We start from the raw sequence: 57,671 nt of genomic DNA, 5'->3' as shown, positions 1-57,671 counted from the left end.
TATTGCAATCCAATTAATTAAGGATACATCCTTATTTACAGTACTACCAATCTTTAAGTCAGATGAGCGCATCATTCATAACTTGGCATCTAATTTGCATCAGAGTTTATCCACAGAAGCTGTGATTGTTGCCTACTTACATTTATTAAATGAGAATTACTCTGTTAATGATTGGGTTAAAACGTACCGATTGTCTAATCAAACTAGAAGAGACGCCGCACATTTAGTTACTAGTTATAATCGATATATTAAACATGGATTAAGTCTGTACAATGTATATTTACTCGAGTTCCGTTTCATTCATTCATTTGTTGAACTTTTACATGCAAAAGGTATTAAATTATCTAATGACGAAGTGCTTCAAATTTATCATCAGTTACCAATTAAAAGTAGATCAGATTTAAAGATTAATGGAAGTGACATTGTTCAGCTTTTCCCCCAGGTAAAGAAAGGAAGCTGGATACAAAATTACTTATTAAAACTAGAAAGTCTAGTAATAGCGCGTGAAATTAATAATACAGAGGAAGAACTAAAGGAAATGGTGAGCAAATGGAAGACAAAAGAAAACAACTCATAGAACTTTTATTTTCAAATAAAGAAGACTACATTTCCGGTCAAGAGCTATCTAATAGATTAAATATTTCTCGCTCGGCCATTTGGAAGCACATGAACGAGCTAAAGAATGTCGGTTATGAAATGGAAGCAGTTACAAATAAGGGATACAGAATCATAAAAGTGCCAAACACCATATCTGAACAAGCGCTGAGGTGGGGATTAGACACAAATTGGTTTGGTAATTTAATAAACTATAAACCGACAGTAGGGTCGACTCAAACTATTGCTCATGAATTGGCGAGGGAAGGCGCGAGCCACGGAACCGTTGTGATTGCTAACGAACAAACAATGGGTAGAGGTCGATTGAAAAGATATTGGGATTCAACATTTGGATTAGGATTATGGTTTAGTACGATCTTAAGACCATCTTCTTTGGAACCGAAAAATGCAACACAAATCACCTTAGTCGCTGCCGTAGCAATTGCAAGAGCATTGGTCAAACATGAGGTTGATGTCAAAATTAAATGGCCAAATGACATTTTTGTAGGTGATTTAAAACTCGCTGGTATATTGACCGAGATGCAAGCAGAACAACATTTAGTCGATTACATAATTTTAGGAATTGGTTTAAATGGGAACCAAGGTATAAATGATTTTCATCCTTCCGTGCAAGAGAAAGCGACTTCTATTTATCAAGTTACTGGCGAACAAGTTAATTTGAATCATATTTTTCAAACGATTTCCAAGGAATTTGAGCAAATGTATGAACTGTTTCTAGAAAAAGGCTTTGGTCCAATAAAATTAATTTGGGAAAACTATGCCTATAAAATGGATGAATGGATTACAATAAAGACAAATGAACTTTGGGAAGCTAAATTGTTATCGATTCAAAATGATGGTGCACTACGGGTGAAAGATGAACAGGGAACGGAGCACACTCTGTATTCTGCAGAAATCCTATGGTAGAAAGTTGGATGGTCGATGTTATCACATACAAATTTACTTAAGGCAAAAGAAAATAATGAAAAGCTTGCGATGGTAACTGCTTATGATTACCCTTCAGCAAAGCTTTCTGAGCAAGCAGGAGTTGACTTTTTATTAGTTGGCGATTCTTTAGGTATGGTTGTTTTAGGGTATGATTCAACTATTAAAGTAACTGTTGAAGACATGATCCACCACGGGAAGGCAGTAAAAAGGGGAGCTCCAAATACTTACCTTGTAGTTGATATGCCTTTTATGTCTTATCAAGTTAGTGAAGAAGAAGCTCTTAACAATGCGAAGAAGATTTTTCAAGCAATAGAGCCTCAAGCTTTAAAACTCGAAGGAGGATCTGAAATAATCCCTACTGTTAAACGTTTTCTTACGAGTGGAATTCCGGTAGTGGGTCATATTGGTTTAACTCCACAAAGTTTCAATGTGTTGGGTGGCTACAAAGTGCAAGGTAAATCAGAGGAACAAGCTCAACAATTGATTAAAGACGCTAAAGAACTGGAAGCAGCAGGGGTGGTTGCCTTAGTATTAGAATGTATCCCAGCTAAATTAGCTGCTTATATTTCCAATGAATTAACCATTCCAACAATAGGAATAGGAGCTGGCAATGGATGTGATGGCCAAGTACTTGTTTACCATGACCTATTAACTTATGGGGTAGATCGGTTAGCTAAATTTGTTAAACCATATATGGATACAAATAAAAAACAATTGGAAGCTCTCGAGCAGTATATAAATGAAGTGAAAGCCCAAAAATTCCCCGCAGATGAACATACATTTAAAATAGATGATGCGGTTATTGATCGGTTGTATGGAGGGAAAAATGAACATAATTGAAACAATTGACCAAATGAATAATGAAAAGTATTCCTATCAGCAAGAAGGAAAGTCTGTAGGTTTTGTACCTACAATGGGCTATTTACATGAGGGTCACTTAAAGTTGATTGAGGAATCGAATAAAAACAATGATATTACGGTTGTAAGCATATTTGTTAATCCCAAGCAATTTAACCAACAGAGTGATTTAGATGGCTACCCGAGGGATATAACCCGCGATCAAGAATTGCTAAAGCAGTATGATGTAGATTATATTTTTTATCCAGATTCTAAAGAGATGTACCCTACATCCTTAACCATTGATTTATCTCTTTCATCCAGGGGAAATGTATTATGTGGTAAAACAAGACCGGGGCATTTTGAAGGTGTTTTACTTGTACTAAGTAAACTTTTTCATATTGTTTCTCCAACGCATGCTTATTTTGGTCTCAAGGATGCTCAGCAAGTGGCTGTTGTGAAAGCATTAGTTGAAGATTTGAATTTCAATATACAAATTATTCCTGTTCCAACCGTACGAGAAAAGGACGGATTAGCTAAAAGTAGTCGTAATGTAAACCTTGAGCCATTAGAAAGAGAAGAGGCTTCTCACTTAATTAAGGCTTTATATGTTGGAAGGAAATGTTTGATTGAACATGGACTCAAAAGAAATGAAATCATCCGCTCGGTAAATGATTATTTAAATAAACATGTAACGGGGCAGATTGATTATGTGGATTGTCTATCCTACCCTACTTTATCTAATGAAATTACCGAAAATCATGCTATAATAATAGCGGTCGCTGTAAAATATAAAAAGGCGCGCTTAATCGATAATTTCATTTTGAATTCTAATGGAGACTTCATATATAAGGAGCGGAATTAATACATGTTTCGTACAATGATGAATGCAAAAATACACCGGGCAACGGTTACAGAAGCTAACTTAAATTACGTTGGAAGTGTGACGATAGATGCCCACATTCTGGATGAAGTGGGCATATTACCTCATGAAAAAGTTCAGATTGTTAATAATAACAACGGAGAGCGATTAGAGACCTATGTAATTGCTGGTGAACGTCATTCTGGGGTAGTATGTTTAAATGGTGCAGCTGCAAGAAAAGTTCAAAAAGATGATATAGTTATCATTGTATCGTATGCCCAGCTAATGCAAGAAGAGATCGTTTCTCATCAACCAAAGATCGCAATTATGGGTGAGAATAATACGATAAAAGAGTTAATTGTAGAAGAAACCCCTTTTACAATTATGTAGAAGATTCAAAAAGGTATATAGAACGGAGGGGTGGTTTGGAACGTTTTGTAGTAGTTGATCTAGAAACAACTGGAAACGCAGTGAAAAAAGATGCTGAAATAATAGAGGTCGGCATTGTGGTAATGGAAGGCAAGAAAATTGTTAATGAATATTCTTCTAAGGTTAAGCCATCTAAGCCAATCCCCTCATTTATAACTAAATTGACTGGAATTACGAATGAAGATGTAAAAGACGCCCCAAGATTAGAAGAGATTATCCCTGATATCCTTTCTTTAATTGAACATCATTATTTTGTTGCCCACCATGTACAATTTGATTATGAATTTTTAAATCACTCATTACACAAATTAGGCTACCTTAGCTTAGAATGTCCATTAATTGATACAGTGGAATTAAGTCGAATCTTCTTCCCAACGGCTGACAGCTATAAATTGGAAGATATAACGGCTTATTTGAATATTGAACATTTTTCTCCGCATCGTGCTTTATCGGATGCTTTCGTTACTGCATTATTGTTAGAAGAAGTTTTTAAGCGTATAGAGATGTTACCATTTGAAACACTAACCGCTTTAGAACCTCTTGTAGCTGATTACAACAGTGATATGGAGTTCATTTTTTCTAATTATGTGGAGAAGAAAAGACAAGATCCTAGTAACGATTCTTACATAATAAAACACGGACTAGCTTATTTAAATATGCCTGAGAATGATCATAAAGTAGACCCATCTGAAAACGTAACAGTGTTAAATGAAGTCATGAAAAAGAATAGCTTAGGTGATCAACCGTTTCGAAGTGGTCAAGTGGAATTAATTCATGCAATCGACCAAGCTTTCAGTAATAATGCAAATTTAGTTGTCGAAGCAGGTCCTGGACTTGGTAAAACACTTTCATATTTGATACCCAGTTTAAAGCACTCACTATCATCTGACTCCAAAGTAGTCATTAGTACACATACACTTCAATTACAATCTCAAGTATTATCTACTGACTGGTTGAAATTGCAAAGTGATTTACCAGCGACTACTTCTATTGCAATTTTGAAGAGTCCCAAACATTATGTTCACATGAAACGTCTTAGAAGATTATTGAATCAATACCAACAAATAAAAAATTACGACGTAACACTTACATTATCAATTTTGATTGTATGGCTTACTGAAACTATTGCCGGGGACTTTGATGAGCTACAAATTCCGTCTCGCAATGAAAGTGTGATGAAGTATGTAAGTTGTGAGGCATTTGATGATTTAGAGGAAGATGGTTCTTACTATTTGCACGCTTTTCATAAGGCAGAAAAAGCAAATATTATAGTGGTTAATCATGCCTTTTTAGTTGGAAATCAATTGTACGAAGGTAAACGTATTCCTACTTATGAACAGGTTGTTATTGACGAAGCCCATCAGTTTGAACAAGTGGTTAGAAAGCAAAATGCACAATATATAAGTTATGTTTCTATCGTACATTTATTGCAAGATATATCAAAATATATAGACTCTACTCTGTATGAACAAGCAAAAATCAACGCAGATGAGTTTTTTCGATCCATTCACCAAGCAGTGTTATTTTTACATGGTGATGAAGACCACTATTCTGATTTAGGTAAAGTCCAGCTTCTACTAGATGAAACCTATTTAAATTTAATGGTTGCAGGTGAAATAAAAGAACGTCTTAATGAACTGCTATTAACTATAGATGAAGTAGTTAAAAGATTATTAAATAGAAGTTCACGCAGTGATTACGAAGAAATGGTAATACAGTTTGTGATAAAAAGATTAAAACAGACGAAAGATATATTCACCTCATTTTTTATCTTAGACGATGAAAAAATCCGCTGGGTGGAGATTGATCAATATGGCGCTAAGAATGCTGCTATTATTCATATGGAACCATTGAACGGTACAAAGTTCATTCAAGAACAACTATACCCGAAATCGAATTCTTTTATTTACTTAAGTGCATCATTAAAAGTAAATAATTCCTTTGAACCTTTTATGGAAAAAGTAGGATTGCCTTTAGATACAAAAGCGCTCGCAATTCCATCTCCATATAACTATGAACAACAGACTAGAATAATGATCCCAAGTGATTTGCCTGATATAGTTAATAACGATCTTAATGTTTTCACTTCTCACGTATCCAGTTTTATTCACCAGTTTGCTACACAAGTTCATCCTAAAATGATGATTCTATTTACTTCTTATGACATGCTGAAGCAGTGTTATCAGCAATTAAAGCGTTTTAAGGCTTTAGAAAATTCGCTAATTGTTGCTCAAGGTATTACTACGGGAAGTAGAGAAAAACTTAAGAAATTTTATGAGAACAATGACCATGTCATCTTGTTAGGGACAAATTCTTTCTGGGAAGGTCTAGACTTACGTGGAGATCATAAAAAGGTAGTATGTGTAGTTCGTTTACCATTTGAAGCACCGAATCATCCATATATTCAGTCACAACGAAAATATTTGGAACAAAATAATCAAAATGTTTTTAAAGATTTAGCTTTACCATTAGCAATAAATCGTTTCAAACAAGCGTTTGGAAGAATTATTCGTTCGGAGAAAGACCAAGGTCTATTTATCATTTTTGACCAAAGAATCATGGAAAAATACTATGGAAAAATATTTATTAAAGCATTGCCTGAAGCACCTGTTTCATATGAAGATACAGACGAATTACTAACACATGCAAAAAAATGGCTTACATAGTTCTATAGAGATTTCCGCAACCTAAATGAAGTAATTAGGAAGGGGAATGCAACTATGTTGACGCTGCTTATGATTGTTTCAATACTATTCGCTCACTCTATTCCAATGGATCAAGAGTGGATTTTTAATGCCTATGGTGAAAAGGATACAGCTGTCTTTCATGAAGATGATCTTAGGATTTTAGTTAATCTTCCTAAACCAGAACAAGAGTCCAAACTGGAACATTATATGAGACAGCAGAAAATGTATAATAATGAATTGATTTTATTAAATGTAAATGACCTTTCATGTGAATACTTACTAAATACAATTGAAAAATATGATATAAAACAAATTTACATTCCAGCATTTCAATCCGAAAGCTGTAAATTACTTAATTCCAATGTGAACTTAAACCAAATAGATGCCAACCAAAAAGTTTCAATCACAGACCACTTTGAGTTGATGGTTCTAGAAAATGAAAATGAAACCGGAAATTATATGTTTTATTTAAATGAAATGAAACTTTATTGGTATGAATCTTTACCAAATAATATGAAAGAAGCAACAGATATTATTTATATTCCATCCTATATACATGATTATGATTTAAGAGAACATTTTTTTCATCAGCTGAATCCAGAAATTGCTTTAGTATATGTAGCAGAGGATCCCAAACGCAACAAAGTCATCCATCAAATGTTAATGGAGTCTTGGATTGAAGGGTACTTTATTAAAGAGAAGCTAGGGATACACTTAGCTATATCAAGAAACAGTTATGAACTGTACCTTGAAAAACTGATTTCAGAAACGATTTTTCAAGAAAAGTAAATTTAATTTTGTTGAATTGCTAAACTTTTACTCAAAACTTGTTATAATGTAATAGTGAAAATGATAAGATGCCATGCTTTTCAAAAGGATGAATACATTGAATTTAAGAAATATTGACCTACGAAAATGGACTCTAATCACGTTGTTTATTGCAGGTGTAATAGGTGCAATGATCATTGTTTTATTTTCGTATATCTATTATGACATTCATGCAGAAAAACAAGATAGAGAAATGGAACATGCTAATTTTGCGCTAGAACATAGTCCAATTGATACGGTGGAAGAAACGTATATCTTTAATGGTTCAAACTCATATACAGTAGTAGAAGGTTATGAAGGGGAAACGTTATTGTATGTATTTGTTCCGGTGGAAGAGGACCAGGAATTGGAACCAAATCAACTAGATTGGATTTCTCAAGAGGAAGGAGTCTCTAAAGAAGAGGTTTATTCCAATTGGGAGGGTGATTGCGATAATTGTACATTATTAACGCTCACACCAGGAAAATTAAATGAGCAGGTAATTTGGGAATTAACGTATACAAATAATGATCGTTATTTCTTTCAAACGTATCGCTTTTCAAACGGAGAACTATACGATTCAATATCTTTTAGAAAATAAGTTCAAGGAGTGGTAACAATGGAATTAGCAGATCGAGTACAATCACTGACACCATCAAGTACTTTAGCGATTACATCAAAGGCCAAGGCTTTAAAAGATGAAGGGCACGATGTAATCGGACTAGGAGCTGGAGAACCAGATTTTAACACTCCTTCTTATATTCTAGATGCCGCAAAAGAAGCAATGGACCATGGACAAACGAAATACACCCCCTCCGGAGGACTAGTTCCATTGAAGAATGCGATTCGAGGGAAGTTCGAAAGAGATCAAAACTTATCTTATACTAACAGCGAAATTATTGTAACAACTGGAGCAAAACACGCTCTATATACGTTGTTTCAAGTTCTTTTAAATAGAGGGGATGAAGTCATTGTCCCTGTTCCTTATTGGGTGAGTTATCCTGAACAAATTAAACTTGCAGAAGGTCAACCAGTGTATGTTAAAGCTTCTGAAGAAAATAGCTTCAAAATCACACCAGAACAACTTGAGGATTCTATTACTTCATATACAAAGGCAGTTATTATAAACTCCCCGAGCAATCCAACAGGGGTGTTATACACGAAAGAAGAGCTTCAAGCACTTGGAGAAGTGGCGTTGAAAAATAATATCTTTATTGTTTCAGATGAAATTTATGAAAAGTTGATTTATGGTCAGCAGTCGCATCAATCTATTGCCACCATTTCGGATGATTTAAAGGATATTACAATTATTATTAATGGCGTGAGTAAATCCCATGCAATGACAGGCTGGAGAATAGGGTATGCAGCAGGAAATGAAAATATTATAAAGGCAATGACAAATTTAGCTTCTCATGCAACATCCAATCCTACTTCAATTGCTCAATATGCTGCAATTGCAGCGTATTCACATGATGAAAATGAAATAGAACAAATGAAGCTTGCCTTTGAAGAACGGCTGAATAAGTTATATAACTGGATCACTTCTATTCCTAATGTTAGTTGTGTAAAACCAGACGGAGCGTTTTATTTGTTTCCTAATTTTAAAAATGTAGTGAACCATTCTTCATTTGACAGTGTAGACGAATGGGTAAAACAATTATTAGAAGAAGAAAAAGTTGCAGTCGTCCCTGGTTCAGGATTTGGTTCCGAAGATAATATTAGACTTTCTTATGCAACATCTTTGGATAATTTAGAAGAAGCAGCGAAAAGAATTAAAAGATTTGTAGAGAAACATTCGAAATAGAGGAGGCACTACTTCATGAAAACAACAATTTCAAAAGTAAATGAACATGTAAATGATACTGTAACAATCGGAGCCTGGATTCACAACAAGCGTTCTAGTGGGAAAATTGCATTCTTACAACTCCGAGATGGAACTGGATTTATTCAGGGTGTCGTGGTGAGATCTGCAGTTGGGGAAGACTCATTTGAAGATGTCAAAAAACTAACCCAAGAAACATCTGTTTATGTAACTGGTACTGTTGTTGAAGATACTAGAAGCCCTTTAGGTTATGAACTACAAGTTACAGAAGTAAAAATTATTCAAGAAGCTACAGATTATCCAATTACACCAAAAGAACATGGTACTGAATTTTTGATGGATCATAGACATTTATGGTTACGTTCGAAAAAACAACACGCTATTATGAAAATCCGTAATGAAATTATTCGTTCTACGTATGAATTCTACAATAAAGAGGGATTTGTTAAAGTAGATCCACCAATATTGACTGGCTCATCTGCGGAAGGGACGACAGAACTTTTCCATACCAAATACTTTGAAGAAGATGCCTACCTATCACAGAGTGGCCAGCTATATATGGAAGCTGCTGCTATGGCTTTAGGACGAGTATTTTCATTTGGACCAACCTTCCGTGCTGAAAAATCTAAGACTCGTCGACATTTGATTGAATTTTGGATGATTGAACCTGAAATGGCATTCATGGATCATAATGATAGTTTAGAATTACAGGAGAATTATGTTGCCTATATTGTTCAATCTGTACTTAAGAATTGTAAAATAGAACTAGATACATTAGAGAGAGACCTTTCTCAGTTAGAAAAGATTAAAGCTCCTTTTCCGAGAATCACATATGACGAAGCAATTGAATTTTTGAATAATGAAGGCTTTGATGATATTAAATGGGGGGATGATTTTGGTGCTCCGCATGAAACTGCGATCGCAGAAAGTTATGACCAGCCAGTGTTCATCACTCATTTCCCACTAGAAATAAAGGCTTTCTATATGAAGCCAGATCCCGAAAATCCTAATGTTGCTTTATGTGCAGACTTAATTGCCCCTGAAGGATATGGTGAGATTATCGGAGGGTCTGAACGTATTGATGATTTAGAGTTAATGAAACAACGCTATAAAGAACACGACCTAGAAGGACCTGCCTATCAGTGGTATCTGCAATTAAGAGAGTACGGAAGTGTCCCACACTCAGGGTTTGGCTTAGGATTAGAACGTACAGTAGCTTGGATCGCTGGGATTGAGCATATTCGTGAATCAATTCCGTTCCCAAGATTGTTAAATAGATTATATCCATAAAAGGGAGGAAGGGTGACTCACCAATAACTGTGCAGTCACCCTTCTTTTACATAAAATTGAGTTGTCAGGGAAGTGATTTATATGGAACTACCATTTTCATATCAGAAATTTTTAAATGAACAAGTAAGTGTTCCACAGAGGTTGATTAACGAGTATACAAAACTCGATCTAGGAGAAGTAGATGTATTAGTAATTTTACGGATCTTATCCATTCAATCAAAAGGAGATTTGCTACCTTCTTTTGAAGTGATCGCTGAAAGCATGTCCATTAACGCAAATGAAGTAGCTAATGTTTTAAAGCAACTAAAAAATAAAAAGTACTTGGAAATTAAACAATTTGAAGATTCAAACCATCACCAGCAAGAATGGTACGCTTTTGACTTATTGTTCCATGCTTTATATGAAAATGAAGTGATGGATGAGAAGAAAGAAGAGGGGAAGCTGTTTCAATTATTTGAGCAAGAGTTTGCACGTGCTTTATCCCCAATCGAAATAGAAATGATTAGTTATTGGTTGGATGAGGATCAATTTAAACCAGCCTTAGTTAAAGCTGCTCTAAGAGAAGCTGTTTTATTAGGAAAACTTAACTTTAAGTATATTGATCGTATTTTGAACGAGTGGAAGAAGAAAGGAATTAGAAGTATAAACCAAGTGAAAGAGGCAAAAGACCAACGCACGAATGAACAAACAAAACAAGCAGAAGAAAGTAAAAAAAGAGATAAGTCTGTCTATTATAATTGGTTGGAAGAATAGTCAGGAGGGGAAAGAATGTTAAACAAAACACAAATAAGGACTGTTTTAGATACTCTAGAAGAGATGTATCCAGATGCCGAGTGTGAATTAACGCATGACAATGCATTTGAGTTACTTATTGCTGTTGTATTATCTGCTCAAGCAACCGATGCTTTAGTTAATAAAGTTACTCCAGATTTATTTAATAAATACAAAACTCCTGAAGATTATCATGAAGTTTCATTAGAACAACTCCAAGATGATATTAGAAGAATTGGTTTGTACCGCAATAAAGCTAAAAACATTAAAAAGTTAAGCCATGATTTAATCATGAAACACAATTCACAGGTACCAAATGATTATGAGGATTTAATTAACTTAGCTGGGGTAGGGAGAAAAACAGCGAATGTAGTAATGTCGGTAGCTTATGGAATGCCAGCTATTGCTGTTGATACTCATGTAGAACGTGTTTCCAAGCGACTTGGACTTTGTAAATGGAAAGATTCCGTTCTTGAAGTAGAAAAGACACTAATGCGTAAATTACCTGAAGATTCATGGAGTGATACACACCATAGGATGATTTTCTTTGGAAGATATCATTGTAAGGCAAAAACTCCAAATTGCCCAGCGTGTCCTTTATTAGATTTATGTAGAGAAGGGCAAAAAAGAATAAAGAAACTTTAAATGATATTTAGTTATAAAAAAGGCTGATGGGATCAACCCCATCAGCCTTTTTAAGTGAAATTTTATGATTCACTATCGTCAGAATCTTCTTCGTTATCTTCGTCTTCTTCCGGTTCAGAATCGTTTTCGTCTTCTTGATTCTCATCATTTTCTTCTTCGCTCGAATCTTCATCTTCATTGTTACCGTTGTTACCTTCATTATCTTCGTTGTTTCCGTTACCTTCATCTTCTTCTTCATTGCCGTCTTCCTCAGATTCTTCTTGTTCCTCTTCAGAATCCTCTTCAGACTCTTCTTCTTCCTCTTCGTCTTCGTCATCTTCTTCATCACGACCGAAGAATTCATCCCAGAAAGAAGAGTCTTCTTCAGGAACTTCTATGGAATTAGATATAGGTTCACTTCGATTCTCGCTATTATCTTCATCAAAAGCAACAACTTCAAACGTGTAAGTTTCACCTAATTCCACATTTGTGAAAGTATAGGAAGTGTCAGTAGAGGACTGTAAGGATTGTTCATTGCCTCCCGAATCCGTAACCATAAGTTCAAATGCAATGGATGTATCCTCATCATCACTACCTGGGTGATCCCAATTGACGTCAATCGTCTGTTCTTCTTCATCTAACTCTAAGTTTAGTGAAGTAGCAGGATCAATAACATCAAATTCTTCCGATTCTTCCGTCGGCTCTGTCCCGCGAACAAATAATTCCGTGACTCTTTGATCGCTTGGGGTATATTCACTTGGTAATTGTGCAGGATTGGTACCGTCTTCCACTTCGACTTCCACAACAGAATCAGGTCGAGTGAAATCAGATGTCTCTACACCTTCAGATAAATGATTCATTACACCATTAAAAATATGCTGAGGTACTTGAGTGTCCGTTATATTTTCGTTTTGAGGATACCCAGTCCAAATAGATACTGTGAAGTTCGTTGTATAACCTACAAACCAGGAGTCAGGAGTATCGTCATCCCTGTTTGAGGTACCTGTTTTACCTGCAACAGGAAGGTTACCTACATTAATGTTTCTTCCCGTTCCTTCTGCAGTTGCAGCATCTTTTAGCATATCAGTAATCATATAAGCTGTGTAATCATTCATAACAGGGTCTGATTCAATATCTACTTCCATAGTAGACCCATCTCTAAATTCTATTTGGCGTATAGCATGCGGTTCGTTATATACACCTTCATTACCAAAAGCAGCATATGCACCCGCCATTTCAAGTGGATTGGTGCTCATTTCGCCTCCACCAATAGAATAAGAGTCTCCTGCTGTACCATCAAGAGAGATACCAAGATCTCTTGTGAAATCACTCGCATGGTTTTTATCTAATTCTTGGAAGGTCTTTACTGCTGGAACGTTTAAAGATAAGGCCAATGCTTCTCGCATGGAAACCCAACCAAAGAATCCACGACCCGCGTTAGAAAGTTGAACGCCATCTGCATATTCATATGGCTCATCATGAATTTGGTGGTAAGTTGACCATTCGTTTTGTTCAATAGCTGGACCATAGTCTAAGATTGGCTTTATTGTTGAGCCAGGTTGACGCCCGGTGCGGTTTAACGCGTAATTAAAGCCAGTTCCGACCCCTTCAATTTTATTTCTGCCACCGCCGATTGCTAATATTTCGCCAGTTGAAGTGTCGACTGCTACAACCCCTGCTTCTAATTCATCGTCAGGATAATTAATAGGGCTTTCAGAACTTAGTAATCGTTCTACCTCTTCTTGTGCACTTGGATCCAATGTCGTATGAATGGTTAAACCGAGAGAAAATACATCCATGTCATCATCATCAATTAAATCTTCAGCTTCTCTTTCCACTCTATCTATAAATGATCCATATGGAACTTCAGAAGAAAAATCACCTTGAATCATATCAGGAACAGGTATTTCTTTTGCTTCATCCGCTTCTTGTTGTGTGATTTTTTCATGATGGACCATTAAATCTAATACCGTGTTTCTTCGATTTTCAGCGTACTCAGGGTTATTAATTGGATCATGTGCACTCGGTCTTTGTGGAATACCAGCCAATAAAGCTGCTTCTGCTAACGTTAGATCTTCTAAGTTATCCTTACCGAAATAAACCTCTGAAGCTCGTTGTACTCCATATAAACCATTTGCGTAATAAATTGTGTTTAAGTACATCGTTAAAATTTGTTCTTTAGAATATTGACGCTCTAGTTGAAAAGCCATATATTGTTCTTGAACTTTTCGCTCCATTTGTTTGTCGGTAGATAAGAAGGCATTTTTAACTACTTGTTGGGTAATTGTACTGGCTCCTTGTGAACCGAATCCATCTGTGATATTTGCTACTACTGCTCCACCGATTCGTCGTAAATCAATACCACTATGTTCATAGAATCTAACATCCTCTGTTGCTAACACAGCATCTTCAAGTATTTGTGAGATTTCATCAAATTCAATCTCTGACCGATTTTCACCACCTATGTCAGCTAAATGATCACCATTTCGATCTAACAAAGTAGTAGGAACAGGGTTTTGTAGTTGATCTGCACTAATATCTGGTGCGTCTTTAATATAAGAATATAGCATACCTGCTACGGCAATGAATCCTACAATAGCAATAATTAATAAAGATAAGAATACTTTTTTCCAGTTTATCTTCTTTTTATTCTTTTTATTCTTTTTTCTGGCTTGGCGACTTTTTTCTTCCGTCATGATTTCTTCTCCTCCAATTCACACACCTGATCTATTATCGATAAATAATCTACTTTAGCTTGTAACCGAAAAGGTATAACAATCCCATGTTCGACTATAAATTCATAAGGTATGGACTTTCGATCTCCTAAGTATTTTTCTTCCCATACGTACAAAAATGGACGTAATCGAAGGAAATAAGTTTCGTTTTTCTTTTTAAAACGAATAATAAAGAAACTAATGCCTCCATGATTTTCTATTTTTTTCATATGTTCGACTTGGTGTACGTGTATATTTTGAAAAGGAAGAACATTTTTATTTGTCTCTTTAGCTTCAAAATCAATATGTTTTCCTTTGTATAGACCATTAAAGTCAGTAGTAGAGGGGCGCTGGTAGTATGCTTCCTTAATTACTGCTGCACTTCTTTTAGGGTAATCCACTTGTACCACTTGTACAGGTGTAGGCTTTTTGTGTATAACAGCACGATCCGAGTCTAAGTAATATTGATTCGTTTCCACAATCTCTTTTTCGAGGGTCATTCCTCGGTTAGCGTGTGCGTCAATCGTAGTGTGTTTTTTTGGCTTTGATGTATCTACAGATGTATTCGCAATTTTCTTACTACCTTTGGGATATTTCAATTAAAATCCTCCTAACATTCCTATTATAACAAATTTTAATTAGAAAATATTTGGAGATACTGTGAATAACAACAAGTTAGGATGTGTGGACTATGACTTTAAGTATAAATCAAATGCTTAGCGTAACAAAGAAACATAATGAAACGAATCAATCGAGAACTAAAGCGTACTTAGATTTCTATTTAAAACATCCCGAAATTAAATGGGCCTTCCTAGCAAGTTGTGTTTCCAGAAACGCTGGGTGGAATATGAGTGATCTAATTAACCCTGATTTTACAACGATTCTTTCAAGTGAACAACGTGCACGACTATACTTAGTGTACGAAACAGCCAATTGGTACATTTTTAAAGATGCATTTCCGCAACTATTAATATATGAACAATCAAAGAAAGATCAAATTCTTCATATTGATATGTTGAAGGAATTTAATATTTCTATCTTCATGCAAGAGGAATGGAAAAGATTCTTTAAAAATGGTGATCAAAACCGCATTCTTTATGCCCAAATAATAAATGAGCAACAATTGATTGAACACCCGTTAATACAAAATCATTTTTTTCAAAAAGCTGTTTTTAACAAACTTGCATATAACCTTCAAAGGATCTTCCACTTAAATGCTGTGCTCTTGCCTACAAAGAACGGAGATTTATATGGAGCTTATGTACCTTCGTTTGAGAATGTAGACAAACGAATCGGTTTTGGTAAGGATATTGCTCATTTACTGTTTCAGCCTCATTTATACCCTTTATTTATTGCCTTTTCAATAGATACTCCGATCCTTGGAGATAGGAATGAGTACTTATGTAAAAACAATGTCATGAAATTAAAAATAGACAAGAATCCCTCTGCAATAAAGTTGAGACAACATGTTATTCATAACTCTAATTTGGATTGGTTTTCCTATACAAAATTGAAGGATCGTTGGTTTGAAGAGCCATTAAAACAAAAGAGAATGAAACCTATTAATGATTCTTATCATTTAAAGCGTCGATTGTTTCATGAGTGGAGTTCTTTTAAAAGAAAGTGAATATTGATGAATTAGTTCTATTATTGTCTAACCATAACCATTATTGTTTTGGGGAAGGAAATAGTTTTCTAAAGCTCTAATTATATAACTAAGTAATGATTGGAGTGATTGGATGGAAAATGTGAAAACGAACAAGTGGTATAAGAAAGAAGATGTCATAAAATTGCTTCAGGAAGTGGAAGAAGAGTTAACGGCGCTTGAAGATGCCCTTACAGTTTCGGAGGATTCGATCATAGTATGTGAAGCTCTTTCATGATAAAGTAGGGATAATGAAAGAGGTGTTAACATGGATCCATTTATTGAGCTCTCAAAGTACTTAAGGCATACTATTCTAGAGGATTGTTTGTACCAGTACATGGAGGGACGCAAGCATGTTAGGAAAGACTATGATGATTTCAATCTCGTAAAAGAGGAAACAAAGCCAATGTTCGAAGCGATTGAAAAATGGGAAGAAGATGCTCAAGCCATTGTGCACCGTTTACCAATCTTTCCTAACCAGATACAGAATACAAAGGATAATTTAGAAATTATGATTTTGCATAGTTTCTTTCATGATGTGAAAAAGAAACGTTTCATGGAGTTGTATCATTCTGTAATGTATAACTTAGATATTGTATTAAATGATGAACAATAATATTTAAAAATCTGAAAATATCAACTATAATAGTACTACTTAAGATTACTTCATGAGGAGTGTGTATGATGCACAAAGAACAATTGATTGAATCCGCAAAACAAATGCTTGATCATGCCTATGTCCCATATTCTAAATTTCCTGTAGGTGCTGCTTTAATTACCGATGAAGGAAAAGTATATCAAGGTTGTAACATCGAAAATGCCGCTTATCCTGTTACTTGTTGCGCAGAGAGAACTGCTATCTTTAAGGCAGTTTCAGAAGGGGAGAGGAACTTTAAAGCATTGGCTGTTATTGCAAATACAGATCGCCCAGTACCTCCATGTGGTGCTTGTAGACAAGTAATGTCTGAATTCTTTTCACCAGAAATGAAAGTCTATATAACAAGTAAAGATTTAGAGGTTAAAGAAGTAACTGTTCAAGAGTTATTACCGTTTTCTTTTACACCTGAAGATCTTTCCTCTGGACAAACAAAGTAATTTATAAATGTAAAATTATGGTTCACCTGCTTTAATTTTAACCAAAGAGCTAGTTCAAACTGGCTCTTTTTTGCTATACTGTAAATATGACAATAAAATCTATAACAATTACTGGATATAAACCACATGAGTTGGGTATTTTTAGTGAACAAGATGAAAAAATAAAAGTAATACAACGTGCTATATATAAAAGACTGGTTTCTTTAATTGAAGAAGGATTAGAATGGGTAGTAATTTCTGGCCAACCAGGAATCGAAACATGGGCTTTTCAAGTCGTAATGGATTTAAAAAATGATTATTCCATAAAAGTCGCAATAATTCCTCCGTTTAAGAACCAGGAAAAAATTTGGAAAGATGATAAGCAAAGCGTATATCGTAATATGCTAGAAAAAGCAGACTTCTCAAAGCCACTCAGCGACAAAGATTATGAAAGCTCTAAGCAATATCAGCAAAAAAACCAGTGGATGATTGAGAAGACAGAAGGTTGTTTAATAGTATATGAAGAAGAATTTGGTGGTTCCCCTAAATTTTTTTATGACTTAGTGTTACAATACCAACTAATACATGCATACGATTTAATAATCATCAATTCTTTTGATTTAGAAGATACAGCAAGAGAAATGGAAGAGTTTTAATCCTAAGAACAAATATTGGGAGGAATTTTACATGGCTAACGTACAGTTAAATAGTCAAGAAATTTTAGACAAAGAGTTTAAAACAACGATGCGAGGTTATAATCAAGATGAGGTAGATGAATTTCTAGATACCGTGATTAAAGATTATGATACTTTTGAAGCTGAAAATAAACGTTTAAGGGAAGAATTAGAAAGGCTGAAAAATGCGACTAGTGGTGCTGCTCCACAACCACAACCTCAGCAACAGCCAAGTCCTTCTAGAAGTACTGTGAACGCTGATGTTTTACAGCGTTTATCCAACCTTGAGAAAGTAGTCTTTGGTAGAAAAGAGTATTAATTTTTAACTCAGCAATTATTGGATTTCGCAATTCATAACTAATATGTTAAACTATTTATTCTGAGCATAAGTTTGAAGAAAATTAAATGCTAATGTAGTCGCTCAAAGGTTAAATACTTTGAGAGGAAAGTCCATGCTCACACAAGCTGAGATGCTTGTAGTGTTCGTGCTTGACGAAAAGATAAGTCAAGGGAACGTTTTTACGTTTACGGCAGGGTAGACATCTAAGTCTTTTGATAGGATGAAGCCCTTTAAAGTGCCACAGAGACGAATTCGGTTGGAAACAATCGAGGTGGAACGCGGTAAACCCCACGAGTGAGAAACCCAAACTATGGTAGGGGCACTTATTGCAGGGAATTCAACCTAGCAATAAGACAAGGAAACTTGTAGATAGATGATTACAACCGGCGTACGAGGCTGACCACCGTTTGCAGTACAAAGGAACAGAACATGGCTTATCAAGCATTTAATGGTTACTTCTTACTTATGCTTTACTTTACATAATAATCTTATAGTTAATTTAATAATACAGTTAGTTGATTGATAGGAAGGGTGACTAGATTGTCAAAGGAAGTTACACTAATAGCCACTTCAGCAATGGGGTTAGAGTCCTTAGTAAGGGATGAGGTTAAAGCATTAGGTTATCATGATGTTCAGACGGAAAATGGAAAGGTCATTTTCACTTCTGATTTACAAGGGATCGCTAGAACCAATCTATGGTTAAGAACTGCCGATCGAGTCAAACTTCAAATGGATGTATTTCAAGCAATGAGTTTTGATGAGTTATTCGAACAAACGAAGCAAATTCCTTGGGAAGAATGGATTCCGGAAGATGCTTTTATTCATGTAACTGGAAAATCACATAAATCACAACTATATTCTGTACCAGATTGCCAATCGATCGTGAAAAAGGCGATAGTAACAAGATTACAAGAAAAATATGCCCTCCATACTCGATTAGAAGAAACGGGTGTGCGTTATAAAGTAGAAGTGGCTATCTTAAAGGACACTGTTACGATTACAATGGATACTTCAGGAACCGGCTTACACAAACGAGGGTATCGTGTTTCACAAGTAGAGGCACCTTTAAAAGAAACTCTTGCAGCCTCTTTAATAAAACTAACTAACTGGAATCCGGATCACCCATTCGTAGATCCTTTCTGTGGTTCTGGCACTATTCCCATTGAGGCAGCCCTTATTGGCCAAAACATTGCACCAGGATTCAACCGCGAATTTGCTGCTGAGGACTGGGTAGAAATTTCTCCAAAAATTTGGGAGAGAGCTTTAGAAGAAGCAGAAGACCTTGCAAACTATGACCAGCCTTTAAGTATAATGGGCAGTGATATTAGCCATCAAGCTATTGAAATTTCAAAAGATAATGCGATGGAAGCAGGCTTAGCAGATTTAATTGATTGGAAGCAAATGCAAGTAGAAGATTTGAACCCTAAATCTGATTTAGGCTATTTAGTCGGTAACCCGCCTTATGGGGAACGGTTAAGCGATGAGGATGAAGTGGAGGACACGTATAGAGCCCTTGGATCCATTATGAAAGAGAATCCACATTGGAGCGTTTATATTATGACTGCTCACCCAGATTTTGAGAAACTATATGGAAGAAAAGCTTCGAAAAAAAGAAAATTATTTAACGGCTTTATTCGAACAGACTATTATCAATTCTTCGGGAAAAAGCTGTAGCAATTTATTTACCAAATCAATGCACCATATAACTTTTATTAATGTAGAGACTATTCATGATTTAAATGAATAGTCTTTTTTCACAAAAAATAAAGGAGGATGATCATGGAAACTTATTTACCTTCATTCAAACTTGATGGAAAAACAGCTTTAATTACAGGAGCGACTAAAGGAATAGGTCGAGCAATTAGTATTGCTTATGCAGAAGCTGGTGCGAATTTAATTTTAGTCGCTCGCTCAGAGGATGATTTAAACAGCTTAAAATCTCAGTTAGAAGCTGATTTTGGATCTGAGGTGTCGATTATAAATGAATCGGTCAATAACCATAAAAATATTATTGATCAAATCAATCATCAATTACCAGAAACAACTATTAACGTTTTAGTCAATAATGCAGGAATGAATATTCGATCAGAAGCTCTGAATGTATCAGAAGAAGAATGGTCTCAAATTATAGATACGAATATGAAAAGTGCATTCTTCCTAAGTCAGTATGTTGCAAAACAACTAAAAAATTCAAATCAGCCTGGAAAAATTATTTCTATATCTTCTGTAGCTGGACAAACCGGCTTAAGGACAGGCGTTGTGTACGGTATGACAAAAGCGGCTTTGATACAAATGACAAAAACTTTAGCCATAGAGTGGGGAAAATACGGAATTTGTGTAAATGCAATTGGTCCTTGGTATTTCCCAACTGCACTAACAGAAAAGTTGCTCCAAAATGAGGGATATGTCAAAGAAATCGAAGATCGCACACCACTTGGTCGAGTGGGAGAACTTAACGAAATAGCTGGTCCTGCTGTATTTTTAGCATCAGACGCTAGTAACTATGTTTCTGGGCAAACATTGATGGTAGATGGAGGCATGACTATTTACGGATTCTAGATTTTTATAAGAGTAAATCCACAAGCTTTGTGGCACCCTATTTACACAACAATAAGAGGGTGGAATCATGGCATATATTTCTTCAATCGGAACATCAGTACCTGAAAATTGTCTTAACCAAACAGAGGTTAAACAATTTATTAAACCATATGTTAGAAATAAAAAGCAAAATAAGTACTTATCTGTTTTTGATGATCCTGCAATCACTCAGCGATATTTTGCGGTTTCTACAGATTGGTTAAAGCAAGACAATAACTTGCAAGCTAGAAATGATATATATAAAGTAAAAGCTATAGAGTTAGTCACAAAATCAATAATCGATTGTTTCAAAGGATCTCCTCTAACTTATGATCAAGTTGATTGTATAGTATCTGTTTCAAGTACTGGAATATTAACTCCAACACTTGATGCAATTTTAATAAATAAAATACCATTACGGAATAATGTTGACCGCATACCTTTATTTGGATTAGGGTGTGCTGGAGGAGCTATTGGCTTATCAAGATCTTATCAGTACTTAAAAGCATTTCCAGACAAGTGTGTTTTACTTACAACTATAGAATTGTCTTCAGTCGCATTTCATAAGGAGAATTTGAAGATTAAAGATATCGTAGGAGCTTCTATCTTTGCAGATGGAGCAGCAGCAGTACTTCTTTTAGGTTGTGAGCATCCACTTGCTGTGAAATCTTCCTTTTGTATAATTGATTCAACTAGTTTAATAAAAGAAGATTCATTAGATGTCATGGGTTGGGAAGTGAAAGACAACGGATTTCATGTTGTATTTGATGTTAAAATCCCTAAACTTATTCCATCATTTTGGTATAGTCATCTATTAGAATTTTTCTCCAAACACGGCATTGAATTAGAGGAGATCCACACCTTTATTGCACATCCAGGAGGAAGAAAAATATTAGATGAAATTCAATCAATTATAAATGATAATACTAAAATACAGTATTCGCGTAATGTATTAAAAAATTATGGTAATATGTCTTCATCAACTGTTTTGTTTGTTTTAAGAGAATTTATAGAAAAAACAACTAAACAAAATGCCAACCACATAATTACAGCTTTAGGTCCAGGGTTTTCCTCTGAAATACTTTTGTTAAAGCAGGAAATCGAATGATTTATATATTTATTTGGATCTATTTAGTCATTCAACGATTAATTGAATTGAAGCTTGCCAAAAGTAATGAAAAATATCAGTTAGCTCACGGCGGTATTAAAGTACATGACCCATATTATAAATGGTTTATCATTGTACACGTAGGCTTTTTATTTTTTATCCTCTTCGAAAGCTTTTATTTCCATCGTTTAGAATCTGATGTGTTTCTCATTTATTTTATCCTATTTCTCATTTTACAACTTCTGAGGCTTTGGGTAATAGGTTCATTAGGAAGAGCTTGGAATACAAAAATTATTGTGAACCCAAATGAAACAAGAGTAAAAAGCGGTATTTACAAATGGATTAGTCATCCAAACTATTGGATCGTATTAGCAGAATTGATAGTTATTCCACTATTATTTCATGCCTACTACACTGCTATTTTATTTTCGTTACTACACTTAATACTTCTAACCAAAAGAATACCTATGGAGAACCATGCACTTAAAGCATTAAAAGATCCATAAAAGGGGAGAGAATGATGTTAATATCAGCAATGGAAGCATTTGAAATGATAAAACATGAAAAAATAATTTGTGTAGACTGTCGATTTCAATTAGGTGAACCAGAACAAGGAAAACATAGTTATTTACATGGACATTTACCTCAAGCTATTTATGCTGATTTAGAAAAAGACCTAAGTGGAGAAGTAAAGGAAACAGGGGGGAGACATCCGTTACCTGAATTAAATTCATTTATTGAGTTTTTAAAAAACAATGGGATTGACAAAGATACCAAGGTAATCGTTTATGATGAAAACCTTGCTTTTGCATCTAGGTTTTATTGGATGCTTCAATATACTGATCACGAAAATGCCTATTTATTAAATGGTGGATGGCAAGAATGGGTAAAACTTGGATACCCTATGGAAAAAGGAAATGTAGCTCATTCTCCTAAAAGTGAGTATGGAGACTATCAAGTAAACAAAAACATGTTAGCCACACAAGAAGAGGTACAGTTTGCTACTCAAACTTCTACTTGTTATCTTCTTGATTCACGTAGCCCAGAAAGATACCGGGGCGAATATGAACCAATCGATCAAAAAGCAGGACATATTCCGAACGCAATTAATTATGATTGGCAGGAATTAATGGATAGAAAAGGAATGTTTAAGGAAGTATCAGAACTAGAAAGCCGCTTCTCTAATTTAGATAAGAATAAAGAAGTGATTGTCTATTGTGGCTCAGGAGTCACTGCTGTACCTAATGTGATTGGCTTGTGGAGTGTAGGCTTCAAAAGTGTGAAGCTATACGTAGGTAGCTTTAGTGATTGGATTACAAATGACAAAAATAAAGTGGAAACATTTTAATCTCTAAATATAAAAGGAAGGCCTGCACTTATGATAAAGCGCGGACCTTCCTTTTATTTAAATCGTTTTGCTAAATACATAAACGGTGTATCAAGTGCTGAGACAATGAACTTGATTAAGTACGTTGAAATAAATATTTGCAACCAAATGGTAAAATCAGAAGTCAATAAATGCCAAAACGCAATCGTACAAAAGATTGCAGTATCAACCAATTGACTGATCATAGAACTGACATTGTTTCGTAACCATAAAAATTTATCTGAGGCATATTTCTGTTTTAATTTAGCGAATATCCATACATCTAAATTTTGGCTAACAATGTAGGCTAACAAACTACCAGCGGCTACTTGTGGAACAAGGTCAAATATAGTTTGGAGTGACTCATTTACTAAATCACTCTCTGCAGGTTGAAATCGAATAGCAAACTGCATGAGCACCGTCATAGTTATTAAGGTGAAAAAACCTAACCATACAGCTTTTCTAGCTTCTTTTTTCCCATATTTCTCATTAATAATATCGGTTGCTAGAAAGATCGACCCGTATATAATATTTCCTAAAGTCGCTGTGACTCCAAAGAGTTCAACCATTTTAAGAACTTGAATATTTGCAACTACGGTCGACATTCCAATCCAAACTAACAAACCACTTTTACCGAACAGACGGTAAATTAATAAAATCAAAGCAAAATTCACCAATGCAAAAATTAACCATAAAAATTCATTTGGCATATCATCATCTCCTTAGTTTTGATAGCGCAGGATTTTGCGAACTGCGTTTCACACAACGTATATCTTATTACTATTAAAGACAAATAGCAACAAGGAATTTTTATGATAAGTGAAATGTAATCTATTATGTTTGAACTTTTTAATCTTTACTAATAGTGTATTATAATATAATTTAAAGTTAATATTAGGGGGACTGAAAATGGGGATTTTTGACGGTATGATGAATAACGCATCAGAAGTAGATGCTCTAAAAGTTGAACAGGAGATAGGGGAGCTATTAACAAGTTCTGAACAAGTTGAACACGCATATAAACTTGTAAGAGATTTATTTGTTTTTACAAACAAGCGTTTGATTCTAATAGATAAGCAAGGAGTAACTGGGAAGAAATCCGAATATCATTCCGTCCCTTACAAAAATATATCTCACTTCTTAATTGAAACAGCGGGTACGTTTGATTTAGATGCTGAAATGAAAATTTGGATTTCAGGAAATTCAGCACCGATTGAAAAAACTTTCAACAAGCAACTCAATATTTACAAAGTACAATCAGTACTAGCAGAGTATGTCTGTCAGTAAATATCTGTACAAAAAAAGGCAGCCATTTATTCTGGCTGCCCATTCATATGGTTTTTTCTATTATTTTTTATTAACGTTTGAAGCTTGCGGTCCACGATCGCCTTCAACTACTTCAAATTCCACTTCTTGACCTTCGTCTAAAGTTTTGAAGCCGTCTTGATTTAGAGCAGAGTAGTGTACGAATACATCGTCTCCACCTTCTACCTGAATGAAGCCATACCCTTTTTCTGCATTAAACCATTTTACTACACCATTTTGCATGATAAATCCTCCTAAAAACTTTCACCTTACAGGTGGTATTTCACAAATAAAATGTTAAGACATAAAAACAGGTAACTTCTACTAAAATGAAAGATCACAAGTGCATCTTCACTTCGATAGAAGTTACCTGAAAGCTTATGATTCTTCACATCTTATTGCACTTTAAGTATACTAACTGCCAAAATTATCGTCAAGTTATATGATTAATCTGATAACTTATAACAAATTAAACATTAATGAACTAACCTAGCTCCAATAAACTTTGATTGCCAGTATGATTCACTTAAATTACTAATAACAACTCCATTACTGGAACCTGCATGAATAAAGTTTCCGTCTCCTATATAAATCCCGGCGTGGGACGGGCCTGGTTTATACGTTTCAAAGAATACTAAATGTCCAATAGATGGCTGTGCCATTGGAGAAGTCGCATTCCACATATCGCTAACTGTTCGGGGCATTGATTTTCCGTGGCTTGCGTACACATATTGTAAAAATCCACTACAATCAAATCCAGATGGGGAAGTCCCACCCCATTGATATGGAGAACCAATGTAACTTCGTGCAGTGTGTGTAATAGTTGAATGACTAGTTACCGATTTTTCTTCCTCAGATGGCTCTGTGATTTCAGTAGATTGTTGAGAATTATTTTCTTCAATAGAAGTATCCTCATCTTCATCTTGGGAGGAGGAGACAGTAGTATGAACAATATCTTGTTCACTAGTACTGGAAGCTTGAACTATGTCTTCTTCCGTGGAACTTGAATGAGTTTCCACTTCTTCCTCTTGTGGTTCTACAGTGGTAATCTGCACGGGACGGTTTAATTGCAGTCTGTGCAAATCAAAATCCTTATTTTGAATATTATTATAATACATAAGAGTGTATTTCAAATCGTCCCTAACATACCCATCTATTTTTCCACTATAAATCCCTAAGTCCTTTAATGCTTGTTGTACTTTTTTTACGGCTAAACTGTGATCATCGTAATAAATATTTTCTATATTTTCATCAACAACCCTGGTAAGTTCCTTTTCTACAACACGATCAAGTAACAGTAACAGATCCTCATCAATTTCCCCGGTAACATGATCTTGATGGGCTATTTGAAATTGCTTAATCGCATATTCTGTAAGGACATTATATTTATCAGATTGATTTCCTGGATAGTATTTAGCAATTTTAAGTTTGCGGTGTAATGTGACAACAGCCTCTCCCATGTCTCCATACTTTAGCTTCGAAGCTTCCTTTAACTGTTCTTTTGCATAAGCATCAACAGGTAAATGGAAAACAAAAGGAGAACTAAGTGCTAAGCTTCCTGCCATGGCTGTAAGGAGTATAGGTTTTGCTCGTTTGTAAGTATTCATATGGAATCCCTCCGATAAAATAGAAAGATAATAATCTTTTAATCTATAAAGAAGTGTATTAAACTGAAGTAAATATTATGCGTAAATTTTTTGGAGGTGCTCATATGATCCAAACAAGTGAAAATACATATTTACAGCTATGTCAGCATGTGATGAAGGAAGGGAAGGACCGTTCTGACCGAACTGGAGTAGGGACTCGTTCGTTATTCGGACACCAAATGCGTTTTGATTTAACAGAAGGATTCCCACTCCTAACAACAAAAAAAGTTCCATTTAAGTTAATCGTAAGTGAATTGCTGTGGTTTTTAAAAGGTGATACGAATATTAGGTATTTACTTCAACATAATAATAATATTTGGAATGAGTGGGCTTTTAAAAATTGGACCGAAAGTGAGTCTTATGATGGGCCTGACATGAAGGATTTTGGAAGACGCTCGCAATCGGACGAGGCGTTTAATAAACTGTATCAAGAGCAAATGAAAATATTTAAGGAAAAGATTTTGAGTGATGATCAATTCTCAGAAGATTTTGGACACCTTGGTGATGTATATGGAAAGCAGTGGCGACATTGGCAGACACAACAAGGAGATACGATTGATCAAATTAATCAAGTAATATATGACATTAAGAATAATCCAGATTCTAGAAGGTTAATTGTTACCGCCTGGAACCCAGAAGATATACCGTCGATGGCGCTACCACCATGCCATACTTTATTCCAATTCTATGTTCAAGATGGAAAGCTTTCTTGTCAATTATATCAACGTAGTGGCGACCTTTTTCTAGGTATTCCATTTAACATTGCTAGTTACGCGCTATTAACACATTTAATTGCACATGAATGCGATTTAGAAGTAGGCGAATTCATTCATACATTAGGCGATGCACACATATATCACAATCATTTCCATCAAGTAGAAGAACAGTTATCTAGAAATGTAAAAACTTTACCTCAACTTGAGTTAAACAAAAATGTGGACAGCTTATTTGACTTCGAATTAGAAGACATCAAACTTATTGGGTATGAGCCACATCCCGCTATCAAAGCGCCAGTAGCTGTATAAAAGGAGGAGTATAATGCTATCTTTAATCGTAGCTATGGATGAAAAACGCGTAATTGGTTTCGAAAATAAAATGCCATGGCATTTACCTAATGACCTCAAATATTTCAAACGTCAAACGGAAGGCTCAACTGTCATTATGGGCCGGAAAACGTTTGAATCGATCGGTAAACCTTTACCGAATCGACAAAACGTAATCATGACTAGAAATAAAAACTATGAGCAAAATGGATGTAAAGTTATTCATAAATGGGAAGATATCGATCATTTAAGGAATGAAGAAGAATCTTTCATCATTGGCGGTGCAGAACTATTTAAGCATGCCATTGATATCGTTGATCGCATGTACATCACTATCATTCACAACACTTTTGATGGTGACACCTATTTTCCTGATTTTGATGAAAACGAGTGGAAATTAGTCGAGGAAATTGACGGTGAAACGGACGATAAGAATATATATGACCATACATTTTTAATATATGAACGAGTCGAATAGATTAATTCATGAACATTTTGTCACGATTTGGTTTTACGTTTGCAAATTTCGTACAAATAAGCGACAATAAGAGTAATGATAGTTACTTTAGAGATTGGTAGGTGTTCTTCATGGGCTTAGGTGGAATTGGAATTCCAGGACTTATTTTGATTGTGCTCGTGTTGCTATTAGTATTTGGACCTTCAAAGTTGCCAGAGATTGGTAAAGCTTTTGGATCTTCATTGAAAGAATTCAAAAAAGCAACGAACGATTTAATTTCGGATGATTCATCCAACTCAAAGAATAATAATGACACTAAGAAATAAAAGGTGTAAGACCTGAGATGTAAGGGAATTCCCTTACATCTTCTTTTATGACGAAATGGGTGAATAATGATGAGTGATGAACAAATACCTCAAGAAAATGAAATGGATTGGACCGAACACCTTGGGGAGTTGAGAAAGCGATTCTTATATAGTTTTATCGTGTTTGTAATCTCCTTCGGTGTTGGTTTTTACTTTGTAGAAGAAATATACCGTTACATAGAGCGCGATGTGCCTTTTGAATTATCTGTTTTGAGTCCCTTTGATATCATTTGGATCTATGTAATGATCGGTTTTATGAGTGGACTTATCGTGATGATTCCTTTTCTTGCTTTCCAGCTATGGTTATTTATAAAGCCGGGTTTGACGAGTAGGGAAAAGAAGATTAGCCTCATGTATATACCTGCGTTGTTTATTTTATTCGTAGCAGGTTTAGCGTTTGGGTTCTTTGTCATTAAAGATTTAGTACTTAGTTTCTTACTAAACTTAAGTGATGGTATGGTTAATGAGATGTTTACGGCAAATAATTATTTTAAGTTTATCTTTCAAATCACCATTCCATTCGCTGTATTTTTTGAAGTACCTTTAATAGCTATGTTTTTAACAAGTCTAGGCATCATTACTCCAATGTTTATGAAAAAAATGCGTAAGTGGGCGTATCTGATCTTAGTGATTATTGGAACTATGCTTTCTCCACCGGATTTTATTTTACAAATCCTTGTTGCAGCTCCATTAATATTACTATATGAAATCGCTATTGTTGTATCTAGTCTGGTGCACAAACGACGTATGAAAAAATTAAAAGAACTTAATGCTGATATAGATCGTGAGTGATAATATGCGTTCCTTTTATCATTATGCCATGCGTTATCGAGGTGTAGAATCTAAAAATGATGACCGTAAAATTCTGGCTGAATGGATTTTTCAAGACCATAGCTTTCCAAAGCAAGCTAAAGATTACCAAACCATTTCATCTTATTTAGAGATGCATAGCCCTTTTGCAAATGCTCTAAATACGTTTGATGAAATATGGGAAGCTTATCAGTCTGATTGGTAATAATATATAACACAAAAAAGCCAGGTGGGTTCACCTGGCTTTTTCATTCCTATAGTACGGCAATTAGCAAACGTAAGCACTACCGACAATAATTAGTAAAATGAATAGTACTACAATTAAAGTGAAGCCTCCATAATATCCTTTACTCATTTTTCATTCCTCCTAAGTTGTGGTTCAGTTTAATGTATGCCAATAACACAATATGCGTATAGGCTTTTACACTATTCGACGAAATTCAATTAAATGTTATAAAATAGTTTATGACACAAAGGCGAATTCTAGAGAATATCATCATATCCTGCGCTTTCCCGGGAAATAATTCTTTCAGAAAGGGGAAATAATTATTCTTTTACCGGCTGATTGGTATAATGTCCTTAAAGTACAAACGGAACAAACACATTTTAAAGAATTGATCGCAAATTTAGAGAAACAGTACACCACCTCAACTATACTTCCCGAAAAGCATAATATTTTTCGCGCATTTCAATTAACACCTTTCGAACAAGTAAAAGTAGTTATACTCGGACAAGATCCTTATCACGGAATTGGTCAAGCAAATGGTTTAAGTTTCAGCGTAAATCGTGGAATGAAGATTCCTCCTTCTCTCAGAAATATATATAAAGAACTTCAGCAAGATGTAGGCTGCCAAATACCAGACCATGGCGATTTATCTAATTGGGCGAAGCAGGGAGTATTGTTGTTAAACACTTCCTTAACAGTTGAAGAAGGTAAGCCTAATTCACACCAACACATTGGTTGGCAAGAGTTCACTAATACAGTGATTGAACAAATTAGTGAGCGGAAGGAAAGCGTTGTCTTTATTTTATGGGGGAAGAATGCATTAAGTAGGCAGAATCTAATTAATACGAATAGGCATCGAATTGTCCATGCTCCACACCCTAGTCCGTTAGCGGCTCATAGAGGTTTTTTTGAGAGTAATCCTTTTAGCCAAACAAATAAGTATCTACAACTGCATTATCAACAAACAATCGAATGGTGTAATCTCTAACCAACTTTTCATTGTATAGGGAAGGGGCCTATACCAAACTACTCGATCTAACGTATGGTATATAAGCCCGAAAAAAAGAGGTGTAATTTATGTTCCCTGTTCAACCAAACCAACAACAATTTTCCCATCCGTTTAAAGGTGGAGGAAAAAAAGGCATACCAATTATTGATCATGTGAAAAAAATATTTAACCCTAATCCATATCCTGTAGGACCATATGGAGGAGCGAATATTGATAGTACATTAGACCATATCCAAAAAACGTTATACATGGTTCAACAACTGTTACCTATATGGAAGCAATATGCGCCAATCGTGAAACATGCACCGTTAATTATAGATATGGTAAAATTGATGGCAGAAAAAGATGATGATGAAGTAAGTGATTCAATTAAGGAAAAAGTAGGTAACGAACAAATACTTTCTAAGCATGCTACTACTAAAAAAGAAACAAACGTAAAACAAGTAGACCGGCATGGCAATACTTTGCCAAGTCCTAAACTATTCATAAAAGACCCTTATGAACGGAGTGATTAAATGAGTAATTCTTTAAAGAAAGCAACGTTTGCTGGAGGATGTTTTTGGTGTATGGTAGAACCTTTCGATCGACGTCCTGGAATCGAGTCGATTGTGTCTGGATATACAGGTGGCCATACTACCAATCCCACTTACGAAGAAGTTTGCAGTAATGAAACCGGACATTTGGAAGCTGTTCAAATCACGTATGATCCGGAAATTTTCCCTTACTCTCAATTACTAGAAGTTTTTTGGCAACAAATTGATCCTACTGATGATGGCGGTCAATTTAATGATCGCGGAGAATCGTATAAGCCAGCTATCTTTTATCACGATCAACATCAACAGGAGTTGGCTACTCAATCTAAGAAGGTAGTGGAAGAACAAAATTTATTTCAAAAACCGATTGTGGTCGATATAAGAGAGGCAGCTACTTTTTGGCCAGCGGAAGAATCACATCAAGATTATTATAAAAAAAATGCTCTTCACTACAAGATGTATAAAAAGGGATCAGGCCGCAAAGCATTTATCGAACAATATTGGGGTAATGACCATCATAAAAAGAACTTGCAAGAGAATCTTAATGACATGCAATATAAGGTTACCCAAGAAGACGCTACAGAGCCTGCTTTTAGAAATGAATATTGGGACCATGAAGAAGATGGAATCTATGTCGATATTGTTAGTGGTGAACCGCTATTCTCTTCAACAGATAAATATGATGCGGGTTGTGGTTGGCCAAGCTTCACGAAACCTATTGCCCCTCTAGAGGAAATACTGGATACATCTCATGGTATGAGAAGATTAGAAGTAAGAAGTGGACATGCTGACTCACATTTAGGTCATGTTTTTGATGATGGTCCACAAGAAACTGGCGGAGCTCGTTATTGCATTAATTCTGCAGCATTAAAATTCATTCCTAAAGATCGTTTAGATGAAAATGGGTACGGAAAATACAAATTACTATTTGAGTAATTATTGAAGGAGATATAACTATGATTCACTTAACATGGGAAAACAACAACGCACTAAAACAGATTGAATGTACAAATGTTAATGCGAAAAAATTCACTGTAGAAAACACTCTAACACCTGGCAAGGTTTATGATGTAAAAAATGAAACAGAAGAGTTTTACTTTGTAATCGATGACTTAGGTAAAATGGGTGGATTTTTAAAAGATTATTTTAAAGAGTTATAAGTAGATTCAGCTTCTGATCTTAAAGGTTCAGAAGCTGTTTTAACTAGACAGGCTTGAGGTAATTCTATATGTTAATAATTCATTTCATTGAAACTATTCTGCATATATCTTATAATTAGTTTGAATTCAAGATAAATATTTAGGAGGATTCATATTATGGAATATATATTTAAACAAGGAAAAACAAATAAGCCGACATTTTTATTACTTCATGGAACAGGTGGAACAGAGGAAGATTTGTTACCATTGGCTGAAATGATTGATCCTGAAGCAAATGTTCTTAGTGTTAGAGGTTCCGTTGATGAAAATGGCATGAACCGTTTTTTTAAGCGATTAGCAGAAGGTGTGTTTGATGAAGAAGATTTAATTGAGCGCACAGAAGAGCTGAATAACTTCATAGAAGCTAAAAGTAATGAATACCAATTTGACAGAAAACAAGTATATGCAATTGGCTATTCAAACGGTGCTAATATTGCGGGAAGTTTATTATTTCACTATGAAAATACGTTAAAAGGTGCTATGCTATTCCACCCAATGGTTCCAAGACGTGGGATTGAATTACCTAACTTAGATCAACTACCTGTGTTTATAGGTGCAGGTGAAAATGATCCGATTTGCCCTAAACAGGAATCAGAAGATTTAAAAGAACTACTTGAATCTAATGGTGCATCTGTTGAGATTTTTTGGGAAAATCAAGGGCATCAATTAACTAGAAGAGAAGTTGACCAAGCAAAAGAATGGTATGATAAACTTTAAAACATCTTACTTTTGTAACTTATGAGCATTCTTTTTATCAGAAAATCTAAGGAAATGTGTATTGAATTTGTTGATATACATGGTTAATCTCCAAAAATAATGATATGATAAATTTATACACATAAATAAAGGAGGGGTTAACTTGGCATTCATTATTTCATCACCTTGTAAAGAAGAAAAAGCAGGAGAATGTGTTGAAGTTTGTCCGGTTGACTGCATTGAAGAAGGAAAAGACATGTTCTATATAGATCCAGATATTTGTATTGATTGTGGAGCATGTGAAGCAGTCTGCCCAGTAGAAGCAATATATCATGAAGATGAACTACCTGAAGAAGAAAAAGAGTACATTGAAATAAATCGCAAGTACTTCCAAGAATAGAAGGAACCAAAAGGGCTGGATGCAAGATTAAATTCAGCCCTTTTTTATATTAAAAGAACTACTACATAGGAGCTAAATTTATGCAGGATACAATAAACACAAACATTAATTATGACTATTTATTAAATTGGTTAAATAAAAAAGAATTATTTCAAGAGACGTCTATTTTAATTGATTTGTTTGAAAAAGAAAAAAATAATTCCTTTGTTATTGGTTTTACTGGACATTTTTCTGCAGGAAAATCAACTCTTATTAACCACCTGATTGGACAAGATATTTTACCTAGCAGCCCAATTCCAACTAGTGCTAATATCGTTGAAATTACTAATGGTCAACAGGAAGTAGAATATAATTTTTCAAATGATTTATTTGCAACATCGACTGACATTGACCTTGAACTTGTTAAAAAGCTTTCTAAAAATGGTACAGAAGTTGACTCATTAAAAATTAAAAAGCACTTCCCTGAACTTTTAAATACAACATACATGGATACTCCGGGAATTGATTCCGCGGATGATGAAGAGATGAATCGTACTTTATCTAGAGTCCATATTATTGATTACTTTATATATGTGATGGACTATAATCACGTCCAGTCCGAAGTGAACTTTAAGTTTTTGAAACAACTGCAAGAAAGGAAGCTACCTTTTGTAATTGTTGTCAATCAAATCGATAAACACAAGGAAACAGAAATCCCTTTTGATGTTTATCATCAATCTTTGCTGCAAAGCTGTGAAGAATGGCAAATCGAACCGGAGAGAATTTTTTATACATCTTTAAAGGAGTCGAATAATAAATTAAATGAATTTGATGTTCTAACCGAGTTCATTAATAAACATATTTCTGATAGTTCTTCAATCGTTCAACAAAATATTAAAAATGAGATAAATTACTTGATCTCATCTAGTGTAGAAAAGTTATATACTTCTGAAAAGGATCTATTAGATGAAGAAAAGTTACAAAAATTAAAAGATGAATTATCGTTGGTCTCTAATCGATTAGTCGAATGGAATGGATTTGAAGAACAGCTAATTAAAAATTGGAAAACTAAAATTACCAAAGATGTTAAGAGCGCATATCTGATGACTCATGAAATGAGAGAGTTAGCGCGTTCATTCTTAGAATCAACGAAGCAAAGCTTTAAAGTAGGAACCTTGTTCACTAAAAAGAAAACAGAAGAAGAAAAAATGGAACGTGAATCAGCTTTTTTAGAAGCGTTGAATAAACAAATACAAGTTCAACTAACCTGGCAATTCAGAGACTGGTTAGCTAGCGAAGTCGGTCAACATGATGTAAGAAATAATGAAATTCAAAATAAAATACAAAATCTAGAAATAAAACTTTCTAGCGAAGATATAAAACGTGTAATAAATACATCAGCCGAAGTTAATGGAGAATATGTATTGTTGTATGCGGATCAGCTTCATAATGAAATCGAAAAGATTACTAAAAATATCCTTTATCCGCTCATTTCAGAGATTACAAGGGAGATCCATTCGCTACATGAAAATGAAATCAATGACTTAGAAAGTAATCAACAACATCTGACAGAGGAAATAAAGAGAATAGAATCATCGCAAGCTCATAAAAAAAAGGTAGAACAGAAAAAAAGGCAACTAACTTCCGAAATTTTTGATAATTCTAATATAAATGTGAGCGAGGTTTACTCTCAGCTTAAGGATAAGCAAAATAAGCGTGAACAATTAAATCTTGAGGAGCACATAAAAGATTTTGATGAACGAGAAGAAGAGGCAACAACAGAACAAAACCAGAATATTGGAGAGATACAAAGTTTATCCATCGAAAAAATTGTATCTTCAGCAAATACTACGCTAACAGAAATTAAACCTTATTCATTTTTAGACAAATTTAAAAAGAGAATCGAACAACAAGTTAATAAAGTTTCCAATATGACTTATACCGTCGCCTTGTTCGGCGCATTTAGTGCTGGTAAATCTTCATTCGCAAACGCTTGGATTGGGGAAGAAATTTTACCTGTTTCACCAAACCCGACAACTGCAGCGATTAATAAAATTGCTCCACCTGATGAAAAGCATGCACATGGTGAGGTTTTAGTAAGACTTAAACATTCCGAAGATTTGAAATACCAATTGAACCAATTGTTTTCTAAACTGATTGAGGAGGAGTTTACGACTCTTGAGGAAATTTTTCAGTTTGCTAAGAAAAACAAAAAGAAATGGGAAGCGAATTTATCGAGAACGAATAGTTCCTTTATATCTGCCTTTGTTAGTGGATATGAAGATATGCAATCACTACTTGAAAAAAACATTACAGTTAATGTAAGTGAATTCCAGAAATATGTTACCCAGGAGAATCGTTCTTGCTTCGTGGAGGAAATAACGGTTTATTATGATTGTGAATTAACAAGACAGGGAATTACACTTGTTGATACTCCGGGGGCAGATTCTATTCATGCGAGACACACAAATGTAGCGATGCATTATGTGAAAAATTCTGATGCAATTGTTTACCTGAATTATTTCAATCATGCTTTTGCACGAGCAGACAGAGAATTTTTATTGCAATTAGGTCGTTTAAAAGATACATTTCCAATGAATAAAATGTTCTTTATTTTAAATGCAGCAGACCTTGCATCTTCTTACGATGAATTACAAATGGTTGAAAGTTATCTAAGCAAACAGTTAAAGGCTTATGGAGTAACACAACCGAAAGTTTATCCGTATTCAAGTAAAGATTTGATGGAAGGTAATCCAACTCCAGAAGAATTTAAAACTTTCCATATTGAATTTGAATCATTTATAAAAAATGAGTTAAAACAAATTATCGTTCAAGAATTAGAGCAAAGTTTAAAGCAATTAAAACAATATATAAAACAATCCTTAGAAGAAATAAAACAAGGTGAGTCAGAACAAAAGAAAATAATAGAGCAATATAAAAATGAAGCGCAACAAATTATTCAACACGCTAAGAATGTAGATCAGAAAACGTATACAACACAAATTTCGAATGAAGCAGATCAGCTTACCTATTACGGTAATCAGCGTGTCCAAATCCAATTAAGAGATCTGATGAAAGAATCCATAAATCCTGCCACCATCCAATCAAACGGGAAAAAAGGACAAGAAGAATTAAGAATGGCAATTAAAGAGCTGCTAGCTACTTTACATGAACGACTAAACAAGGAATTTCAAGAGATCAACATCTTACTTGATTATCATTTAGAAAAAAGCATATCTAATATGGAAAAGTTCATAAATGATTTTATAAGAGACAACACAAATTTCACTAACTTTTCCTTTCCAATCGGAGAAATTCAACAAGCATCGTATTCCAATTCAATTACTGTAATGAATCAGGAACAAATATCGATGTATGCTAAAATGTTTAAAAACAAAAAAGATTTTTTCCAGGATCGTAAGGTTAAGGAATTGTTTAATCAAATAGATAGTGATTTAAAACCAAGTATTCAAAAGGTTTTCCAAGATTTTAATTCTGTTTACGACAACCATTACAAAGAAAAATTCAACGAAATACAAAATGAGTTTCTTGAAGAATTATCTAACGAATTAGAAGATATCATTTCCTCAAAACTCTCTTTTTATGAAAATGAAAAACTGCATCTTCAATTAGAAGATACGTATCGAAAATTAATAGAGCTATAAATAATCAGCTAAATTGTCGACTTTTCTGAAAATTTATACTAAGATTATTGTGGAACAAAATTTGCAATAGAAACAATAGGAGGATTTCATGACTAAAACTAGAAAATTGGAAGCAGAAGATCTGTATCGCATTTCATCGATTACTGACCCGAGAATAGCACCTAACGGAAAAGAAGCTGTATTTATCGAAACAACGATTAATGAAAGTGATAATAAATACTATTCGTGCTTGAACCACCTTGATCTAGAAACAAATAATGTCACATCGTGGACGCACGGAAAAGAAAAGGTTTCGCAACCTAGGTGGTCTAATGATGGTAGGTCAATACTTTTTCTGTCTAATAGAGAAAATGAAAAAAATCAAGTCTATATAATGTCTACTCGAGGTGGAGAAGCTAAAAAAGTAACCGATTTTGATAATGGTGTTGTAAAAGCAGCTTTTTCTCCTGATGATCAACAATTAGCTATCCAAACTAGTGTAAATAAAGAACATTTAGAAAAAGAGGAGGAGGAGGAAGAAAAGAACGATAATGATCTTCCTACTTCTGTTGTTATAAACAGAATGAAATATAAAGCTGATGGTGCAGGTGTTATTGACCAAAAGTTTCAACAAATATACCTGTATGACCTTAAATCTGAAAAGCCAGAACTTCTTTTAAAAGGGAACCAAAATTTCCATTTTCATACTTGGACGGATGAACAAACTCTTATTTATTCCACTGATGAAGTGGAAGATCAAGATTTCGAGTTTAATTTAAATGTTTATGTGCTAAATGTATCAACAAACGAAACAAAAGAGATACCAACACCTGAAGGGGCAGTAGGTGGCTTTGCTGTATCACCCGATCAGAGTAAAGTATTGTTTGTTCACATGGGAAGAGAATTTGAAAATGCAACACATGCAGAATTAATGTTGTATGATTTTGCAACAGGCGTTAGTAGCTGCTTAACGGAGGAGATTGATTCTCCTGTGGGGGATTTTCTTGTAGCGGATATACAGCAGCAAGCGGTGCTACAGCCGGTTATTTGGAGTAGTAATTTTGATTACTATTTCGCTATATCTAATTATGGAAATGTTCATTTGTACTATGGAAATATCGGTGGGGAAATATACCCTGCTTGGCAAGATGTTGGCCATGTATATGGATTTGACATCATTCCAGAGCAACAAACAGCCTTGCTAATGCTTAGCACACCTACTAATCCAGGTGAGATTTTCACTTTAGATGTTAGAAAAGGAATAACGAAGCAAATTACTTCGTTTCATGATCAATTCGTTGAAGAAGTTGAAATTGTTCAACCAGAACCCATTCAATATGAAAGTAGTGATCAGCTAGTAGTGCATGGTTGGCTCATGAAACCAGCTAGTTTTAAAGAGCAAGAAACATATCCATTAGTGGTTAATATTCATGGTGGACCACATGCGTTTTACGGTAATAGTTTCTTTCATGAGATGCAGTATATAGCTTCAAAAGGATATGCTGTATTATACACAAACCCACGAGGTAGTCATAGCTACGGGCAATCATTCGTAGATGCAGTCAGAGGAAATTATGGGCAAGGTGACTATGAAGATATCATGAATGGAGTAGACTACGTATTAAATCAATATAATTGGGTCGATGAATCTCGCTTAGGGGTTACTGGTGGAAGTTATGGTGGATTCATGACAAATTGGATAGTTGGTCATACGAATCGTTTCAAAGCAGCTGTGACACAACGGAGTATATCAAATTGGATCAGCTTTAGAGGTGTAAGTGATATCGGTTATTACTTTACTGATTGGCAAATCCAGGTTCCATTTAATGATGTACAGAAACTTTGGGATTTTTCACCTATAAAATATGTAGATCAAGTAGAAACACCATTATTAATTACACATAATGAGAAAGACTTTCGATGTCCAATGGAACAGGCTGAACAATTATTTATTGCATTAAAGTATCAAGGAAAAGAAACATCATTTGTAAGATTCCCAGACTCAGATCACAACCTTTCAAGAACTGGTAAACCAAATTTAAGAATTGAAAGATTAAACCATATTGTTGATTGGTTTGAGAAGTATCTATAGATATAATCCGGTCTTAAAAAATAATTAAAATATCTCCGGGCCTATCCAATTTTACGATGGATAAGCCCGGAGATATTTATTTTTAAGGAAATTTTATAATTCATACAAGTTATTTTCCTTGTAGTTACTTATTCCAGTGACTTTCTATAAAGTCGTCTCGTCCCGACTTTTCACGCTCTTCCTTGTAAGCCTCAGGATTTTTTTCATAATATTGTTGGTGATCAGTTTCTGCAGGATAAAAAGTAGATGCAGGCAAGATCTTTGTCACGATTGGATCTTTAAAAATTCCGCTTTCTTCTATTTGTTGCTTGGAATATTCACTCTGCTGCTTTTGTTCTTCCGTATGATAAAAGATTGCAGTTCGGTATTGTGATCCGCGATCATGGAATTGCCCATCTGGATCAGTAGGATCAATTTGTTTCCAATATAAATCTAAAATCGTCATGTAATCAATTAAAGTCGTATCATAAGTAACTTGTACAGCTTCATAATGACCACTTTCTCCTGATTTCACTTGCTCATATGATGGGCTATAAATGTGGCCGCCTGTGTAACCTGATACAACAGAGTAAACACCATCCCATTGATCAAAAGGCTTCACCATACACCAAAAACACCCACCAGCAAAAGTTGCCGTCTCTATGTGATCATTCGTCATATACTCACTTCCTTACTGTTCAAAGTTAATTTTGATTATATCATTTTGACATATAAAAACACACTAGTTAATACTAGTGTGTTTCGTGAAATTAAGAATAGCTATAATTTTCGTCTTCCTGTAATAAGTTGAAAAATAAACACAATACCTGCAACAATTAATAATAAATGAATAAGTCCACCAGCAAAATCTAGTAAAAAGCCTGCTAACCAAATTACTAAAATTATACCTATAATAGTCCAAAGCATTTTTAAGCACATCCTTTCAATTTCTTTATAATTACATTACCCTTTTTCAGAAAAATTAATCATACAAGCAACATATATAGACATTTTTTTGATAAAATATAGTAGAAGAGAGGGAGAGATAAAATGACAATTCAAGAAAAATTAGAACATTTGATTCGTAAAATGAATGAGAATCCAACTGATCTAAATGGATTAGAAGCAACTTATACTTTCGAATTAACCGACAAAGAAGAAATTTTTAGCATAGTTTTTCAAAATGAAGAAGTTACTTATCATAGTGAACCACTTGAAGAACAAGATTGTTTATTAAAAATGAATGAGAATAATTTTGATAAATTAATTGATGGTAACTTGAATGCTACTTCCGCTTTTATGATGGGTAAAATAAAAGCAAAAGGAGACTTAACCTACGCCCTTAAACTCCAAAATGTATTAGGAAACTATCGGTAATTTATAGCAACAAGATTGGAGGAGCCTATGAAAAAAACAATAGTAGTAACCTTTTTAACTGGATGTTTATTTTTAATAGCTTGTAATGGCGAAGAGGAGGAGGAATCCCTTACACCTTATGATTACATGGAAGAATACGTTTCACACTGGGAAAATGAAGAATATAGAACAATGTACGATGAATACTTAACACCATCAACGAAGGATTCATTTACATACGAAGACTTTGGTGAGAGATATGAAAATGTCTATAATGACTTAAATGTTTCTGATGTTGAGGTTAGTTATCAAGAAGAAGAAATAACTGATGAAGAGCTAGAAGAGATCGAAGAAAGCGCATCGTATTCCATACCTGTTGAAATAAGCTTTAACACAAGTGCTGGTAATGTTTCTTTTCAGGAAGATGTCATGATGGAATGGCATACAGAAGAAGTTGAACAAGAAGATGAAATGGTAGAAGAAGAATATTGGTTAATGGAATGGGAACCACGATTTATGTTACCGGGTCTTGAAGAAGGAGACGCCATACGAATTAATAACTTAGAAGCAACCCGTGGCGATATACTCGATCGTAATCAAAACATGCTAGCTACAAATGGCGAAGTTTATGAAATCGGAGTTACATTACAGTCATTTGATGAAGGCAGCTTAGGTGAACTTGCTTCTATATTGAATTTGAGTGAGCAATATATCGAGAATAAATATAATCAAAGTTGGGTAGAAGAATCTCACTTTGTTCCAATTAGAAACGTTTTATTACAAGATGAAGAAATGATGGAAGAAGCAACTTCGATCAGTGGAGTCTCTTCAAATGTAATAGTGGATCGTGTTTACCCTTATGCAGAAGTAGCTGCTCATCTGACAGGGTATATTGGTCCGATTAATGAAGAAGAACTAGAAGAGTTTGAAGGAAGTTATACTTCAACTGATTTGGTTGGAAAAAGAGGTCTAGAACAACTTTTTGAAGAAGATCTTAAAGGTCAAAACGGCATAGAGATCGCAATTGAGAAAGAAGATGGCTCGCAAGAAACTGTAGTAAAACAAGATCGTGAAGATGGAGACAATGTGGAGCTTACCATTGATATGTCTGTACAAGAATCAATTTACGAGATTGTACAAGACGAAAAAGGTACTGCAGTAACTCTTGACCCACAGTCAGGAGAGGTTACAAGTCTGTTAAGCTTTCCAACATTTGACCCAAACCAGTTTGTTCTAGGGATGACCAATTCTCAATATCAAGAATTAGCTGAAGACGAAGATCAACCAATGGTAAATCGCTTTAGTGCGACGTACTCACCTGGGTCTACTATGAAATTAATCACATCATTAATTGGTTTACATCATGATGCATTTGACCCTGATGAAATAGTAGAAATAGAAGGAAAAAGGTGGTCACCAGATGAATCTTCCTGGGGAGATTACCAAGTCACACGCGTTTACGAACAACATACAGAAGTTGATTTGGAAACAGCGATGAAATACTCCGATAATATTTATTTTGCGATGCGCGGTATGGATATTGGCGCAGACGCATTTCAACAATCATTAGAAGATTTAGGTTTTCAAGAAAGACTACCTTTTACTTACCCATTAACGATCTCACAAATATCAAATTCAGGTGAGTTCGATTCCGAAGTCCAATTGGCAGACAGTGCATATGGGCAAGGTCAACTATTGATAAACATGCTTCATTTAACTAGCCTTTATGGTGGAATAGCAAATGATGGAACCTTTATGCAACCATTACTTAGAAGCGATGAAGAGCAAGCTGTGTGGATTGAGGATTATTTGGATGAGGAAGGTATAAGTCGATTGCAAAATGATTTAAGAAAAGTTGTCAGTGAAGGAAGTTCCCAATCGATTGATTTAGATAATCGAGAGATTGCAGGTAAAACAGGAACCGCAGAATTGAAATCGAGTCATGAAGACGAAAATAATGCTCAAAACGGTGTTTTCGTATCCTATGATCAAAGCAATCCAGATATGGTGCTTGGATTATTAATAGAAAACGTGGAAGATATCGGTGGCAGTGGTTATACGGTTGATTTATCTAAAGAAATTTATGAAGTTCTAGATGAATAAAAAGTACGAAGTCTCCGATTTACGGAGGCTTCGTACTTTTTTATATTATCTCATTTCATTCAACAACTCGATCATCAAATCTGGTCGATCTGTTACAATTCCATCTGCACCAAGCTCAATTAATTCACGCATTTCCTCTTTTTCATTAATCGTCCAATAATGAACATCAAGCCCAATTCGGTCTGCTCCTGAAATAAGCTGGTTAGTAGTTAAATCAAAACCACTATCTGCTGTTGGAATCTGAATAGCTTCTACTTTAGGAAAATATAAGTTCCTTAAAAAGGTTTTATGAAAAATCACAAAGTTTCTAACTTCTTGCCTTCCACCTGAAATAGCAACATTTTCATTTCCATTTTCACGAAATGCTTCCACAATCTCATGATCAAAAGATGCTACTAATACTTGATCTTCCATATTGTAATCGTTTATGAGACTCGATAATCGCTGAATAATATCATTTATGCGGTTATCTGGATTCGTATCTTTAATTTCGAATATAAATCTCTCTTCAGGGAAAGCTTGAAATAACTCTTCCACCGTTAACAATTCTAGTCCTTGTCCACGATATGGGTGGTTTCCATCTTCATCTTGGAAATAATAACCTGCATCAAGTTGCTTTAATTCATCTAAATTCATCTCTGATACTCTACCTGTTGAATCGGTAGTACGATCGACTGTAGCATCATGAATGTTAATAAGATAACCGTCTTTACTCATATGTAAGTCTGACTCTAAGACATCAACACCTAATTCAACTGCATTTTCAAAAGCTGTCATCGTACTTGATGGTGCTAAATGTTCTCCGCCCTGGTGCGCAATAACAAGTGGTTGGTCATCATCTTCAAAAAAAGCCTTATCTTCTATAGAATGAAAGGGTATTAAATACAGAAATATGTATATGAATCCTAAAACAGTTAAGCCAATAGAAAATGATTTTTTCAGCCTTGGCTTCTTTGTATTACTCATACGTTCAACTCCTTAATTTTAATTGAGGATGTAAATGCAGTAGGGTAGAGCTATAATTATAATAAGCTTGTTACATATTATTCATATGAAATAACGAACATGCACACGTTGCTTTTGAATTTAAAATAACTAGCGCGTCCCACTAACTAATTTACTATAAGGCAATTATTTAAACAACGATTTATCGTCGAATCTATTATATAATATATAGTAGACTATAATTATATTATGTAAACTAAAGGGTTTTTCATTTTTAATATATAATGATAAAATAAGCAAAAAAGGGAAGAGGGGAATTTATAATGAGTGAGGAACGACCAATTGTTCAAGTTCGAGATAATGGATCAATTTTAGTTAAAGGTGATGTTAAACTATTAGATGCAGAGGGAAATGAATACGAGACCAAACCTGCTTTTTCCTTATGTAGATGTGGCGCTTCTAAAAACAAGCCATTTTGTGATGGCGCTCATAAATCGTTACCATTCGAAGATCAATCTCGCGTAACTAATTCATAAGAATAAATCCCGTCCTTTGAATCCAAGAGGACGGGATTTATTTGTTACTGACGTTCTAAAAAATACGTAAATGCATCTGCTGCTAATGTAGCGCCCTGAGCTAATGCTGCTCCACCACCTAGTGCAGCACTAACAGCAATAGATTCTGACACTTCATCTACAGAAGCTCCATTTTCAGCTGCACCTTTTGCATGATAAATAATACAATATTCATCTTGTGCATATATACTTGTAGTTAAAGCCATTAATTGCTTATGTTTTGAAGAAAGGGAGCCATCTTCAAAACACGATTCTGTAAATGAAAAATAGGAATCAACTACCTTTGGTAATGCTTCTTTAAAGTCATGCAGCCCTTCTTTATAATCCAAAATTACTTCATCATAATAGTGTGAAGTTTCGTCAGTCATGTAAACACACTCCTTCTAATTGTTCTACATATACGCTTTCCATCTATAGTAGAATTTATGCCCTTAATTAGGGTGTATAATTATTTTTCTAATTGAAAGAATAACTATGTACTAAAATTTAAGGAGATGAAAAAATGGGAATCTTAACAGGAAATCCAACGAAACAAGCTTTACATTATGGAGAAGTATATAGTCTTTGGTCCTTTTCATTTATTACAAATGCAGCAATATCACAATTGCAGACTTTAAAAAACCATACTGGAGATACAGAATTAATAAAACTAATTTCGGATTGTTTAGATGATGCACATAAAGAAAAAGAAGCAGTGGAAGAGATTTTAAAAGCAAATGGTATAGGCTTACCACCAGCTCCAGCAGAAAAACCAAAAGCAAATCTCGAAGAAATTCCAGTTGGAGCGCGATTTGACGACCGTGAAATCAGCGGTGCTGCATCTGCAATGCTTTCGGAAGGGTTAATCGCTTGTAGTACAGTGATTGGTCAGTCAATTAGGGAAGATATTGGTATGCTTTTCGGAACATATCATATGAATAAAGCTCAACTTGGTGCAAAAGCTTTAAAACTAAATAAAGAAAAAGGTTGGTTAATCGCACCACCTTTACACACGCAAATCCCTAATAATGAATCATAATATAGAACGACTTGGCTCTGACCTGAAAAATAGGTCAGAGTTTTTTAATTTAAAGATTATATAAGTATACGCTTGTGTTATTTGTTCTAATTTTTAACACATGCACCATTAAAATAAACTTCTCATAAACTATGAGAGAGTGATTAAAAAGGGGCGAATAACTAAATGTATAATAATTATGAAACACCAAATGTAATGGGCATGAATCAGGTAGACCAATCTTTTTTACACTTAGTAACTCAACTTCAAAATCAGTCTGTCGTTGTTCAAACAGTACCAGGTACACTAAGGGGCAACCTCGTCGAAGTGACTGATAGTTACATCACCCTTTTAGTAAGTGGGAACTATTATTTTATACGCTTAAGTGAAATCAATTGGATCATGCCCACAAATTCTAAGAAATGATGATAGATATAATGAAACAACCCTCCACTTGCATAAGAATAAAAAGGATACTACAAAAGTGGAGGGAAAAGAATAATAAAACGGTTTAATCGTTTATCCATTGAAATATCAAAACCTGACCAACCCGATCCTAACGCAGCTGCAGCTGTACAAGAACTATTGGGAGGTCGTTTTGGTGAAATGTCGACTTTAAATAACTACATGTTTCAATCATTTGGGTTTAGACAACAGAAAAAGTTAAAACCATTTTACGATTTAATTTGTAGTATTACCGGAGAAGAATTCGGACACGTGGAGTTAGTTTCACATACCATAAACTCGATGCTGGTCGGATCAACTTACGAAGAAGATCCAGATCAAACACCAATGAGAGATGGAAAAGACAAAAGAATTTCCTATCATTTTATTGATACAGACCAAATGGCTAAACCATTTGATTCCATGGGTGCTCCTTGGACAGGGGATTATACATTTAAAAGTGGAAACTTAGTAGAGGACTTATTGCATAATTACTTTTTAGAAATCGGAGCAAGAACGCATAAAATGAGAGTCTATGAAATGACCGAACATCCGATTGCAAGAGAAATGATCGGTTATCTACTCGTTAGAGGTGGAGTACACATTAAAGCTTACGCCAAAGCATTGTATATACTGACAGGTGTTGATATGACTAAGATGCTACCTGTACCAAATTTAGATAACAGAAAATTTGATGCTACAAGAAAATGGGAGGATGCTGGAGAAGGCAGAAAATTATACACATTTTCAGATCATGACTATAAAGCTGTTAATCAGATATGGAAAGGAACGGATCCCATTGACGGATTGCCACTTGAAGTCATTCAAGGAGCACCTGTTGGGGGAGAAATTCCTGATTATCCGAATGCACCAGAAACATTTGCACCTGGAATTTCTGAAGAAGACTTTATAGAAATCTCCAAAAGATTGCAACGTAAAGCAGGATTATAAAATTAATTTTAAAGGCTGAAATAATATCTTTTTCGAATGAAAAGGTGTTATTTCAGTTATATTAAGGAAAAAACACTATCAAATTAGTAAATATAAAGCTTAAAGTGTATACATAAAGCTCAATTAAGGATAATATAGATATATAGAGAGAAAAAATCAATCAGCTCTTAGGAGGCTAAAATAAATTATATGAATAATTTAAATGTCCAACATTATACGAACGAGCATCAGTACAAAGTCACACAGATGACTGAAAATATTGAAAAACAAACAGCTTTAGTACAAGTAACAGATTTTGAAAATAAAGATAGTGAGAATCTGGGATTTGTAAAAATAAAGCGCGGAAAAGAACTTAAGTATGAAGACTACATTAAAGATCAAAGTGATATCGAAGAAAAATCACAAGAGATTAATGAATTAGAGTGGATTAACGATAAAATGAAAAATGAAATTCAAATGATCATTAAGAAAATCGGCACAAACAAAAAGTAATTTTATATGATAACTTTCAAAATCCAGTTAGATGTAACAATCTAAGTGGTTTTTATTTTTTGTTTTTTAAAAATTTGAAAGTTAAAATCTTAAAATTCTTGGTGAAACTTCATTTCAGAAGATATAAAAAAGGGTATAGGGTTTAGAAAATGCTTTGACCCTTAATTTTTAAGGAGAGGAGGAGGAAGAATGTATAAATTATTGTCAGGTTCACTCTTGGGGTTTCTATTATTGTTTGGTTGCTCTTCAAATGATCAAGAACCGCCTTCAGGTAATGATGATCGTGACTCTGATGAAGACCAACAGGAATTGTCACTGCCAATGGACGGGCTAGAGGTTGTTGCTGAAAATCTGGACGTGCCATGGTCAATAGATCTAGCAGATAATACCTTTTATATATCAGAAAGAACCGGAAGCATTGTCAAAATAGAAAATGGTGAAGCAGAACGGCAAGATGTAGAGCTTGAGCGTGAATTATCAACTTCTCCAGAGGCAGGTTTGCTTGGTTTTACACTTTCTCCTGATTACCCTGATTCCAAACAAGCTTTCGCATACTATACTTATGAAAATAGCGAAGGACAATTCAATCGTATCGTAATCCTTCAATGGGATGAAGATGTGTGGAGAGAAGATCAAACACTACTGGATCACATACCAAGTGGAACCTATCATCACGGAGGAAGATTAAAAATAGGACCAGATGATATGCTTTACGCAACAACTGGAGATGCTTCAGAACCTGAAATTGCCCAAGACATTCATTTACTAGGTGGAAAGATTTTAAGAATGAACTTAGATGGATCTATCCCGGACGCTAACCCTTTTTCTGATTCTTTAGTATACAGCATAGGCCATCGCAACCCTCAAGGAATTACTTGGTCGTCAGATGAAACCATGTACTCAAGTGAACATGGTGATAACGCTAATGATGAAGTAAATGTTATTGAAGCTGGTGAAAATTATGGATGGCCAGTTATTGAAGGTGAAGAAGAACAAGAAGGACTTGTTACGCCATTATTCACTTCCGGAAGCGAAGACACATGGGCACCTTCAGGAATGTCTTATAATGAGGGATTGTTATATGTGGCTGCATTAAGAGGATCTGCTGTATTAGAATTTGATTTAGAAACAGGAGATTACCGGCAAGTCATATCTGAACTTGGCAGAATTAGAGATGTGCGAGTGGAAAATGACTACCTTTATTTCGTAAGTAATACCACGGATGGTAGAGGTAATCCCGACGACACGGATGACCGACTTTACCGAATTGAACTCTCTGAATTAGAATAACTGTCTAATCCTATAGCAAAGATCTAAATTGAAACAATTAACACAAAAAGCTTAATATCATGACAGATTATAACCGAATCAAGAAGTCGTTATAATAAAAATACTAAGCTTAGTAAAACTCAAGAAATATAATAATGCTATTCGAATATGTTTGTTCAGTAAATTTAGGATTCACAATCTTTTGGAGATAAGATTGTGGATCCTTTTATATTGTATCAACAAAAAAGAGCTGAGGATGTAATTAATGTGGTTAAATAAATTAAAAAATCGTTTAAATGGAGGTGAAATCTTAAAAAGATTTTAGTTCTAGATTTTAAAATATTCTAGTTTACATAATATTAATTATCGGAAGTTAATGGTGTGATTTTATAAGCTTCTTAAGTTCACTTGTTACTATATTGTCGCATCTTCACTGCTTATTCTCTGTTATTTATGTTACATTATATAATAATTATACAAATAATTATGTTGGATGTGATGTTAAAATGTCAGCACTTCATGAAAAAGCAATTTCTTTCATAACTCAAATGTATGATGAAAAACAATATAATTCGACTGATTTACATAATCGTATAGAAGCTGTTTGTAAAGAAATCGCCTCTACTGGTAGCTATTCTCACACCTATGATGAGCTTAACTATGGCGCTAAGATGGCTTGGCGTAACAGCAATAAGTGTATTGGTCGTTTGTTTTGGGATACTTTAAATGTTTTTGATTACAGAGATGAAACTTCCCCAGATCAAATCTTTAAAAGAATTAAAGAACATTTGGAGTTTGCTACGAATGACGGTAAAATCAAATCAACAGTGAGTGTATTTCCACCTAAATCAAATGATTTGGAGATACGAATACTTAACCATCAACTCATTAGATATGCGGGTTATGAGACAAATGATGGCATTATAGGCGATTCTGATTCTATTTCGTTTACAAAAAAGTGTATGGAACTTGGATGGTCTCCTAAATATGGTTCATTTGATCTTCTTCCGATTGTAATTCAAGTTAATAATGAAACTCCCAGGTTGTATGAATTACCGCATGATATAGTTATGGAAGTGAATTTGAGCCATCCGAGTCATGATTGGTTTAAGGACATAGGCTTGAAATGGTATGCAGTTCCTGTCATTTCTGATATGCAGTTAGAAATTGGCGGAATTGAATATAATGCTGCTCCATTTAATGGTTGGTATATGGTTACGGAGATTGGTGCTAGAAATTTCGCAGATGATTATCGTTATGATATGCTTCCAGTAATTGCTGAAAACCTTGAGTTAACTCATAAAAGCAATAGATTCTTTTGGCAAGATCATGCACTTGTTGTATTAAATGAAGCTGTACTCTTTTCTTATCAAGAAGCTGGTGTCAGTATGGTGGATCATCATACTGCAGCTACTCAATTTAAACAATTCGAAAAAAATGAATTAAAATCTAGTCGCTGTCCAACTGGTGACTGGTCTTGGTTAGTCCCGCCGATTGCAGGCGCTTCTACCCACCTCTTTCATAAACCTTATGATAACACCGTTCATTCACCTAACTTCTTTTATCAACAAAGACTCTATTAGATACGTGGTTTTATGCCACGTATTTTCTTTTATAGTCCCCTTCTTCCCTTCTCATTACTTGTAATCTACGATATAATGATAGCGATAACATTCAGAAAATTCTTTACTTACTAATTGGAGTGATTTTGTGACAAAAGCAGTATGGAATCCTAGCAAAGAATATATTAAGAAAACAAGATTGAATCAAATGATGCAAGAATCAGGTTTTGACGAGTACAACGCTTATCATGAACATACTGTAAATGATATAAGGGCATTCTGGAAACATGCAGAGCAATCCTTAGGTATTGAATGGTATCAGGATTATAAAGACGTCGTTCAATTAAACAATGGCGTGATGTATCCAGAGTGGTTTGTAGATGGGAAAATGAACGTGGCACATAATGCACTAGATAAATGGGCAGAATCTGATGAGATGAAAGATCACCCTGCTCTTATCTGGGAAAGTGATGACGGAGAAGTTATTACGTATACATTCTTAGAACTACAAAAAGAAGTTAATCGAGTTGCTAATGGCTTTGTACAAGCAGGAATGAAACGATACGATGTGGCGACTATTTATATGCCAATGATTCCTGAGACAACAATTGCCATGCTTGCAATTAGTAAAGTGGGAGCAATATTTTCTCCGGCTTTTTCGGGTTACAAATCAGAAGCAGTTGCAAAAAGAATTCAAGCAGCAGAATCAAAGTATTTAATCACAGCTGATGGGTTCTTCCGTCGCGGTAAAATGCTTAATCTTAAAGACGAAGCAGATCAAGCAGTAGCCTCTTCTTCCTCAATTGAAAAAGTGTTTGTCGTCAAACGAACTAATGCTGAAGTGAATTGGAACGACCATGATCTGGATTGGGACGATATGAGAAGTGAAAGCACTTCCTTTCATACCGTTCAAACCAACGGCAATGATCCATATATGATTATTTACACATCTGGAACAACGGGTAAACCTAAAGGTGCCCTGCACACTCATAACGGCTTCCCAATCAAATCTGCGTATGATGCAGGGATTTGTATGGATGTATGTAAAAAAGATACTCTGTTCTGGTACACCGACATGGGTTGGATGATGGGGCCTTTTCTTGTATATGGTGGTTTAATGAATGGAGCTACGATTGTAATGTTTGAAGGTACACCAGACTTCCCTACTCCAAGTAGAATCTGGGATATGGTCGAACAACATAAAGTTACACACTTAGGGATTTCTCCTACATTAATTAGGTCCATTATGAAATTAGATTCATCTTATTTCACCAAACAGAATTATGACTCTTTAAAAATGATCGGTTCAACTGGTGAGCCATGGAATGAAGAACCGTGGTTATGGCTCTTTAATACCATTTGTAAGAAAGAAATTCCTATATTTAATTATTCAGGAGGGACAGAAATTTCTGGTGGGATCTTCGGGAATGTTCTAGTAAAACCGATTGCCCCTGTATCCTTTAATGCAGCACTTCCTGGTATGGATGCAGATATCTATGATGAATACGGTGAATCTGTTAAAGGTGAAGTTGGAGAACTCGTTTTAAAGCAGCCATGGGTAGGTATGACGAACGGATTCTATAAAGAAAATGAACGGTATGAAGATACGTATTGGTCGAAATTTAAAGGTACTTGGGTCCACGGAGATTGGGTAGAAATCGATGAAGAAGGATTCTACACCATTACTGGACGTTCAGATGATACGTTAAACGTCGCTGGAAAGCGATTAGGTCCTGCAGAAATAGAATCTATTTTTGTGGAGCACCCAGAAGTGATCGAAGCTGGAGTAATTGGGGTCCCCCATGAAGTTAAAGGTGAAGATCCGATTGCTTTTGTAGTAACTAAAAACTCTCCTGCAGATAAAAAAGAATTTTCAAATGAACTTATAGAACACGCAATCAATAGATTAGGGAAAGCTATTGCCCCTAAAACAGTTCATGTAGTAAGCGATCTACCTAAGACAAGAAATGCTAAAGTAATGAGACGTGCGATCAAATCCGCCTACTTGCATCAAGAAGCTGGCGATCTCTCAGCACTTGAAAACCCTGAAGTGGTTGACGAGATTAGAAATATTAATAAAAACTAATTTAACAAAAAAGGTTGTGCCAAGTCTGCACAACCTTTTAATTTCACTTAGTTTACATAATAATATTATAGTTTACCTATATACTCTCCTACTCTTTTACCTGTAAATAAACAACTACCTAGAAAAGTACCTTCTAACGATCGATAACCATGTATACCTCCGCCTCCAAAGCCACTTGCTTCTCCAACTGCATATAGACCTTTTAAGACATCACCGTTTTCCTTTAATACTTCCCCATTTAAATTAGTCTGTAGTCCTCCTAATGTTTTTCTGCTAATAATATTTAATTTAACAGCAATGAGCGGTCCATGCTTTTGATCTAAAAATTTGTGAGGTTTAGCAGTTCGAATTAATTTATCACCAAGATAATTTCTTGAGCCTCGAATTGCGGTGATTTGTAAATCTTTCGTAAAAGTATTATCCATTTCACGATCTCTAGCTTCTACAACATTCTTCACTTTATCTAAGTCTAATAAATTTTCATTTGTTAATCTATTCATCTTTTCAACCAATTCTTCTATTGTTTCAGCTTGCACAAAATCTTCTCCATCATCTATGAACTTTTGTACCGGTTGTGTAGCCCCTGAACGTAAACGAGTTAGCAATTTTTTAAAATCCTTCTCTGTTAAATCAGGGTTTTGTTCGGAACCAGATAAGGCAAACTCTTTTTCGATTACCTCTTGGGTTAAAATAAACCATGAATAATCATAGTTCGTTTTCATAATGGCTTCAAGTGTTCCTAATGTATCAAAACCAGGTAAATAAGGTACTGGAAAACGATTGCCCTTTGCATCTAACCATATAGAAGAAGGTCCAGGTAGTATTCGAATACCGTGATTTGTCCATACGGGAGAATGATTTTTTATTCCTTCTGTATAATGCCACATTCGATCCTTATTAACGACACTTGCACCACGATTTTCACTTATACCTATCATACGACCATCGACATGATCCGGTACGCCAGTTAACATTTTATCAGGAGCTTTTCCTAACCTATGTGGCCAATGTTGTTTGATTAAATTAGCATTCGCACCAATTCCGCCACTCGCAATAACTGTATGTTCAGCAAAGTAAGCAAACGTGCTAATAGGATCTCGATTACTCTTTTCTCCCCTCTTAGCATCGCTCGGGGCAAGTACGTTTCCTTTTACACCAACAATAGAACCCTCTTCTGTAATTAAGTCATTCACTTGATGTCTAGGTTTATAGGTAACTTGTTTATTCTTAATATAAGTGATTAACTTTCGAGCAAAAGGTTCAACGATTGCAGGTCCTGTTCCCCAAACAATATGGAAACGGGGTACTGAATTGCCATGACCTTCTGCTAGGTAGCCACCTCTTTCAGCCCAACCAACAACTGGAAAGAAATGAATTCCTTGTTGTTTAAGCCACTCTCTCTTTTCCCCGTTTGCAAATGCAAGATATGCATCTGCCCATTTACTTCCCCAATGATCATCCCCATCAATATTGTCATAAGTGGCAGAACCATACCAATCCTGTTTAGCAAGTTCTAATGAATCTTTTATTTTCATATTTCTTTGTTCGGGTGAATCAACTAAAAACAACCCTCCAAAGGACCACCAAGCTTGACCTCCGATAGAACTAACTGGCTCTTGATCTAATAGTAGAACATTCTTACCTCGAACAGCCATCTCACAGACAGTAACAAGTCCAGCTAAACCAGCACCAACAACAATTGCATCGTACTTCATTGAATCCCTCCATGACTAATAGTTTTGATAGATAAAATGATGTAAAAAACTCGTTATTCCCCCTTCGTAAAAGAGAATAACGAGTATAAATTACATTTAAACGGGATAAACACCATGTTTTCTTTCCGTAAATGTGATGTTCTTTGATTGATACACATCTAATCTACTTTTTAAAACTTTACGCAGGTCATTAGGTTGAACAATATCATCGACAACCATTTCAGAAGCTAAACGATAAATGTCGATGTTCTCTTTGTATTCTTCTTGTTTTTCTTTTATAAACGCTGGGCGCTCTTCTTCTGGTAGCTCAGCAATTTTATTAGCATAAACTGCATTCACCGCAGCCTCTGGTCCCATAACTGCGATTTGAGCCGTAGGAAGGGCAATTGTAATATCTGGTTCGAATGCAGGTCCTGCCATTGCATATAATCCAGCTCCATATGCTTTTCTTACAACAACACAAATCTTAGGAACAGTAACTTCACTCATTGCAGAGATCATTTTCGCGCCATGACGGATAATTCCTGCACGTTCTACTCGAGTTCCTATCATAAACCCAGGTATATCAGCTAAGAATAGAAGTGGAATATTGTAAGCATCGCATAATTGCATGAATTTTGCAGCTTTATCTGCCGAATCATGGAATAATACGCCGCCTTTCATTCGAGGTTGATTTGCAACAATACCTACAACTTTACCATCAATACGTGCGAGGCCTGTGATTAGCTCTTTAGCGAATTCACGCTTGATTTCACAGAAACTATCAACATCAATCAAACGATTGATTAACTCATACATATCGAACGGAGCATTCTGATTATCAGGAATTAAATCAGCAATTGATTTATCAAACGCCTGCGGGTCAAGGCTCTCAACTTCCTCTGTTCTTGAACGGAAATTTTGAGGGAAATATGTCATATACTTTTGAACATACTCGATGGCTTCTTGTTCATCCTTCACTAGCACATCTCCAACGCCTGAAACAGAACAGTGCATTCTAGCTCCACCCATTTCTTCAAGCGATACTTTCTCTCCAATTACTTTTTCAGCCATACGTGGTGATCCTAAATACATTGAAGCGTTACCTTCAACCATCACAACAATGTCACAGAATGCCGGTATGTATGCTCCACCCGCAGCTGAAGGACCAAACAATAAGCAAACTTGAGGTACATGACCAGACATTTTAACTTGATTGTAGAATATTCTTCCTGCTCCTCTTCTATTTGGGAACATTTCGATTTGGTCAGTAATTCGAGCACCTGCAGAATCGACTAAATATAGCATTGGCACTTCAAGTTTCATAGCTGTTTCTTGAATTCGGATAATTTTCTCTACTGTTCGTTTTCCCCATGAACCAGCTTTAACGGTAGAGTCATTTGCCATGACTGCAACAGTTTGACCATTTAATTTACCTAATCCAGTAACAACTCCATCAGCTGGCAAATTGCCGTCCATTGCATTAGCAAAAAACGCATCTTCCACATCTAAATCATTATCTAATAATCGTTTTAATCTTTCTCTTACAAACATTTTGCCTTTTTCAGCGTTTTTCTCGTGGTATTTATCACCACCACCACGCTCAATTGATTCTCTTAATTCTTCATGATTAATTTCTTTTGACATGAATCTATTCACCATCCTATTTTCCTTGGTATTTAGGTCTTCTTTTCTCCTTAAAAGCTTTCAATCCTTCTAATCGGTCCTCTGTGTGAATGGTTTGCATATAGCATTCCTTTTCAATTTGTAATCCAACACTTAAATCTTGACCGAATCCTTGATCAATTGCTTTTTTTGCCATACGTACCCCTATAGGGCCATTGTTGGCAATGTCTAATGCAATTTGCACTGCTTCAATCTCTAATGAGTCTTGACTATGAATACTTTCTACCATTCCTACGTTTAAAGCTTCCTGGGCAGATATTCTTTTGGCAGTCAGGATATAATATTTAGCTTTTGAAATTCCAATAATTCGAGCTAATCGTTGTGTTCCACCAGCACCAGGAATAATAGCAAGCGAGGTTTCAGTCAAACCCATCTTCGTCTGTTCATTTGCAAGACGAAGATCACATGCTAAAGCTAGCTCAAGTCCTCCTCCGAAGGCTACTCCGTTAATTGCAGCAATCGTTGGTATCTCGATATTTTCTATTTTTCTTATTACAGAACCTATTTCACCGACAGCTTCAATGACTTCATCCTCATTCATTGTCGCTCTTTCTTTTAAGTCTGCACCTGCACAGAATGCTTTTTCACCAGATGCAGTAATGATCAACGCTCTAAGGTCATTATATTGTGAGATTATGTCTAATTGCTCGTTTAGATCTTTTAAAAGTTCCTTAGATAAAGCATTTGCAGCTTCTGGTCTATTCAAAGTCAAAATGGCGATTCGATTTTCGTGTTCTAATCTTACATTTACTGTACTCATACTTTCACACCTTTATGATCTTGATAAAATTTGCATTTGTTTACTCGGTAAAGGTCGATCAATCATTTCTTGAATATATGAGGTTGCTTCTAGAAGTTTAGCTTGATCGACACCAGTATGAATCCCAAGTGATTGTAACATGTAGTTCAAATCATCCGTTGCAACGTTTCCAGATGCACCTTTTGCATAAGGACATCCACCTAAGCCTCCAGCTGCACTATCAAAGGTATGAAATCCTAATTGTAGCGCAGCTAAAGTATTAGCTAATGCTAGTCCTCGTGTATCATGAAAGTGCAGAGCTAATTGATCTTTTGGAAAGTATCTTTCTAATTTTTTTAATACACTAGATACTTGTAAAGGGTTTGCTACGCCAATGGTATCTCCAATAGAAAGTTCATCAATATCCATTTCAAATAAATTATTACATACTTTAACAAGCTGTTGTTCCTCTACCTGTCCTTCGTATGGACAACCAAATGCTGTAGATATATAACCGCGGACACTTTTATTGGCTAGCTTTGCTTCTCTTACAACTTCGTTTAAGATTGGATACGTTTCCTCTATTGACTTATTAATATTCTTTTTATTGTGTGTTTCACTAACTGACATAAATATAGAGACTTCATCAATATCAGCTTCTAAAGCACGTTCTAATCCCTTCATGTTAGGAACAAGAGCTGCGATCGTCATATTTTCCTTTTTATTGACACGTTTCGCCACTTCTACAGCATCTTTTAACTGTGGAATCCACTTCGGATGTACAAAAGAAGTGATTTCAATATAACTAAGCCCTGTATTAGCTAATTTTTCAATCCAAGCTACTTTTTGATCTGTCGGTATTTCTTCTTTTTCATTTTGAAGCCCGTCTCTTGGGCCTACTTCCTTGATCGTGACTTGTTCTGGTAATTCCATCATGTCACTCCTTTAATTCTTACTCTATTTCACAAATGACATCGCCTTCGTTAACAAAATCTTCTTCTTTAACTTTTAATGCTTTAATTGTTCCTGCTTGTTCAGAAGCAATTGGGATCTCCATTTTCATTGACTCAAGAATAGCGACATCTTGACCTGCCTCTACTTGGTCACCTTCTTTAACCAATATTTTCCACACATTACCTGCCATGTTTGCTGCAATTTCACTCATTTTAAATCCTCCTATTTTTTCATATAATCATTGATAAATGAGGTTTTTGTATTTCCTCGAACAAACTCAACTTCATTTGTAATATCAATTAAGAATGGGATGTTTGTTTTGATTCCTTCTACTTTATAATCTACCAATGCATCTCTTAACTTTTCAATTACTTCATCACGTGTAGTGCCTGTTACAATCATCTTAGCAATCATTGGATCATAATATGGTGTTACTTGATAACCACTAGCAACCCCAACTTCATTTCGTATATGATTTTCAGTTGGAGGTTCAAATGTTGTTATTTTTCCTGGAGACGGGAAAAATGTCTTCGGGTCTTCTGCATAGATACGAACCTCCATTGCATGCCCATCGATTGAAGCTACATGTTGTTTAATATTCAACTCTTCTCCATAAGCGATTCGAAGTTGCTGTTCCACCAAATCATAACCAGTAATTTCTTCTGTAACAGGATGTTCTACTTGTAGACGAGTATTCATTTCTAGGAAGTAAAAATTAGATGATTTATCCACTAGAAATTCAATCGTTCCTGCATTCGTGTAATGAATAGCTTCTGTTGCAGTAACAGCTGCTTTCCCCATATCTTGGCGTACTTCTGCATCAAGTAGTACAGAAGGTGCTTCTTCGAGAACTTTCTGATGACGACGTTGGATCGAACATTCTCGTTCAAATAAATGAATCGTATTTCCATGATGATCCGCAAGCACCTGAAATTCTATATGGTGAGCACCATTAATTACCTTCTCAACATACATCGTTCCATTTCCAAAAAACTGTTCTGCGCGTCTGGCATTTCCATCAAATGCTTTCTCCAACTGTTCATCGTTCTCTACTATTTCCATTCCAATTCCGCCACCACCATGGGTCGCTTTTAACATAACAGGATAACCTATTTCATTTGCGAATTTCTTAGCTTCATCTGTATCACTAACAGGGTCATCTGTCCCCGGAATTACTGGAACACCTGCTTTTTTCATCAAATTACGTGCAGTTAATTTGCTTCCCATTTGATCAATTATTTCGGGCTTTGGTCCAATGAATGTTAA

Annotated in this window: 63 protein-coding genes and 1 other RNA gene (2 of these 64 running past the window's edge); 48 read left to right on the top strand and 16 right to left on the bottom strand. The window is 35.1% G+C overall.

Translation table 11 applies throughout. The features are described from left to right. The 12 genes from G532_RS0102375 to nth all read left to right on the top strand — a co-directional run. Positions 1-577: the 3' end of a CCA tRNA nucleotidyltransferase gene (locus tag G532_RS0102375; RefSeq protein WP_027963356.1), read on the top strand. Its footprint begins 629 nt before the window's first position; 577 of the gene's 1,206 nt are visible here — the last part of the coding sequence; its start codon lies beyond the left edge, outside the window; its stop codon occupies positions 575-577. After that, entirely contained in the window at positions 550-1,521 is a 972-nt protein-coding gene (locus G532_RS0102370) for a biotin--[acetyl-CoA-carboxylase] ligase (protein WP_027963355.1), read from the top strand. The genes G532_RS0102375 and G532_RS0102370 overlap by 28 nt, the downstream gene beginning before the upstream one ends. Positions 1,522-1,536: 15 nt before the next feature. Next, a complete protein-coding gene (panB, locus tag G532_RS0102365) occupies positions 1,537-2,382 on the top strand; it encodes a 3-methyl-2-oxobutanoate hydroxymethyltransferase (RefSeq protein ID WP_027963354.1) in 846 nt (281 codons plus the stop codon). Continuing rightward, positions 2,369-3,244, top strand: coding sequence for a pantoate--beta-alanine ligase (panC, locus tag G532_RS0102360; RefSeq protein ID WP_027963353.1), 876 nt, complete (start codon positions 2,369-2,371; stop codon positions 3,242-3,244). Before panB ends, panC begins: the two co-directional genes overlap by 14 nt. Before the next feature lie 3 nt (positions 3,245-3,247). Beyond that, positions 3,248-3,631 (top strand): aspartate 1-decarboxylase, encoded by a 384-nt coding sequence (gene panD, locus G532_RS0102355; RefSeq protein ID WP_027963352.1) that lies wholly within the window; start codon positions 3,248-3,250, stop codon positions 3,629-3,631. Positions 3,632-3,666: 35 nt separating this feature from the next. Beyond that, a complete protein-coding gene (locus G532_RS15565; RefSeq protein WP_051189017.1) occupies positions 3,667-6,336 on the top strand; it encodes a helicase C-terminal domain-containing protein in 2,670 nt (889 codons plus the stop codon). Positions 6,337-6,390: 54 nt separating this feature from the next. Continuing rightward, a complete protein-coding gene (locus G532_RS0102345; protein WP_027963351.1) occupies positions 6,391-7,146 on the top strand; it encodes a hypothetical protein in 756 nt (251 codons plus the stop codon). 97 nt (positions 7,147-7,243) lie between these two features. Next, positions 7,244-7,765, top strand: coding sequence for a cell wall elongation regulator TseB-like domain-containing protein (locus tag G532_RS0102340; RefSeq protein WP_027963350.1), 522 nt, complete (start codon positions 7,244-7,246; stop codon positions 7,763-7,765). A gap of 18 nt (positions 7,766-7,783) precedes the next feature. Further along, the gene (locus tag G532_RS0102335; protein WP_027963349.1) at positions 7,784-8,968 is read left to right on the top strand and encodes a pyridoxal phosphate-dependent aminotransferase; all 1,185 of its coding nucleotides are present in this window, start codon (positions 7,784-7,786) and stop codon (positions 8,966-8,968) included. A gap of 15 nt (positions 8,969-8,983) precedes the next feature. Further along, positions 8,984-10,276, top strand: a complete 1,293-nt coding sequence (gene asnS, locus G532_RS0102330) for an asparagine--tRNA ligase (RefSeq protein WP_027963348.1) — start codon at positions 8,984-8,986, stop codon at positions 10,274-10,276. Positions 10,277-10,357: 81 nt separating this feature from the next. After that, positions 10,358-11,029, top strand: coding sequence for a DnaD domain-containing protein (locus tag G532_RS0102325; RefSeq protein WP_027963347.1), 672 nt, complete (start codon positions 10,358-10,360; stop codon positions 11,027-11,029). 15 nt (positions 11,030-11,044) lie between these two features. Next, positions 11,045-11,692, top strand: coding sequence for an endonuclease III (gene nth / locus G532_RS0102320; RefSeq protein WP_027963346.1), 648 nt, complete (start codon positions 11,045-11,047; stop codon positions 11,690-11,692). A gap of 62 nt (positions 11,693-11,754) precedes the next feature. Here nth and G532_RS14590 read toward each other — a convergent pair whose 3' ends face one another. Next, positions 11,755-14,367: a PBP1A family penicillin-binding protein gene (locus G532_RS14590; protein WP_035512368.1), complete on the bottom strand. Its 2,613-nt coding sequence runs from the start codon at positions 14,365-14,367 to the stop codon at positions 11,755-11,757. Beyond that, a complete protein-coding gene (recU, locus tag G532_RS0102310; protein ID WP_027963345.1) occupies positions 14,364-14,984 on the bottom strand; it encodes a Holliday junction resolvase RecU in 621 nt (206 codons plus the stop codon). The genes G532_RS14590 and recU overlap by 4 nt, the downstream gene beginning before the upstream one ends. A 92-nt stretch (positions 14,985-15,076) precedes the next feature. Between recU and G532_RS0102305 the strand changes: the two genes are divergently transcribed. The 12 genes from G532_RS0102305 to G532_RS0102250 all read left to right on the top strand — a co-directional run bounded on the left by G532_RS0102305 (position 15,077) and on the right by G532_RS0102250 (position 23,151). Then, entirely contained in the window at positions 15,077-16,012 is a 936-nt protein-coding gene (locus G532_RS0102305; RefSeq protein WP_035512367.1) for a DUF2515 family protein, read from the top strand. Positions 16,013-16,124: 112 nt separating this feature from the next. Further along, positions 16,125-16,268, top strand: a complete 144-nt coding sequence (locus tag G532_RS15960) for a hypothetical protein (protein WP_156882511.1) — start codon at positions 16,125-16,127, stop codon at positions 16,266-16,268. Positions 16,269-16,298: 30 nt separating this feature from the next. After that, complete coding sequence (locus G532_RS0102295) at positions 16,299-16,646, top strand: DUF1798 family protein (RefSeq protein ID WP_027963343.1); 348 nt, start codon at positions 16,299-16,301, stop codon at positions 16,644-16,646. Positions 16,647-16,714: 68 nt separating this feature from the next. After that, positions 16,715-17,125, top strand: coding sequence for a cytidine deaminase (locus G532_RS0102290; protein WP_027963342.1), 411 nt, complete (start codon positions 16,715-16,717; stop codon positions 17,123-17,125). A gap of 86 nt (positions 17,126-17,211) precedes the next feature. Next, positions 17,212-17,760, top strand: a complete 549-nt coding sequence (locus tag G532_RS0102285; RefSeq protein ID WP_035512366.1) for an SLOG family protein — start codon at positions 17,212-17,214, stop codon at positions 17,758-17,760. 31 nt (positions 17,761-17,791) lie between these two features. After that, entirely contained in the window at positions 17,792-18,097 is a 306-nt protein-coding gene (gene gpsB / locus G532_RS0102280) for a cell division regulator GpsB (RefSeq protein WP_027963340.1), read from the top strand. Between the two features lie 86 nt (positions 18,098-18,183). Further along, an RNA gene (gene rnpB, locus G532_RS15770) (RNase P RNA component class B) lies at positions 18,184-18,560 on the top strand. 98 nt (positions 18,561-18,658) lie between these two features. Next, entirely contained in the window at positions 18,659-19,792 is a 1,134-nt protein-coding gene (locus G532_RS0102270) for a THUMP domain-containing class I SAM-dependent RNA methyltransferase (protein ID WP_027963339.1), read from the top strand. Between the two features lie 105 nt (positions 19,793-19,897). Beyond that, the gene (locus G532_RS0102265; RefSeq protein ID WP_035512364.1) at positions 19,898-20,677 is read left to right on the top strand and encodes an SDR family NAD(P)-dependent oxidoreductase; all 780 of its coding nucleotides are present in this window, start codon (positions 19,898-19,900) and stop codon (positions 20,675-20,677) included. Positions 20,678-20,744: 67 nt separating this feature from the next. Then, positions 20,745-21,803, top strand: coding sequence for a type III polyketide synthase (locus G532_RS0102260; RefSeq protein WP_027963337.1), 1,059 nt, complete (start codon positions 20,745-20,747; stop codon positions 21,801-21,803). Beyond that, positions 21,800-22,309, top strand: a complete 510-nt coding sequence (locus tag G532_RS0102255; RefSeq protein WP_027963336.1) for an isoprenylcysteine carboxyl methyltransferase family protein — start codon at positions 21,800-21,802, stop codon at positions 22,307-22,309. The genes G532_RS0102260 and G532_RS0102255 overlap by 4 nt, the downstream gene beginning before the upstream one ends. A gap of 14 nt (positions 22,310-22,323) precedes the next feature. Further along, complete coding sequence (locus G532_RS0102250) at positions 22,324-23,151, top strand: sulfurtransferase (protein ID WP_051189016.1); 828 nt, start codon at positions 22,324-22,326, stop codon at positions 23,149-23,151. Between the two features lie 53 nt (positions 23,152-23,204). Here the strand turns inward: G532_RS0102250 and G532_RS0102245 are convergent, their stop codons facing one another. Then, a complete protein-coding gene (locus G532_RS0102245) occupies positions 23,205-23,879 on the bottom strand; it encodes a queuosine precursor transporter (protein WP_027963334.1) in 675 nt (224 codons plus the stop codon). A 199-nt stretch (positions 23,880-24,078) separates the two neighbouring features. On the opposite strand from G532_RS0102245, the gene G532_RS0102240 reads away from it, so the two are divergent. Beyond that, positions 24,079-24,456 carry a PH domain-containing protein gene (locus G532_RS0102240; RefSeq protein ID WP_027963333.1) on the top strand — a complete coding sequence of 126 codons (378 nt, stop codon included), beginning with the start codon at positions 24,079-24,081 and terminating at the stop codon, positions 24,454-24,456. A 60-nt stretch (positions 24,457-24,516) separates the two neighbouring features. On the opposite strand, the gene G532_RS0102235 is transcribed toward G532_RS0102240, so the two are convergent. Together G532_RS0102235 and G532_RS15560 are read right to left on the bottom strand one after the other, a co-directional pair. Further along, positions 24,517-24,717 (bottom strand): cold-shock protein, encoded by a 201-nt coding sequence (locus tag G532_RS0102235; protein ID WP_027963332.1) that lies wholly within the window; start codon positions 24,715-24,717, stop codon positions 24,517-24,519. A gap of 233 nt (positions 24,718-24,950) precedes the next feature. Next, the gene (locus G532_RS15560) at positions 24,951-26,081 is read right to left on the bottom strand and encodes a C40 family peptidase (RefSeq protein ID WP_051189015.1); all 1,131 of its coding nucleotides are present in this window, start codon (positions 26,079-26,081) and stop codon (positions 24,951-24,953) included. Between the two features lie 104 nt (positions 26,082-26,185). Between G532_RS15560 and G532_RS0102225 the strand changes: the two genes are divergently transcribed. The 5 genes from G532_RS0102225 to G532_RS0102205 all read left to right on the top strand — a co-directional run bounded on the left by G532_RS0102225 (position 26,186) and on the right by G532_RS0102205 (position 29,000). Next, a complete protein-coding gene (locus G532_RS0102225) occupies positions 26,186-27,145 on the top strand; it encodes a thymidylate synthase (RefSeq protein WP_425402114.1) in 960 nt (319 codons plus the stop codon). Positions 27,146-27,155: 10 nt separating this feature from the next. Then, positions 27,156-27,641 carry a dihydrofolate reductase gene (locus G532_RS0102220; RefSeq protein WP_425402116.1) on the top strand — a complete coding sequence of 162 codons (486 nt, stop codon included), beginning with the start codon at positions 27,156-27,158 and terminating at the stop codon, positions 27,639-27,641. Between the two features lie 110 nt (positions 27,642-27,751). Then, positions 27,752-27,946 (top strand): twin-arginine translocase TatA/TatE family subunit, encoded by a 195-nt coding sequence (gene tatA, locus G532_RS0102215; RefSeq protein WP_027963329.1) that lies wholly within the window; start codon positions 27,752-27,754, stop codon positions 27,944-27,946. A gap of 69 nt (positions 27,947-28,015) precedes the next feature. Then, positions 28,016-28,777 (top strand): twin-arginine translocase subunit TatC, encoded by a 762-nt coding sequence (gene tatC, locus G532_RS0102210; protein WP_027963328.1) that lies wholly within the window; start codon positions 28,016-28,018, stop codon positions 28,775-28,777. A 4-nt stretch (positions 28,778-28,781) separates the two neighbouring features. Continuing rightward, positions 28,782-29,000 carry a YozE family protein gene (locus G532_RS0102205; RefSeq protein ID WP_027963327.1) on the top strand — a complete coding sequence of 73 codons (219 nt, stop codon included), beginning with the start codon at positions 28,782-28,784 and terminating at the stop codon, positions 28,998-29,000. Between the two features lie 63 nt (positions 29,001-29,063). Here the strand turns inward: G532_RS0102205 and G532_RS15555 are convergent, their stop codons facing one another. After that, positions 29,064-29,150: a YjcZ family sporulation protein gene (locus G532_RS15555; RefSeq protein WP_051189014.1), complete on the bottom strand. Its 87-nt coding sequence runs from the start codon at positions 29,148-29,150 to the stop codon at positions 29,064-29,066. A 187-nt stretch (positions 29,151-29,337) separates the two neighbouring features. On the opposite strand from G532_RS15555, the gene G532_RS0102195 reads away from it, so the two are divergent. From G532_RS0102195 to G532_RS0102160, 8 genes are all read left to right on the top strand, one after another. Continuing rightward, positions 29,338-30,009 carry a uracil-DNA glycosylase gene (locus tag G532_RS0102195; RefSeq protein WP_425402115.1) on the top strand — a complete coding sequence of 224 codons (672 nt, stop codon included), beginning with the start codon at positions 29,338-29,340 and terminating at the stop codon, positions 30,007-30,009. 89 nt (positions 30,010-30,098) lie between these two features. Beyond that, positions 30,099-30,545: a VrrA/YqfQ family protein gene (gene vrrA / locus G532_RS0102190; protein ID WP_027963325.1), complete on the top strand. Its 447-nt coding sequence runs from the start codon at positions 30,099-30,101 to the stop codon at positions 30,543-30,545. Beyond that, the gene (msrA, locus tag G532_RS0102185; RefSeq protein ID WP_027963324.1) at positions 30,546-31,499 is read left to right on the top strand and encodes a peptide-methionine (S)-S-oxide reductase MsrA; all 954 of its coding nucleotides are present in this window, start codon (positions 30,546-30,548) and stop codon (positions 31,497-31,499) included. A gap of 20 nt (positions 31,500-31,519) precedes the next feature. Continuing rightward, the gene (locus G532_RS0102180) at positions 31,520-31,723 is read left to right on the top strand and encodes a DUF6501 family protein (RefSeq protein ID WP_027963323.1); all 204 of its coding nucleotides are present in this window, start codon (positions 31,520-31,522) and stop codon (positions 31,721-31,723) included. A 156-nt stretch (positions 31,724-31,879) separates the two neighbouring features. Next, positions 31,880-32,479 carry an alpha/beta hydrolase gene (locus tag G532_RS0102175; RefSeq protein WP_027963322.1) on the top strand — a complete coding sequence of 200 codons (600 nt, stop codon included), beginning with the start codon at positions 31,880-31,882 and terminating at the stop codon, positions 32,477-32,479. 142 nt (positions 32,480-32,621) lie between these two features. Next, entirely contained in the window at positions 32,622-32,858 is a 237-nt protein-coding gene (locus tag G532_RS0102170; protein WP_027963321.1) for a ferredoxin family protein, read from the top strand. Positions 32,859-32,938: 80 nt separating this feature from the next. Further along, positions 32,939-36,502 (top strand): dynamin family protein, encoded by a 3,564-nt coding sequence (locus tag G532_RS0102165; RefSeq protein WP_027963320.1) that lies wholly within the window; start codon positions 32,939-32,941, stop codon positions 36,500-36,502. Positions 36,503-36,590: 88 nt separating this feature from the next. Beyond that, positions 36,591-38,573: a S9 family peptidase gene (locus G532_RS0102160; RefSeq protein WP_027963319.1), complete on the top strand. Its 1,983-nt coding sequence runs from the start codon at positions 36,591-36,593 to the stop codon at positions 38,571-38,573. Positions 38,574-38,697: 124 nt separating this feature from the next. Here the strand turns inward: G532_RS0102160 and msrA (G532_RS0102155) are convergent, their stop codons facing one another. Together msrA (G532_RS0102155) and G532_RS15955 are read right to left on the bottom strand one after the other, a co-directional pair. Beyond that, positions 38,698-39,231 (bottom strand): peptide-methionine (S)-S-oxide reductase MsrA, encoded by a 534-nt coding sequence (gene msrA / locus G532_RS0102155; protein WP_027963318.1) that lies wholly within the window; start codon positions 39,229-39,231, stop codon positions 38,698-38,700. 101 nt (positions 39,232-39,332) lie between these two features. Beyond that, positions 39,333-39,479 carry a lmo0937 family membrane protein gene (locus tag G532_RS15955; RefSeq protein WP_156882510.1) on the bottom strand — a complete coding sequence of 49 codons (147 nt, stop codon included), beginning with the start codon at positions 39,477-39,479 and terminating at the stop codon, positions 39,333-39,335. Positions 39,480-39,602: 123 nt separating this feature from the next. Between G532_RS15955 and G532_RS0102145 the strand changes: the two genes are divergently transcribed. Together G532_RS0102145 and G532_RS0102140 are read left to right on the top strand one after the other, a co-directional pair. Further along, on the top strand, positions 39,603-39,929 hold the full coding sequence (locus G532_RS0102145) for an SCP2 sterol-binding domain-containing protein (protein WP_027963317.1): 327 nt from the start codon (positions 39,603-39,605) through the stop codon (positions 39,927-39,929). Between the two features lie 27 nt (positions 39,930-39,956). Further along, a complete protein-coding gene (locus G532_RS0102140; protein ID WP_027963316.1) occupies positions 39,957-42,011 on the top strand; it encodes a penicillin-binding transpeptidase domain-containing protein in 2,055 nt (684 codons plus the stop codon). Between the two features lie 45 nt (positions 42,012-42,056). Here the strand turns inward: G532_RS0102140 and G532_RS0102135 are convergent, their stop codons facing one another. Beyond that, positions 42,057-42,977 carry a glycerophosphodiester phosphodiesterase family protein gene (locus tag G532_RS0102135; protein ID WP_027963315.1) on the bottom strand — a complete coding sequence of 307 codons (921 nt, stop codon included), beginning with the start codon at positions 42,975-42,977 and terminating at the stop codon, positions 42,057-42,059. A gap of 302 nt (positions 42,978-43,279) precedes the next feature. Between G532_RS0102135 and G532_RS0102130 the strand changes: the two genes are divergently transcribed. After that, the gene (locus G532_RS0102130; protein WP_027963314.1) at positions 43,280-43,492 is read left to right on the top strand and encodes a CDGSH iron-sulfur domain-containing protein; all 213 of its coding nucleotides are present in this window, start codon (positions 43,280-43,282) and stop codon (positions 43,490-43,492) included. Between the two features lie 44 nt (positions 43,493-43,536). Here the strand turns inward: G532_RS0102130 and G532_RS0102125 are convergent, their stop codons facing one another. After that, positions 43,537-43,899 (bottom strand): carboxymuconolactone decarboxylase family protein, encoded by a 363-nt coding sequence (locus G532_RS0102125; protein ID WP_027963313.1) that lies wholly within the window; start codon positions 43,897-43,899, stop codon positions 43,537-43,539. A 134-nt stretch (positions 43,900-44,033) separates the two neighbouring features. On the opposite strand from G532_RS0102125, the gene G532_RS0102120 reads away from it, so the two are divergent. The 7 genes from G532_RS0102120 to G532_RS0102090 all read left to right on the top strand — a co-directional run bounded on the left by G532_RS0102120 (position 44,034) and on the right by G532_RS0102090 (position 51,332). Continuing rightward, positions 44,034-44,549 (top strand): DUF3231 family protein, encoded by a 516-nt coding sequence (locus G532_RS0102120; protein ID WP_027963312.1) that lies wholly within the window; start codon positions 44,034-44,036, stop codon positions 44,547-44,549. 165 nt (positions 44,550-44,714) lie between these two features. After that, positions 44,715-44,954: a DUF2642 domain-containing protein gene (locus tag G532_RS14580; RefSeq protein WP_035512360.1), complete on the top strand. Its 240-nt coding sequence runs from the start codon at positions 44,715-44,717 to the stop codon at positions 44,952-44,954. A 72-nt stretch (positions 44,955-45,026) separates the two neighbouring features. Then, positions 45,027-45,923, top strand: coding sequence for a manganese catalase family protein (locus G532_RS0102110; RefSeq protein WP_027963311.1), 897 nt, complete (start codon positions 45,027-45,029; stop codon positions 45,921-45,923). A 189-nt stretch (positions 45,924-46,112) separates the two neighbouring features. Beyond that, positions 46,113-46,415: a hypothetical protein gene (locus G532_RS0102105; protein WP_027963310.1), complete on the top strand. Its 303-nt coding sequence runs from the start codon at positions 46,113-46,115 to the stop codon at positions 46,413-46,415. Between the two features lie 189 nt (positions 46,416-46,604). Then, positions 46,605-47,705 (top strand): PQQ-dependent sugar dehydrogenase, encoded by a 1,101-nt coding sequence (locus G532_RS0102100; protein ID WP_027963309.1) that lies wholly within the window; start codon positions 46,605-46,607, stop codon positions 47,703-47,705. 485 nt (positions 47,706-48,190) lie between these two features. After that, positions 48,191-49,267: a nitric oxide synthase oxygenase gene (locus G532_RS0102095; protein WP_027963308.1), complete on the top strand. Its 1,077-nt coding sequence runs from the start codon at positions 48,191-48,193 to the stop codon at positions 49,265-49,267. Positions 49,268-49,454: 187 nt separating this feature from the next. After that, on the top strand, positions 49,455-51,332 hold the full coding sequence (locus G532_RS0102090; protein ID WP_084500499.1) for an AMP-binding protein: 1,878 nt from the start codon (positions 49,455-49,457) through the stop codon (positions 51,330-51,332). A gap of 65 nt (positions 51,333-51,397) precedes the next feature. Here G532_RS0102090 and G532_RS0102085 read toward each other — a convergent pair whose 3' ends face one another. From G532_RS0102085 to G532_RS0102060, 6 genes are all read right to left on the bottom strand, one after another. Next, positions 51,398-53,047 carry an FAD-binding dehydrogenase gene (locus G532_RS0102085; protein WP_027963306.1) on the bottom strand — a complete coding sequence of 550 codons (1,650 nt, stop codon included), beginning with the start codon at positions 53,045-53,047 and terminating at the stop codon, positions 51,398-51,400. Positions 53,048-53,143: 96 nt separating this feature from the next. Beyond that, positions 53,144-54,673 (bottom strand): acyl-CoA carboxylase subunit beta, encoded by a 1,530-nt coding sequence (locus G532_RS0102080; protein ID WP_027963305.1) that lies wholly within the window; start codon positions 54,671-54,673, stop codon positions 53,144-53,146. 16 nt (positions 54,674-54,689) lie between these two features. After that, entirely contained in the window at positions 54,690-55,472 is a 783-nt protein-coding gene (locus tag G532_RS0102075; RefSeq protein WP_027963304.1) for an enoyl-CoA hydratase-related protein, read from the bottom strand. 12 nt (positions 55,473-55,484) lie between these two features. Further along, positions 55,485-56,387: a hydroxymethylglutaryl-CoA lyase gene (locus G532_RS0102070; protein WP_027963303.1), complete on the bottom strand. Its 903-nt coding sequence runs from the start codon at positions 56,385-56,387 to the stop codon at positions 55,485-55,487. A 16-nt stretch (positions 56,388-56,403) separates the two neighbouring features. Then, the gene (locus G532_RS0102065) at positions 56,404-56,616 is read right to left on the bottom strand and encodes an acetyl-CoA carboxylase biotin carboxyl carrier protein subunit (protein ID WP_027963302.1); all 213 of its coding nucleotides are present in this window, start codon (positions 56,614-56,616) and stop codon (positions 56,404-56,406) included. An 11-nt stretch (positions 56,617-56,627) separates the two neighbouring features. Then, positions 56,628-57,671 carry the 3' portion of an acetyl-CoA carboxylase biotin carboxylase subunit gene (locus tag G532_RS0102060; RefSeq protein WP_027963301.1) on the bottom strand. 297 nt of this gene lie beyond the right edge of the window, so the window shows 1,044 of its 1,341 coding nt (coding positions 298-1,341); its start codon lies off the right edge, out of view; its stop codon occupies positions 56,628-56,630.

This window comes from Halalkalibacillus halophilus DSM 18494, from assembly GCF_000423105.1.
In the GTDB taxonomy this organism is placed as follows: domain Bacteria; phylum Bacillota; class Bacilli; order Bacillales; family Alkalibacillaceae; genus Halalkalibacillus; species Halalkalibacillus halophilus.
The sequence above is the reverse complement of the archived record's forward strand: the minus strand, read 5'-3'. Positions and strand labels throughout refer to the sequence as shown.

Bases quoted from the DNA above. Each gene is read 5' to 3' on its own strand.
- G532_RS0102065 (WP_027963302.1), bottom strand. From the start codon at position 56,616: ATGAGTGAAATTGCAGCAAACATGGCAGGTAATGTGTGGAAAATATTG.
- G532_RS0102245 (WP_027963334.1), bottom strand. From the start codon at position 23,879: ATGCCAAATGAATTTTTATGGTTAATTTTTGCATTGGTGAATTTTGCT.
- G532_RS15560 (WP_051189015.1), bottom strand. From the start codon at position 26,081: ATGAATACTTACAAACGAGCAAAACCTATACTCCTTACAGCCATGGCA.
- G532_RS14590 (WP_035512368.1), bottom strand. From the start codon at position 14,367: ATGACGGAAGAAAAAAGTCGCCAAGCCAGAAAAAAGAATAAAAAGAAT.
- G532_RS0102080 (WP_027963305.1), bottom strand. From the start codon at position 54,673: ATGTCAAAAGAAATTAATCATGAAGAATTAAGAGAATCAATTGAGCGT.
- gpsB (WP_027963340.1), top strand. From the start codon at position 17,792: ATGGCTAACGTACAGTTAAATAGTCAAGAAATTTTAGACAAAGAGTTT.
- G532_RS0102175 (WP_027963322.1), top strand. From the start codon at position 31,880: ATGGAATATATATTTAAACAAGGAAAAACAAATAAGCCGACATTTTTA.
- G532_RS0102165 (WP_027963320.1), top strand. From the start codon at position 32,939: ATGCAGGATACAATAAACACAAACATTAATTATGACTATTTATTAAAT.
- G532_RS0102090 (WP_084500499.1), top strand. From the start codon at position 49,455: ATGATGCAAGAATCAGGTTTTGACGAGTACAACGCTTATCATGAACAT.
- G532_RS0102095 (WP_027963308.1), top strand. From the start codon at position 48,191: ATGTCAGCACTTCATGAAAAAGCAATTTCTTTCATAACTCAAATGTAT.
- G532_RS0102145 (WP_027963317.1), top strand. From the start codon at position 39,603: ATGACAATTCAAGAAAAATTAGAACATTTGATTCGTAAAATGAATGAG.
- G532_RS0102235 (WP_027963332.1), bottom strand. From the start codon at position 24,717: ATGCAAAATGGTGTAGTAAAATGGTTTAATGCAGAAAAAGGGTATGGC.
- G532_RS0102240 (WP_027963333.1), top strand. From the start codon at position 24,079: ATGGGGATTTTTGACGGTATGATGAATAACGCATCAGAAGTAGATGCT.
- panD (WP_027963352.1), top strand. From the start codon at position 3,248: ATGTTTCGTACAATGATGAATGCAAAAATACACCGGGCAACGGTTACA.
- G532_RS15555 (WP_051189014.1), bottom strand. From the start codon at position 29,150: ATGAGTAAAGGATATTATGGAGGCTTCACTTTAATTGTAGTACTATTC.
- G532_RS0102265 (WP_035512364.1), top strand. From the start codon at position 19,898: ATGGAAACTTATTTACCTTCATTCAAACTTGATGGAAAAACAGCTTTA.
- tatC (WP_027963328.1), top strand. From the start codon at position 28,016: ATGAGTGATGAACAAATACCTCAAGAAAATGAAATGGATTGGACCGAA.
- tatA (WP_027963329.1), top strand. From the start codon at position 27,752: ATGGGCTTAGGTGGAATTGGAATTCCAGGACTTATTTTGATTGTGCTC.
- msrA (WP_027963324.1), top strand. From the start codon at position 30,546: ATGAGTAATTCTTTAAAGAAAGCAACGTTTGCTGGAGGATGTTTTTGG.
- asnS (WP_027963348.1), top strand. From the start codon at position 8,984: ATGAAAACAACAATTTCAAAAGTAAATGAACATGTAAATGATACTGTA.
- G532_RS0102135 (WP_027963315.1), bottom strand. From the start codon at position 42,977: ATGAGTAATACAAAGAAGCCAAGGCTGAAAAAATCATTTTCTATTGGC.
- G532_RS0102130 (WP_027963314.1), top strand. From the start codon at position 43,280: ATGAGTGAGGAACGACCAATTGTTCAAGTTCGAGATAATGGATCAATT.
- G532_RS0102325 (WP_027963347.1), top strand. From the start codon at position 10,358: ATGGAACTACCATTTTCATATCAGAAATTTTTAAATGAACAAGTAAGT.
- G532_RS0102070 (WP_027963303.1), bottom strand. From the start codon at position 56,387: ATGATGGAATTACCAGAACAAGTCACGATCAAGGAAGTAGGCCCAAGA.
- panB (WP_027963354.1), top strand. From the start codon at position 1,537: ATGTTATCACATACAAATTTACTTAAGGCAAAAGAAAATAATGAAAAG.
- G532_RS0102100 (WP_027963309.1), top strand. From the start codon at position 46,605: ATGTATAAATTATTGTCAGGTTCACTCTTGGGGTTTCTATTATTGTTT.
- G532_RS0102370 (WP_027963355.1), top strand. From the start codon at position 550: ATGGAAGACAAAAGAAAACAACTCATAGAACTTTTATTTTCAAATAAA.
- vrrA (WP_027963325.1), top strand. From the start codon at position 30,099: ATGTTCCCTGTTCAACCAAACCAACAACAATTTTCCCATCCGTTTAAA.
- G532_RS0102295 (WP_027963343.1), top strand. From the start codon at position 16,299: ATGGATCCATTTATTGAGCTCTCAAAGTACTTAAGGCATACTATTCTA.
- msrA (WP_027963318.1), bottom strand. From the start codon at position 39,231: ATGACGAATGATCACATAGAGACGGCAACTTTTGCTGGTGGGTGTTTT.
- G532_RS0102345 (WP_027963351.1), top strand. From the start codon at position 6,391: ATGTTGACGCTGCTTATGATTGTTTCAATACTATTCGCTCACTCTATT.
- G532_RS0102205 (WP_027963327.1), top strand. From the start codon at position 28,782: ATGCGTTCCTTTTATCATTATGCCATGCGTTATCGAGGTGTAGAATCT.
- G532_RS0102285 (WP_035512366.1), top strand. From the start codon at position 17,212: ATGACAATAAAATCTATAACAATTACTGGATATAAACCACATGAGTTG.
- G532_RS0102125 (WP_027963313.1), bottom strand. From the start codon at position 43,899: ATGACTGACGAAACTTCACACTATTATGATGAAGTAATTTTGGATTAT.
- G532_RS0102250 (WP_051189016.1), top strand. From the start codon at position 22,324: ATGTTAATATCAGCAATGGAAGCATTTGAAATGATAAAACATGAAAAA.
- G532_RS0102255 (WP_027963336.1), top strand. From the start codon at position 21,800: ATGATTTATATATTTATTTGGATCTATTTAGTCATTCAACGATTAATT.
- G532_RS0102260 (WP_027963337.1), top strand. From the start codon at position 20,745: ATGGCATATATTTCTTCAATCGGAACATCAGTACCTGAAAATTGTCTT.
- G532_RS0102225 (WP_425402114.1), top strand. From the start codon at position 26,186: ATGATCCAAACAAGTGAAAATACATATTTACAGCTATGTCAGCATGTG.
- G532_RS0102305 (WP_035512367.1), top strand. From the start codon at position 15,077: ATGACTTTAAGTATAAATCAAATGCTTAGCGTAACAAAGAAACATAAT.
- G532_RS15955 (WP_156882510.1), bottom strand. From the start codon at position 39,479: ATGCTTTGGACTATTATAGGTATAATTTTAGTAATTTGGTTAGCAGGC.
- nth (WP_027963346.1), top strand. From the start codon at position 11,045: ATGTTAAACAAAACACAAATAAGGACTGTTTTAGATACTCTAGAAGAG.
- G532_RS0102120 (WP_027963312.1), top strand. From the start codon at position 44,034: ATGGGAATCTTAACAGGAAATCCAACGAAACAAGCTTTACATTATGGA.
- panC (WP_027963353.1), top strand. From the start codon at position 2,369: ATGAACATAATTGAAACAATTGACCAAATGAATAATGAAAAGTATTCC.
- G532_RS0102140 (WP_027963316.1), top strand. From the start codon at position 39,957: ATGAAAAAAACAATAGTAGTAACCTTTTTAACTGGATGTTTATTTTTA.
- G532_RS15960 (WP_156882511.1), top strand. From the start codon at position 16,125: ATGGAAAATGTGAAAACGAACAAGTGGTATAAGAAAGAAGATGTCATA.
- G532_RS0102335 (WP_027963349.1), top strand. From the start codon at position 7,784: ATGGAATTAGCAGATCGAGTACAATCACTGACACCATCAAGTACTTTA.
- G532_RS0102085 (WP_027963306.1), bottom strand. From the start codon at position 53,047: ATGAAGTACGATGCAATTGTTGTTGGTGCTGGTTTAGCTGGACTTGTT.
- G532_RS0102075 (WP_027963304.1), bottom strand. From the start codon at position 55,472: ATGAGTACAGTAAATGTAAGATTAGAACACGAAAATCGAATCGCCATT.
- G532_RS0102180 (WP_027963323.1), top strand. From the start codon at position 31,520: ATGATTCACTTAACATGGGAAAACAACAACGCACTAAAACAGATTGAA.
- G532_RS0102290 (WP_027963342.1), top strand. From the start codon at position 16,715: ATGCACAAAGAACAATTGATTGAATCCGCAAAACAAATGCTTGATCAT.
- G532_RS0102160 (WP_027963319.1), top strand. From the start codon at position 36,591: ATGACTAAAACTAGAAAATTGGAAGCAGAAGATCTGTATCGCATTTCA.
- G532_RS14580 (WP_035512360.1), top strand. From the start codon at position 44,715: ATGTATAATAATTATGAAACACCAAATGTAATGGGCATGAATCAGGTA.
- G532_RS0102105 (WP_027963310.1), top strand. From the start codon at position 46,113: ATGAATAATTTAAATGTCCAACATTATACGAACGAGCATCAGTACAAA.